At 68.3% G+C, this 56,295-nt stretch carries 57 protein-coding genes; 28 read left to right on the plus strand and 29 right to left on the minus strand.

The window, feature by feature from the left end:
* On the plus strand, positions 1-83 hold an 83-nt coding region (locus tag J2X34_RS26385; RefSeq protein WP_147283480.1), incomplete at its 5' end, for an integrase core domain-containing protein.
* A 30-nt stretch (positions 84-113) separates the two neighbouring features.
* Here J2X34_RS26385 and J2X34_RS26390 read toward each other — a convergent pair.
* Positions 114-977 (minus strand): glycosyltransferase, encoded by an 864-nt coding sequence (locus J2X34_RS26390; RefSeq protein ID WP_114719978.1) that lies wholly within the window; start codon positions 975-977, stop codon positions 114-116.
* A 127-nt stretch (positions 978-1,104) separates the two neighbouring features.
* Between J2X34_RS26390 and J2X34_RS26395 the strand changes: the two genes are divergently transcribed.
* Both J2X34_RS26395 and J2X34_RS26400 read left to right on the plus strand, forming a co-directional pair.
* The gene (locus tag J2X34_RS26395; protein WP_429520167.1) at positions 1,105-2,103 is read left to right on the plus strand and encodes an ATP-binding cassette domain-containing protein; all 999 of its coding nucleotides are present in this window, start codon (positions 1,105-1,107) and stop codon (positions 2,101-2,103) included.
* On the plus strand, positions 2,100-2,930 hold the full coding sequence (locus tag J2X34_RS26400; protein WP_114719974.1) for an ABC transporter permease: 831 nt from the start codon (positions 2,100-2,102) through the stop codon (positions 2,928-2,930). Before J2X34_RS26395 ends, J2X34_RS26400 begins: the two co-directional genes overlap by 4 nt.
* 71 nt (positions 2,931-3,001) lie before the next feature.
* Here the strand turns inward: J2X34_RS26400 and J2X34_RS26405 are convergent, their stop codons facing one another.
* The 4 genes from J2X34_RS26405 to J2X34_RS26420 form a co-directional block, all read right to left on the minus strand.
* Complete coding sequence (locus J2X34_RS26405) at positions 3,002-4,636, minus strand: MDR family MFS transporter (RefSeq protein ID WP_258557740.1); 1,635 nt, start codon at positions 4,634-4,636, stop codon at positions 3,002-3,004.
* On the minus strand, positions 4,633-5,115 hold the full coding sequence (locus J2X34_RS26410) for a MarR family winged helix-turn-helix transcriptional regulator (RefSeq protein WP_114719970.1): 483 nt from the start codon (positions 5,113-5,115) through the stop codon (positions 4,633-4,635). Before J2X34_RS26410 ends, J2X34_RS26405 begins: the two co-directional genes overlap by 4 nt.
* A gap of 165 nt (positions 5,116-5,280) precedes the next feature.
* Positions 5,281-6,546, minus strand: a complete 1,266-nt coding sequence (locus J2X34_RS26415; RefSeq protein WP_429520168.1) for a class I SAM-dependent RNA methyltransferase — start codon at positions 6,544-6,546, stop codon at positions 5,281-5,283.
* Positions 6,547-6,559: 13 nt separating this feature from the next.
* Positions 6,560-8,554, minus strand: coding sequence for an APC family permease (locus J2X34_RS26420; protein WP_114719966.1), 1,995 nt, complete (start codon positions 8,552-8,554; stop codon positions 6,560-6,562).
* 159 nt (positions 8,555-8,713) lie between these two features.
* Between J2X34_RS26420 and J2X34_RS26425 the strand changes: the two genes are divergently transcribed.
* The gene (locus J2X34_RS26425) at positions 8,714-9,379 is read left to right on the plus strand and encodes a potassium channel family protein (protein WP_114719964.1); all 666 of its coding nucleotides are present in this window, start codon (positions 8,714-8,716) and stop codon (positions 9,377-9,379) included.
* 58 nt (positions 9,380-9,437) lie between these two features.
* Complete coding sequence (locus J2X34_RS26430; RefSeq protein WP_114719963.1) at positions 9,438-10,094, plus strand: potassium channel family protein; 657 nt, start codon at positions 9,438-9,440, stop codon at positions 10,092-10,094.
* Here J2X34_RS26430 and J2X34_RS26435 read toward each other — a convergent pair.
* Entirely contained in the window at positions 10,071-10,751 is a 681-nt protein-coding gene (locus tag J2X34_RS26435; RefSeq protein WP_114719961.1) for a DUF3159 domain-containing protein, read from the minus strand. The genes J2X34_RS26430 and J2X34_RS26435 overlap by 24 nt on opposite strands.
* A gap of 105 nt (positions 10,752-10,856) precedes the next feature.
* Complete coding sequence (locus tag J2X34_RS26440) at positions 10,857-11,234, minus strand: OB-fold nucleic acid binding domain-containing protein (protein ID WP_114719959.1); 378 nt, start codon at positions 11,232-11,234, stop codon at positions 10,857-10,859.
* A gap of 136 nt (positions 11,235-11,370) precedes the next feature.
* Between J2X34_RS26440 and J2X34_RS26445 the strand changes: the two genes are divergently transcribed.
* The gene (locus J2X34_RS26445; RefSeq protein ID WP_429520169.1) at positions 11,371-12,075 is read left to right on the plus strand and encodes an alpha/beta fold hydrolase; all 705 of its coding nucleotides are present in this window, start codon (positions 11,371-11,373) and stop codon (positions 12,073-12,075) included.
* Between the two features lie 10 nt (positions 12,076-12,085).
* Here the strand turns inward: J2X34_RS26445 and J2X34_RS26450 are convergent, their stop codons facing one another.
* Together J2X34_RS26450 and dut are read right to left on the minus strand one after the other, a co-directional pair.
* Entirely contained in the window at positions 12,086-12,925 is an 840-nt protein-coding gene (locus tag J2X34_RS26450) for a DUF3710 domain-containing protein (RefSeq protein ID WP_114719955.1), read from the minus strand.
* Between the two features lie 2 nt (positions 12,926-12,927).
* Positions 12,928-13,470, minus strand: a complete 543-nt coding sequence (gene dut, locus J2X34_RS26455; RefSeq protein WP_114719953.1) for a dUTP diphosphatase — start codon at positions 13,468-13,470, stop codon at positions 12,928-12,930.
* Positions 13,471-13,489: 19 nt separating this feature from the next.
* Here dut and J2X34_RS26460 point away from each other — a divergent pair, with 19 nt between their 5' ends.
* On the plus strand, positions 13,490-14,002 hold the full coding sequence (locus J2X34_RS26460) for a DUF3093 domain-containing protein (protein ID WP_114719951.1): 513 nt from the start codon (positions 13,490-13,492) through the stop codon (positions 14,000-14,002).
* A 22-nt stretch (positions 14,003-14,024) separates the two neighbouring features.
* Here the strand turns inward: J2X34_RS26460 and J2X34_RS26465 are convergent, their stop codons facing one another.
* Complete coding sequence (locus J2X34_RS26465) at positions 14,025-14,327, minus strand: DUF4193 domain-containing protein (protein WP_031939713.1); 303 nt, start codon at positions 14,325-14,327, stop codon at positions 14,025-14,027.
* Between the two features lie 490 nt (positions 14,328-14,817).
* Here J2X34_RS26465 and cei point away from each other — a divergent pair, with 490 nt between their 5' ends.
* A complete protein-coding gene (gene cei / locus J2X34_RS26470) occupies positions 14,818-15,501 on the plus strand; it encodes an envelope integrity protein Cei (RefSeq protein WP_114719949.1) in 684 nt (227 codons plus the stop codon).
* Positions 15,502-15,514: 13 nt separating this feature from the next.
* Here cei and J2X34_RS26475 read toward each other — a convergent pair whose 3' ends face one another.
* A complete protein-coding gene (locus J2X34_RS26475; RefSeq protein ID WP_114719947.1) occupies positions 15,515-16,411 on the minus strand; it encodes an inositol monophosphatase family protein in 897 nt (298 codons plus the stop codon).
* A 111-nt stretch (positions 16,412-16,522) separates the two neighbouring features.
* On the opposite strand from J2X34_RS26475, the gene ppgK reads away from it, so the two are divergent.
* A complete protein-coding gene (gene ppgK / locus J2X34_RS26480; RefSeq protein ID WP_429520188.1) occupies positions 16,523-17,290 on the plus strand; it encodes a polyphosphate--glucose phosphotransferase in 768 nt (255 codons plus the stop codon).
* Positions 17,291-17,413: 123 nt separating this feature from the next.
* Entirely contained in the window at positions 17,414-18,796 is a 1,383-nt protein-coding gene (locus J2X34_RS26485) for an RNA polymerase sigma factor (protein ID WP_114719945.1), read from the plus strand.
* 38 nt (positions 18,797-18,834) lie between these two features.
* On the opposite strand, the gene J2X34_RS26490 is transcribed toward J2X34_RS26485, so the two are convergent.
* From J2X34_RS26490 to J2X34_RS26500, 3 genes are read right to left on the minus strand one after another with little or no spacing between them, the layout of a single operon-like run.
* A complete protein-coding gene (locus tag J2X34_RS26490) occupies positions 18,835-20,040 on the minus strand; it encodes a cation:proton antiporter (RefSeq protein ID WP_114719942.1) in 1,206 nt (401 codons plus the stop codon).
* A 24-nt stretch (positions 20,041-20,064) separates the two neighbouring features.
* Entirely contained in the window at positions 20,065-20,547 is a 483-nt protein-coding gene (locus tag J2X34_RS26495; RefSeq protein WP_114719940.1) for a cation:proton antiporter regulatory subunit, read from the minus strand.
* A 34-nt stretch (positions 20,548-20,581) separates the two neighbouring features.
* The gene (locus tag J2X34_RS26500; RefSeq protein ID WP_429520170.1) at positions 20,582-20,959 is read right to left on the minus strand and encodes a DUF952 domain-containing protein; all 378 of its coding nucleotides are present in this window, start codon (positions 20,957-20,959) and stop codon (positions 20,582-20,584) included.
* 248 nt (positions 20,960-21,207) lie between these two features.
* Between J2X34_RS26500 and J2X34_RS26505 the strand changes: the two genes are divergently transcribed.
* A complete protein-coding gene (locus J2X34_RS26505) occupies positions 21,208-21,411 on the plus strand; it encodes a DUF7455 domain-containing protein (RefSeq protein ID WP_114719936.1) in 204 nt (67 codons plus the stop codon).
* A gap of 123 nt (positions 21,412-21,534) precedes the next feature.
* Here J2X34_RS26505 and J2X34_RS26510 read toward each other — a convergent pair whose 3' ends face one another.
* Positions 21,535-23,274: a DEAD/DEAH box helicase gene (locus J2X34_RS26510; RefSeq protein ID WP_429520171.1), complete on the minus strand. Its 1,740-nt coding sequence runs from the start codon at positions 23,272-23,274 to the stop codon at positions 21,535-21,537.
* Positions 23,275-23,549: 275 nt separating this feature from the next.
* Here J2X34_RS26510 and J2X34_RS26515 point away from each other — a divergent pair, with 275 nt between their 5' ends.
* On the plus strand, positions 23,550-24,689 hold the full coding sequence (locus tag J2X34_RS26515; protein ID WP_114719932.1) for a YihY/virulence factor BrkB family protein: 1,140 nt from the start codon (positions 23,550-23,552) through the stop codon (positions 24,687-24,689).
* Here J2X34_RS26515 and J2X34_RS26520 read toward each other — a convergent pair.
* A complete protein-coding gene (locus tag J2X34_RS26520; RefSeq protein WP_114719930.1) occupies positions 24,662-24,898 on the minus strand; it encodes a DUF3039 domain-containing protein in 237 nt (78 codons plus the stop codon). The two genes, J2X34_RS26515 and J2X34_RS26520, sit on opposite strands and share 28 nt — an antisense overlap.
* 60 nt (positions 24,899-24,958) lie before the next feature.
* On the opposite strand from J2X34_RS26520, the gene J2X34_RS26525 reads away from it, so the two are divergent.
* The 3 genes from J2X34_RS26525 to J2X34_RS26535 all read left to right on the plus strand — a co-directional run bounded on the left by J2X34_RS26525 (position 24,959) and on the right by J2X34_RS26535 (position 27,972).
* On the plus strand, positions 24,959-25,315 hold the full coding sequence (locus J2X34_RS26525; protein WP_114719928.1) for a DUF3099 domain-containing protein: 357 nt from the start codon (positions 24,959-24,961) through the stop codon (positions 25,313-25,315).
* A 56-nt stretch (positions 25,316-25,371) separates the two neighbouring features.
* Positions 25,372-26,850 carry a DUF7059 domain-containing protein gene (locus tag J2X34_RS26530; RefSeq protein WP_429520172.1) on the plus strand — a complete coding sequence of 493 codons (1,479 nt, stop codon included), beginning with the start codon at positions 25,372-25,374 and terminating at the stop codon, positions 26,848-26,850.
* Positions 26,851-27,003: 153 nt separating this feature from the next.
* Positions 27,004-27,972: a sigma-70 family RNA polymerase sigma factor gene (locus J2X34_RS26535; protein WP_114719924.1), complete on the plus strand. Its 969-nt coding sequence runs from the start codon at positions 27,004-27,006 to the stop codon at positions 27,970-27,972.
* A gap of 112 nt (positions 27,973-28,084) precedes the next feature.
* On the opposite strand, the gene J2X34_RS26540 is transcribed toward J2X34_RS26535, so the two are convergent.
* The gene (locus tag J2X34_RS26540; RefSeq protein WP_114719921.1) at positions 28,085-30,781 is read right to left on the minus strand and encodes a bifunctional GNAT family N-acetyltransferase/acetate--CoA ligase family protein; all 2,697 of its coding nucleotides are present in this window, start codon (positions 30,779-30,781) and stop codon (positions 28,085-28,087) included.
* On the minus strand, positions 30,774-32,048 hold the full coding sequence (locus J2X34_RS26545) for an acetoin utilization protein AcuC (RefSeq protein ID WP_114719919.1): 1,275 nt from the start codon (positions 32,046-32,048) through the stop codon (positions 30,774-30,776). Before J2X34_RS26545 ends, J2X34_RS26540 begins: the two co-directional genes overlap by 8 nt.
* Positions 32,049-32,202: 154 nt before the next feature.
* Here J2X34_RS26545 and J2X34_RS26550 point away from each other — a divergent pair, with 154 nt between their 5' ends.
* Together J2X34_RS26550 and galE are read left to right on the plus strand one after the other, a co-directional pair.
* Complete coding sequence (locus tag J2X34_RS26550) at positions 32,203-32,889, plus strand: metal-dependent transcriptional regulator (RefSeq protein WP_114719917.1); 687 nt, start codon at positions 32,203-32,205, stop codon at positions 32,887-32,889.
* 45 nt (positions 32,890-32,934) lie between these two features.
* Positions 32,935-33,930: a UDP-glucose 4-epimerase GalE gene (galE, locus tag J2X34_RS26555; protein ID WP_429520173.1), complete on the plus strand. Its 996-nt coding sequence runs from the start codon at positions 32,935-32,937 to the stop codon at positions 33,928-33,930.
* Here galE and J2X34_RS26560 read toward each other — a convergent pair.
* Both J2X34_RS26560 and J2X34_RS26565 read right to left on the minus strand, forming a co-directional pair.
* Positions 33,910-35,076: a DUF4192 domain-containing protein gene (locus J2X34_RS26560; RefSeq protein WP_429520174.1), complete on the minus strand. Its 1,167-nt coding sequence runs from the start codon at positions 35,074-35,076 to the stop codon at positions 33,910-33,912. The genes galE and J2X34_RS26560 overlap by 21 nt on opposite strands.
* 153 nt (positions 35,077-35,229) lie before the next feature.
* Positions 35,230-35,910 (minus strand): sensor domain-containing protein, encoded by a 681-nt coding sequence (locus J2X34_RS26565; RefSeq protein ID WP_174909778.1) that lies wholly within the window; start codon positions 35,908-35,910, stop codon positions 35,230-35,232.
* Positions 35,911-36,208: 298 nt separating this feature from the next.
* Between J2X34_RS26565 and J2X34_RS26570 the strand changes: the two genes are divergently transcribed.
* From J2X34_RS26570 to J2X34_RS26585, 4 genes are all read left to right on the plus strand, one after another.
* A complete protein-coding gene (locus J2X34_RS26570; RefSeq protein WP_114719909.1) occupies positions 36,209-37,159 on the plus strand; it encodes a proteasome assembly chaperone family protein in 951 nt (316 codons plus the stop codon).
* Positions 37,160-37,337: 178 nt separating this feature from the next.
* The gene (locus J2X34_RS26575; RefSeq protein ID WP_429520175.1) at positions 37,338-38,375 is read left to right on the plus strand and encodes an alpha/beta fold hydrolase; all 1,038 of its coding nucleotides are present in this window, start codon (positions 37,338-37,340) and stop codon (positions 38,373-38,375) included.
* Between the two features lie 68 nt (positions 38,376-38,443).
* Positions 38,444-40,978, plus strand: coding sequence for a DEAD/DEAH box helicase (locus J2X34_RS26580; protein WP_429520176.1), 2,535 nt, complete (start codon positions 38,444-38,446; stop codon positions 40,976-40,978).
* Between the two features lie 93 nt (positions 40,979-41,071).
* Entirely contained in the window at positions 41,072-41,728 is a 657-nt protein-coding gene (locus tag J2X34_RS26585) for a DUF4203 domain-containing protein (protein WP_114719903.1), read from the plus strand.
* A 77-nt stretch (positions 41,729-41,805) separates the two neighbouring features.
* Here the strand turns inward: J2X34_RS26585 and J2X34_RS26590 are convergent, their stop codons facing one another.
* Positions 41,806-42,237, minus strand: coding sequence for a DUF5997 family protein (locus J2X34_RS26590; RefSeq protein ID WP_114719901.1), 432 nt, complete (start codon positions 42,235-42,237; stop codon positions 41,806-41,808).
* Between the two features lie 62 nt (positions 42,238-42,299).
* Between J2X34_RS26590 and J2X34_RS26595 the strand changes: the two genes are divergently transcribed.
* Positions 42,300-43,070, plus strand: coding sequence for a LysR substrate-binding domain-containing protein (locus J2X34_RS26595; protein ID WP_174909773.1), 771 nt, complete (start codon positions 42,300-42,302; stop codon positions 43,068-43,070).
* A gap of 13 nt (positions 43,071-43,083) precedes the next feature.
* Here the strand turns inward: J2X34_RS26595 and J2X34_RS26600 are convergent, their stop codons facing one another.
* Positions 43,084-44,016, minus strand: a complete 933-nt coding sequence (locus tag J2X34_RS26600) for a LysR substrate-binding domain-containing protein (protein WP_174909771.1) — start codon at positions 44,014-44,016, stop codon at positions 43,084-43,086.
* Positions 44,017-44,211: 195 nt separating this feature from the next.
* On the opposite strand from J2X34_RS26600, the gene J2X34_RS26605 reads away from it, so the two are divergent.
* From J2X34_RS26605 to J2X34_RS26615, 3 genes are all read left to right on the plus strand, one after another.
* A complete protein-coding gene (locus J2X34_RS26605; RefSeq protein ID WP_114719895.1) occupies positions 44,212-44,799 on the plus strand; it encodes a peroxiredoxin in 588 nt (195 codons plus the stop codon).
* A gap of 3 nt (positions 44,800-44,802) precedes the next feature.
* The gene (locus J2X34_RS26610) at positions 44,803-45,330 is read left to right on the plus strand and encodes a carboxymuconolactone decarboxylase family protein (RefSeq protein WP_429520177.1); all 528 of its coding nucleotides are present in this window, start codon (positions 44,803-44,805) and stop codon (positions 45,328-45,330) included.
* A gap of 85 nt (positions 45,331-45,415) precedes the next feature.
* Positions 45,416-46,096 (plus strand): PhzF family phenazine biosynthesis protein, encoded by a 681-nt coding sequence (locus J2X34_RS26615; protein WP_429520178.1) that lies wholly within the window; start codon positions 45,416-45,418, stop codon positions 46,094-46,096.
* Positions 46,097-46,108: 12 nt separating this feature from the next.
* On the opposite strand, the gene J2X34_RS26620 is transcribed toward J2X34_RS26615, so the two are convergent.
* Positions 46,109-46,681 (minus strand): TetR/AcrR family transcriptional regulator, encoded by a 573-nt coding sequence (locus J2X34_RS26620; RefSeq protein ID WP_114719889.1) that lies wholly within the window; start codon positions 46,679-46,681, stop codon positions 46,109-46,111.
* Positions 46,682-46,752: 71 nt separating this feature from the next.
* On the opposite strand from J2X34_RS26620, the gene J2X34_RS26625 reads away from it, so the two are divergent.
* Positions 46,753-47,340 carry a dihydrofolate reductase family protein gene (locus J2X34_RS26625; RefSeq protein WP_429520179.1) on the plus strand — a complete coding sequence of 196 codons (588 nt, stop codon included), beginning with the start codon at positions 46,753-46,755 and terminating at the stop codon, positions 47,338-47,340.
* A gap of 8 nt (positions 47,341-47,348) precedes the next feature.
* On the opposite strand, the gene J2X34_RS26630 is transcribed toward J2X34_RS26625, so the two are convergent.
* The 3 genes from J2X34_RS26630 to J2X34_RS26640 form a co-directional block, all read right to left on the minus strand.
* Positions 47,349-47,603 (minus strand): hypothetical protein, encoded by a 255-nt coding sequence (locus J2X34_RS26630; RefSeq protein ID WP_429520180.1) that lies wholly within the window; start codon positions 47,601-47,603, stop codon positions 47,349-47,351.
* Positions 47,604-47,673: 70 nt separating this feature from the next.
* Positions 47,674-48,261: a transglycosylase family protein gene (locus J2X34_RS26635; RefSeq protein WP_174909761.1), complete on the minus strand. Its 588-nt coding sequence runs from the start codon at positions 48,259-48,261 to the stop codon at positions 47,674-47,676.
* A 355-nt stretch (positions 48,262-48,616) separates the two neighbouring features.
* A complete protein-coding gene (locus tag J2X34_RS26640) occupies positions 48,617-49,309 on the minus strand; it encodes a hypothetical protein (RefSeq protein ID WP_114719881.1) in 693 nt (230 codons plus the stop codon).
* Positions 49,310-49,326: 17 nt separating this feature from the next.
* On the opposite strand from J2X34_RS26640, the gene J2X34_RS26645 reads away from it, so the two are divergent.
* Positions 49,327-49,575: a hypothetical protein gene (locus J2X34_RS26645; RefSeq protein WP_114719879.1), complete on the plus strand. Its 249-nt coding sequence runs from the start codon at positions 49,327-49,329 to the stop codon at positions 49,573-49,575.
* Between the two features lie 6 nt (positions 49,576-49,581).
* Here the strand turns inward: J2X34_RS26645 and J2X34_RS26650 are convergent, their stop codons facing one another.
* Entirely contained in the window at positions 49,582-50,808 is a 1,227-nt protein-coding gene (locus J2X34_RS26650; RefSeq protein WP_114719877.1) for an aspartate aminotransferase family protein, read from the minus strand.
* A 52-nt stretch (positions 50,809-50,860) separates the two neighbouring features.
* On the minus strand, positions 50,861-51,535 hold the full coding sequence (locus J2X34_RS26655) for a Pr6Pr family membrane protein (RefSeq protein WP_429520181.1): 675 nt from the start codon (positions 51,533-51,535) through the stop codon (positions 50,861-50,863).
* Positions 51,536-51,608: 73 nt separating this feature from the next.
* Between J2X34_RS26655 and hrpA the strand changes: the two genes are divergently transcribed.
* On the plus strand, positions 51,609-55,586 hold the full coding sequence (gene hrpA / locus J2X34_RS26660) for an ATP-dependent RNA helicase HrpA (RefSeq protein WP_429520182.1): 3,978 nt from the start codon (positions 51,609-51,611) through the stop codon (positions 55,584-55,586).
* A gap of 30 nt (positions 55,587-55,616) precedes the next feature.
* Here the strand turns inward: hrpA and nrdR are convergent, their stop codons facing one another.
* Positions 55,617-56,108: a transcriptional regulator NrdR gene (gene nrdR / locus J2X34_RS26665; RefSeq protein WP_114720036.1), complete on the minus strand. Its 492-nt coding sequence runs from the start codon at positions 56,106-56,108 to the stop codon at positions 55,617-55,619.
* Between the last annotated feature and the right edge of the window lie 187 nt (positions 56,109-56,295).

Below are 56,295 nucleotides of genomic sequence, written 5' to 3' on the forward strand. Positions count from 1 at the left end.
CCTGGCTCGAGTACTACAACACTCGACGACGCCACAGCGCACTCGGAGGACTCCCACCGATCAGCCGACTGCAACCAACCTGATGGCCAGGTACAACTAGGCGGTGGCGGCGGTCAGGCGACCGGCATGGTGCGAGCGCCACCACCGAACATCAACCGCCGCAACGTGAATCGTCCCCGATCCGGGTCGTAGGGGCGATAAGCGAGGTACGCCCCCGCATGGGCGATCCACTGGACCCCCAACAGAATCCGGATCCGCGCGCTCATCAGGTCGTGCCGGCTATAGGTGTTCGCACCCGCGGTCACGTATCGCACGAACTCGTGCGGCGGCGTCAGGGCCCGCCGCGGCGAGATCGCGACCCGCATGTCCGACAGCTGCGCGATCTCGACGCCCGCCTGCACGATGCACAGCGCCAGATCGACGTCCTCGTGCACGTCGAGTTCGGAACTCGAGGCGTCGCGGACCTTCTCCCACGTGGATTTCCGCAGCGCCATGTTGGCGCCGTACAGGTTTGCGATGCGCTGCTCACCGCCGAACCGACCGCGCCGTACCAGCCGATCGACATACCAGCGCTTCAGCGCCCGATAGGGCGAGTCGTAGGAGTCGTCGATTCCACTGACCGCTCCCACCGCGGCCGCGTCCTCTCGATCGAAGAATTCGAGAACCGTACGCGCCCAATGCGGTTCGACCCGGGTATCGGCGTCGATCCGCCCGACGACGTCCCCGGTCGCCGCCTCGAATCCGGCGTTGCGCGCGTACACCGTCCCCGGGGTCGCCTCCCGGATCACCCGAACGACAGGATGTTCCGCCGCGAAACTCTCGACGATCTCCACGGTGCGATCCGTCGAATTGTTGTCGACGACAACGATCTCGTGAAGATCGGCTTGCTGCACCAGCAGTGCCTCCAGACAGGCACCGATGTAGTTCTCTTCGTTGTAGGCGGGCACGACGACGGACAGGGTTGCTGCGGTAGTCATCTCTCCCGTATACCGCACCCGCGAAGGGTCTGCAGGGGACGAAAAACGATTGCATCGCGCCCCTGCATCCGACAGGCTGGGACAACGATCGAGTTGTGTCCACATCCACACCGACCACGGGGACCAGATGAAACCTGACACCGACCTGGCAATCGAAACGACCGGCTTGATCAAACGCTTCGGCTCCAATATCGCCGTCGCCGGCGTCGATCTCGCGGTGCCGGCCGGCGGCGTCTACGGCGTACTCGGCCCGAACGGCGCCGGCAAGACCACCACGATCCGGATGCTGGCCACGCTCCTACCCCTCGACGGGGGCGCGGCGCGTGTCCTGGGGCACGACGTCGCCACGGAAGCGGAAACCGTCCGGAGCAAGGTGTCGCTCACCGGTCAGTTCGCGTCGCTCGACGAGGACCTGACCGGCGTCGAGAATCTCATCCTGCTCGGCCGCCTGTACGGGTACTCGCGGGCCGCCGCACGGTCCCGGTGCGACCAGTTGCTCGACGCCTTCGGCCTCGAGGAGGCCGGAAACCGTCAGGTCAAGACCTATTCCGGCGGCATGCGTCGGCGCATCGACATCGCCGCCAGCATCATCGTGACACCCGAACTGATCTTCCTGGACGAACCGACCACCGGCCTCGATCCCCGCAGCCGGAACCAGGTGTGGGAGATCGTCCGCGCATTGGTCGCGGGTGGCACCACCGTCCTGCTCACCACGCAGTACCTCGACGAGGCCGACCAACTGGCCGACCGCATCGCCGTCATCGACCACGGCAGGGTGATCGCGGAGGGCACCACCGGCGAACTCAAGGCGTCGGTGGGATCCGGGGCCCTGCACGTACGGGTCGCGCAACCGGCCCGCCGGCCCGAGGCCGCCGCGATCCTCGAACCGGTCCTGGGGGTTCCGATGAGCCTCGAATCGGATCCGGCGGCCCTGACCGCGCGGCTCGACGATCCGCAGCGGGTGGCCCGCGCCCTCGCGGCGCTCGACGACGCGAACCTCGCAGTCACCACCTTCGCCCTCGGCCAACCCAGCCTCGACGAGGTGTTCCTGGCCCTGACCGGCCACGGCGCCGAGGACGCCGCCGACACTGCCGACACCGCCATCATCGAGGAGAGCGCGTCATGACCGACACCATCACCACCTCGGCGCAGGCGGTCGGCAACGTCCTGCAGATGCCGGGTCCCCGCCCGGCGCGGCCCAACGCACTGTCGACGTCGCTGTCCTTCGGGTGGCGGGCGCTGCTCAAGATCAAGCACGTCCCGGAGCAACTCTTCGATGTGACCATGTTCCCGGTCATGTTCACGCTGATGTTCACGTTCCTGTTCGGCGGCGCGCTCGCGGGCTCGACCGACGCCTACGTGCAGTTCCTGATCCCCGGCATCCTCGTGCAGACGGTCGTGATGATCACGATGTACACGGGGCTGACCCTGAACAAGGACATCGAGAAGGGCGTGTTCGACCGCTTCCGTTCGCTGCCGATCTGGCGTCCCTCGCCGCTCGTCGGCGCCCTGTTCGGCGACATCGTGCGCTACACGATCGCCTCGGTGATCGTGCTGATCCTGGGTCTGATCCTCGGCTTCCGCCCCGCCGGCGGGGTCGTGGGCGTCGTCGCGTCGGTGCTGCTGCTGTTGCTGTTCTCGTTCAGCCTGTCGTGGGTGTGGACGATGTTCGCGATGCTGATGCGGACCGAGCAGGCCGTCATGGGCGTATCGATGTTCATCCTGTTCCCGCTGACGTTCGCCAGCAACATCTTCGTCGACCCGTCGACGATGCCCGGCTGGCTGCAGGCGTTCGTCGACGTGAATCCGATCAGCCACCTCGTGACGACGCTGCGCGCGCTGTGCGAGGGCTCGTTCGAATTCGGTCAGCTCTCCGTCGTGCTGATCTGGTGTGCCGGCTTCATCGTCGTGTTCGGCCCGCTGACGATGCGTCTGTACAACCGCAAGACGTAGAGCAGCACCCCCGATACGCCGGAGGCCCGCAACCGTGTCGATTGCGGGCCTCCGACGTTGTGCTCGGGCAGTTACGCCTTGACGTTCTGAGCCGCGTCGCGAGCAACGTCCGCGGTATCCGAGACACCCGACTCGTCCGACTTGTCGGCATCGGCCGGCTCCTGGATGTCGATGGTCTTGCGCAGCGGGGTGTTCGGGATCACGATGACGCAGGCCAGGGTGATGAGTGCGACCACGGCCGCCACCAGGAACAACCGTCCCGTCGCATCGCCGTACGCGGCGCGGATGATGGCTGCGATCGGTGCGGGCAGGGCGTTGATGTCGAGGTTGCCGCCGCCCGCCGAGCTGGTGTCGATACCCAGCTCCGCGAATCCCTCGGAGGACAGGGTCGAGACACGGGTCGCGAGGATCGAACCCAGCACCGACACGCCGATCGCGCCACCGAACGTCCGGAAGAACGCGACCGAGCTACTGGCTGCGCCGATGTTGTGGACACTGACGGTGTTCTGCACGGCGAGCACCAGGTTCTGCATCAGGCTGCCGACACCGACACCGACGATGGCGATGTAGACACCGATCAGCCACAGGCTGGTCGCGTGATCGATCGTCGAGAGCAGACCGAAGCCGACCACGAGCAACCCGGCACCACCGACGATGAACGGCTTCCACTTTCCGAACCGGGAGATGAGCTGACCCGAGACCACCGACGAGACGAGCATGCCCATCACCATCGGAATCGTCAGGACACCGGCGATCGTCGGGCTGTGGCCGCGAGCGGTCTGGAAGTACTGACCGAGGAAGGTGGTGGCACCGAACATGCCGACGCCGACTGCGATGGATGCGATGATCGCCAGACCCGTCGTCTTCTCGGTGATGATCTTCAGCGGGATGATCGGCGACTTCACCTTGGATTCGACGATCACGGTCGCGACGAGCAGCAGGATGCCCACGCCGACGTAGATCGCGGACTCCTTGGAGAACCAGTCGTAGTAGTCGGCCTTGCCGGCGAACGACACCCAGATCAGCAGAACGCTGACGCCCGCGGTGAGCAGCATCGCGCCCCACCAGTCGATGGAGACGTCTTCCTTGCGCTCGGTCTCGATGTGCAGTGTGCGCTGCAGCAGGAACAGTGCGATGACCGCGATCGGGACGCACACGAAGAAGCACCAGCGCCAGCCGAGCGGGCTGTCGACGATGACGCCACCGAGGATCGGACCGCCGGACATCGACACCGCCATCGCGGCACCCATGTAGCCCGAGTAACGCCCGCGGTCACGCGGCGGGATGATGCTGCCGATGATCGCGACCACCAGCGCCGTCAGGCCGCCCATACCGATGCCCTGCACGACGCGGGCCGCCAGCAGGACGGGCACGTTGTGCGCGAAGCCCGCGATGACCGAGCCGATCACGAAGATCACGATCGAGGACTGGACGAGGATCTTCTTGTTGAACAGGTCGGCGAGCTTGCCCCAGATCGGGGTCGACGCTGCGTTCGCGAGCAGCGCGGTCGTGATGACCCACGCAAACTGGGTCTGTGTGCCCTTGAGGTCACCGATGATCGTCGGCAGCGCGGTCGAGACGATCGTCGTGCTCAGCAGCGCGGTGAACAGCGCTGCGATGAGGCCCGCGAGGACCTCGAGAATCTGGCGGTGGGTCATCGCCTCGTTGCCGGAGCCTGCCCGACTCTCCCCCACTGGTGTCGTCATTGAAGTGCTCTCCCACTGTGATTTGCAGCTAGCGGTGCGGATTCGTTTCGGGCGGCGAGCGTGTCGGTGAGACGTTCGATGGTCGACAACGCCGCCACCGCTTCTTCCTGGCTCCACCCACCAAGCAGTCCGTGCAATCGCGCGGATCTGAGTTCCTTCGTGGTCCGCAGGACCTCGTCACCCTTTTCCGAGACTTGGACCAGGAATGCCCGTTTGTCGTCCGAGTCCGGTTGCCTGTCGACGAGGCCGGCGTCGACCAATTCCGTCATCTGTCGGCTGAGGGCCGACTGGCTCACGCACAGCACCGACGCGAGTTCGTTCTGTCGGCACGGTCCCCGCGCCGACAGCACGAACAGCACCGCGGCGAGCGCGGGTGCGAGCGGATCGTCGACAGCGCTGGTGATGGCGGTCTTCAGCGATCGTCCGAAGAGGAAGATCGCGTCGACCAGGGCCTGCGCCGTATCAGCCTGAACGGCCATCGGATACCCCGAATCCCCTGAATGGATTGGTGAATTACTTGCAGAACGCAACTATAGGCATAGTTGCGTGCGTCAAGCAATTACTTCGCAAAAGCGACATACCGCACTTCGACCGCCCTGACCTGGGCGTTTCCGAAGCTCGAGCCGGAGGGTGTGTTGAACGCCTCAGCGCGTGAGGAGCGCGAGGCTCTCCATGTGGTGCGTGAGGGGGAAGGCGTCGAACGCGCGGACCTGCGCCAGGGTGAAGCCGTGCTCGCGGTAGAGGGCGACATCACGCGCGAACGACGCCGGATCGCAGCCGACGTGGACGATCCGGTCCGGCCCCGCCGCCGCGAGGGCCGCGACGACGTCCCGCCCGGCGCCGGCTCGGGGCGGATCGAGCACCACGACCTCGGGCGCCGGGAGATCCCGCAGAGCGCGTTCGACGCGCGCCGCGTGCAGCTGCACCTGCGGCAGATCCGCCAGCGCCGCCGCTCCGTCGGCCACCGCGGTCCGGGAGAACTCGACCGACTCGACCCGGCCGGTCACACCAACCTGCTCGGCGAGTGTCGCGGCGAACACGCCCACACCGCCGTAGAGGTCCCACACGGCGGCGCCGGGCGACGCCTGCGCCCACTCCCCCACGACAGCCGAATACGTCTGTGCCGCACCCCGATGCGCCTGCCAGAACCCGGTGGCGGACAGCGTCCACTCCCGGCCGCCGACCCGCTCGACCGGTCGACCGGACCCGATGACGACCCGCTCGGCGCGACTGCCCGCCGACGCCGCCCGGCGCGCCGTCGCGCCGCGCCGTCCGGGGCTGCGACGACCGGTCCGCGAGATCTTGGCCGGCGCGATCTCGACCACGTGGCGTTCACCGTCCGCGTCGAGCACCACCTGAACCTCCGCTCCGGGCTGCCACGACCGCTCGGACAGTCCGGAGTACGCCGACGCATCGATCTGTGGACACGCCAGGAAGGTCTCGATGTCGTTGCTGCGGAACCGGTGGAAGCCCGGGCGCCCGACGGTGTCGACCGCGAGGCGCACGCGTGAGCGCCAGCCCGCGCCGTGCCCGGTGCCCGGCAGTTCCTCGACGACGACCTCCAGGTCGAGACCGGCGATCCGGCGCAACTGCTCGGCGACGACCGCCCCCTTCATCGCCCGCTGCGCATCGAGCGTGGCGTGCGAGAAGTCGCAGCACCCCGCTCCACCCGGACCCGAGATCGGGCACAGCGGCGTGACCCGGTCGGGTGAGGCCTCGATGATCTCGACGGCGTCGGCGCGGCAGAACGAACCGCCACGATCCTCGGTGACGTGCGCGATGACCCGCTCACCGGGCAATCCGTGGCGCACGAACAGCACCCGCCCGTCGTGGCGGGCCACGCAGAAGCCACCGTGGCCGGGATTCCCCAACTCCACCTCGAGCCGAAGACCCGTCCAGTTCTCACTCACCACGTACCGCCCGTCACTTGCCTTCTGATTCGAACCCGCGGCGACTTGCACCAGGTGCGTTGTCGACGCGTTCGCGTTTGACCTTCTCCGACGAGCTCAACTGCCACGGCACGCTCGTGACCATCACACCCGGCTGGAACAGCAGTCGGCTCTTGAGCCGCAGGGCGCTCTGGTTGTGCAGGATCTGCTCCCACCAGTGCCCCACCACATACTCCGGGATGAACACCGTGACGACGTCGCGCGGCGAATCCCTGCGGACCCGGCGCACGTAATCGAGCACCGGTTTGGTGATCTCGCGATACGGCGACTCGATCACCTTGAGCGGCACCGTGATGTCGCTCTTCTCCCATTCACGGACGAGCGTTCGCGTGTCGGGCTCGTCGACGTTCACCGTGACGGCCTCGAGCGTGTCCGGCCGGGTCGCGCGGGCGTACGCGAGCGCGCGCATCGTCGGCATGTGCATCTTGGACACCAGCACGATCGAGTGGGTGCGGCTCGGCAGTACGCCGTCCCACTCCTGCTCCTCGAGTTCGGCCGCGACGCTGTCGTAGTGGCGCCTGATCGACTTCATCACCACGAAGATCACGATCATCGCGACGATCGCGATCCACGCACCGGCCGCGAACTTCGTGAGCAGCACGATCACCAGCACCGCACCCGTCATCGCGAGACCGATCGAGTTGACCACGCGGGAGCGCTTCATCCGCCGGCGCTGGGCCGGATCGTTCTCGGCCTTCAGATGCCTCGTCCAGTGCCGGATCATTCCGGTCTGGCTCAGCACGAACGAGACGAACACACCCACGATGTACAGCTGGATCAGCTTGGTGACCTCGGCGCCGAACACCACGACGAACGCGATCGCGGCGCCCGACAGGAACAGGATGCCGTTGCTGAACGCGAGCCGGTCGCCGCGCGTGTGCAGCTGGCGCGGCAGGTAGCGGTCCTGCGCCAGCACCGACCCCAGCACCGGGAAACCGTTGAACGCGGTGTTCGCGGCGAGCACGAGGATGAGCGCAGTGACGATCGCCATGAAGAAGAAGCCGGCCGGGAACCCGGAGAAGACCGCCTCCGCGAGCTGCGCGATGAGTGTCTTCTGGTGGTAGCCCTCCGGAGCGCCGATCAACTGGGTCTCCGGATTGTGCGCGTACACGATCCCGATCTTCTGGGCCAGGATGATGATGCCCATCAGCAGGACGATCGCGAAAGTACCGAGCAGCAGCAGCGTGGTGGCCGCGTTACGGGACTTCGGCTTCCGGAATGCCGGCACACCGTTGCTGATCGCCTCGACGCCGGTCAGGGCCGCACAGCCGGACGAGAAGGCCCGGGCGATGAGGAACGCGAAGGCGATGCCGTACAGGTGCGAATCCTCGGCATCGAGAGTGAATCCGGAGGATTCCGCGTGCACGTCGTCGCCGAAGATGTAGACCCGGGCGAAACCCCACCCGAGCATGATCAGCATGCCGACGATGAACGCGTACGTCGGAATCGCGAACGCGGTGCCGGACTCCCGCAGACCCCGCAGGTTCATCGCCGTCAGCAGCACGATCGCGGCGATCGCGAACAGCACCTTGTGCTCCGCCACGAACGGCACCGCCGAACCGATGTTCGACGCCGCGGACGAGATCGACACCGCCACGGTGAGCACGTAGTCCACCATCAGCGCGCTGCCCACCGTCAGACCGGCATTGGGCCCCAGATTGGTGGTCGCGACCTCGTAGTCACCGCCACCGGACGGATAGGCGTGCACGTTCTGCCGGTAGCTGGCCACGACCACGGCCATGACGACGGCGACGGCCAGCCCGATCCACGGCGCATACGCGTAGGCGGAGATGCCCGCGACGGACAGCACCAGGAAGATCTCTTCCGGCGCATAGGCGACCGACGACATCGCGTCCGAGGCGAAAACAGGTAGCGCGATTCGCTTGGGCAGAAGCGTGTGCCCGAGCTTGTCGCTCCGGAACGGCCGGCCCAGAATCAGCCGCTTCGCAGCGGTGGAAACCTTCGACACTGCCAAAGCGTAAGCCGTCCGAGGGAATGCACAGCAGCCAGGAGCCCAAGTCGGCGTTTCCGGCAGTGGCAACTTGCTCTTCCCCCCGCGCGCTGTACGGTTCGATTCGACGCCGGCGGCACCCCGCACGGGCGCGAATCCGATGAACGGAGTGGACGGGTGTACGTAGTAGTCATGGGATGTGGCCGAGTCGGCTCCTCCCTCGCTACCGCACTGAGCCGGATCGGCCATGAGGTGGCTGTGATCGACCGCGACGCGAGTTCGTTCCTCCGACTCGGATCGGACTTCACCGGGCACACCGTCGTCGGGATGGGATTCGACCGCGACGTGCTGGTCCGTGCCGGCATCGAGCGTGCCGAGGCATTCGCGGCGGTGTCCTCCGGCGACAATTCGAACATCATCTCCGCGCGGGTGGCCCGCGAGACGTTCGGCGTCGAGCGGGTCGTCGCCCGGATCTACGACGCCAAGCGCGCCGCGGTGTACGAGCGTCTGGGCATCCCGACCATCGCAACCGTGCCGTGGACCACCGACCGCTTCATGCTCGCTCTCGCGCAGGACGATCAGATCTCGAAGTGGCGGGATCCGTCCGGCACGGTGGTCGTGACCGAACTGCCCTTCCACGAGGACTGGGTCGGCCGCAACATCTCCGAACTCGAAGCAGCGACCAGCTCCCGGGTCTCGTTCATCATCCGTTTCGGATCGGGCATCCTCCCCGACCGCAAGACCGTCATCCAGTCCCAGGACCAGGTGTACGTTGCCGCGGTGTCGGGCACCGTCGCCGAGGCCGTCGCCCTGGCCGGTAATCCCCCGCCGTCCGACGACTGACAGCCCGAGACCGGTCAATGACCCCCTTCTCGATCGACTACCCGATTGGAAACCTCCGATGAGAGTGGCCATCGCAGGAGCCGGCGCCGTAGGCCGCTCCATCGCCCGCGAACTCGTCCGCAGCAACCACCACGTCATGCTGCTCGAACGCAAGCTCGAGCACGTCGAGCCCGAGGTGATTCCGCAGGCCGAGTGGATCCACGCTGATGCGTGCGAACTGAGCCTGCTCGAAGCCGCGCAGCTCGAGACCTACGATGTCGTGATCGCCGCCACTGGCGACGACAAGGCCAACATCGTGCTGAGCCTGCTCGCGAAGACGGAGTTCGGGGTGGGGCGAGTCGTCGCCCGCGTCAACGATCCCCGCAACGAGTGGCTGTTCGACGAGTCGTGGGGTGTCGACGTCGCGGTCTCCACACCACGCATGCTGGCCTCGCTCGTCGAGGAGGCTGTCACGGTGGGTGACCTGGTTCGACTGATGACGTTCCGCCAGGGTCAGGCAAACCTCGTCGAGATCACCCTGCCCGACAACACCCCGCTCGCCGGCAAGCCGGTGCGCAAGATTCAGCTCCCGCGCGACGTCGCCCTGGTGACGATCCTGCGCGGCGGACGCGTGATCGTCCCCCAGCCCGACGACCCGGTCGAGGGCGGCGACGAGTTGCTGTTCGTCGCGGCGGTCGAGGTCGAGGACGAGCTACGCGCCGCGATCGATATCTGACGCGTCGGCGGCAGGGCCGTCGGCGGCGGCTTCGAGTTCGGCCGGATCGGGCGCGGGCTCTACGAGTCGGTCCGCGCGACGGACGGCCCAGATCGTCACGAGCAGCACCAGGCCGGTGAGGGGCCAGCCCATCCCGATCCGTGCGACCGCGAGCCACCCCGTCTGATCAGCGTCGTAGAGCTGGGACTGGACCAGATACCGGGCGCCGAAGACGGCCGCCCATGCGACGGTGGCGATGTCGTACGCACGCACCGCGCCCTTGTGGGCACGCCACGCGTTGCGGTGCCCGTTGAGGTAACCCCAGACCACACCGACCAGCGGCCACCGAACCAGGATCGACACGACGAACGCAGCGGCATACACGAGGCTGGTGTAGATCCCGAAGAGGAAGTACCCCTTCGCGTCACCGGTGCGGTAGGCGATGAACGCGCAGACACCGACGCCGAGGAAACCCGAGATCGCGGGCTGGACGGGACTGCGGCGGGCGATTCGCCACACCAGGATCGCCGCGGCCACGCCGAGCGCGGTCCACACGGCCGGGGCGAGGCCCCACAGACTGTTCGCCGGCACGAACACGACGACCGGCAGCGTCGAGTAGATCAGCCCGCTGAGTCCACCGAGCTGTTCGAGGATCGTCTGCTGCTTCGTTTCGGTCACGCGACGAGACTGCCATATCCCGACGGCGAGCCGTCGAAGCCCGTCCGGCACCGGACCGTCGACGGGTGCCGACGGCGAGCCGCGGTGCAGTGCAACGGCGGTGGATCAGGAATCGCCGCGGAGTTCGTAGTAGGGATTGAAAATCACCTTCTGACCGTCGCGGTCGCCGATACGGCCACGCACCATCAGCGTCTTGCCCGGCTCGATGCCGGGAATCCGTCGACGGCCGATCCAGACGAGCGTGACCGGGTCGGTGCCGTCGAAGAACTCGGCCTGAACGCTGGCGTTCGCGGACTTCGGACACGCTTCGACGCTGCGGAGGCGGCCGAAGATCGTGACCTCCTCGCCGCGCGCACAGTCACAGGCGCGCTTGGCGCCCGATGCCTGCGCGGTCTCCACCATCTCCTCGGCATCCAACTGCTCGAGGTCCTCGGTGAGTCTGCGGGTGAGCCGGCGAAAGTAACCTGCCGCGGCGGGGGCCATAGCGTGCTCCTGGACAAATGGCGGCGCATCTTCGCGCCGCGCGATAGGGCTGTACGAGGGCCACTGTAACCCCAAAGTGATCCGAAACCCACCGCCGTCCTGAACGCTCGCGAACCGGGCAGTGCAAGATCGATTCATGCAGCAACGAACATGGCCCGAAGTGGCCGTCGTACTCCCGGGGACCGGGTCGGATGCGGATTTCGCGGCCCGTGCCTTCCGGCCCGCATTGATGCAGGTCGGAGTCACGACGATGGCGGTCGAACCGGATCCACGGGCGGTTGTTGACAGCTACCGCGACGCGATGGACCGAGCCGCGCGAGAACACGGTCGGATCCTGGTCGGTGGTGTCTCGATCGGGGCCGCCGTGGCCCTGGCGTGGGCGTCGGAGAACCCCGAGAGCGTCGGCGGGGTGATGGCCGCGCTGCCGGCATGGACCGGATCACCCCACGACGCGCCGGCCGCCGCGAGTGCCACGTTCACCGCGTCGCAACTACGCGCGCACGGACTGGCGGCGGTGACCGCAGAAATGACGGCGTCGAGCCCGCCCTGGCTGGCCGACGAACTGGCCCGGTCCTGGCGCCGCCAGTGGCCCGATCTGCCGTCCGCGTTGGAGGAGGCCGCCGCGTATCACGCGCCGGACCCGGCGACGCTCGCCGGCATCCGACTGCCCGTGGGCATCGCCGCGGCGGTCGACGACGCCGTCCACCCGTTGACGGTGGCGAAAGAGTGGGCGGCGACGCTCCCGAACGCCGACCTCACCGAGCTCGCGTTGCAGGACATCGGCGAGGATCCGGGGGTCCTCGGCCAGGCGTGCGTCGCCGCGCTCACCCGGATCGGCTGAGCGCGGAGCGCTAGAGACCGAGCTGCTGCATCGCCGAGCCGGACTCGCCACGACGTGGCGGCTCGGACCCGTTCGGGGACGGCGGCGCAGGCTGCTGCGCCGCCGGCTGGGGCTGCTGCGGGGACTGCTGGTGTGCCTGGTCCATGGCCGCGAGCTGTGCCTGCTGTTGGGCCGCCAGCTGCTGCTGGTGCGCCGCCATCAGCTGTTCGACGAGCACCTGCGGCAGAACCACCGGTAGCGGGGTCCGCACCGGGTGTGGCTCGTCGCCACGGTTGACGACCGTATCGAGCAGGACGGCGCGGGCGATCGCGACGAGCGGGCCGCCGGCTGCCACCGCACCGGTGGGACCGGCCACCACGCACCGCAGCATCCAGCGGTGCCCGTCGACACCGATGAAACGCAGGTCGGCATTCGGGGTGGTCGCGGCCACCTCGCGGCCCCACGGGCCGCTCTCGATGCTGACCTCCGCGTTGTCGGTACGCAGCGATTCGGCCAGCTCGGACGCGACCTCACGCCACTGTCCCGGCGACTTGGGTGCCGCGTACGCGGAGACGGTGATGCGACCGTGCTCGGTGACCAGGTGCACCGCCTGCGGCGCACCTTCGGGCGACATCTCGACCTGGAGCTGGGCGCCTTCGGGCATCGGCAGCAGGACCGAGCCGAGATCGAGCCGCGTCGCGGCCGGCTCCTCGTCTTCCGCGAAATCGGTCGCGTCGTAGGGGCCGCCGTCGAGCGTGCCGACGGGCGCGTCCAACTCGGCATCCTCGTCCTGAGCCTCGATGTCGACGAGATCCGCAGGCTCTGGGGCCTCCGACCGGTCGGCTTCGTTCTTCTTGCGACGTCCGAACATGATCAGGCCCCTTCCCTCGGCAGCCGCGTCAGCTCGTGCGGGCGGCCTTCCGTACCGTCGATATCCTGATCGGCATTGTGCTCGACGAGGCTCGCATGACCGCCACTGGACCCGTAACCGCCTGCGCCGCGGACAGTTTCGTCCAAGGAGTCGACCTCGACGAAGTCGACCAGTTCGACCCTCTGCACCACCAGCTGCGCGACACGGTCACCGCGGCGCAGTTCGATCGGCGTCTCGAGGTCGTGATTGATCAGGCAGACCTTGATCTCTCCGCGGTAGCCGGCATCGATCGTGCCCGGGGTGTTCACGACCGAGAGCCCGGCCTTCGCGGCCAGACCGGACCGCGGATGGATGAGACCGACCGTGCCGATCGGCAACGCGACCGCGATACCGGTGCCGACCAGGACGCGGCGTCCGGGTTCGATCGTGACATCGGTGGTGGTGCACAGATCGACGCCGGCATCGCCGGCGTGCGCGCGCTGGGGAATGGGGATACCGGGGTCCAGTCGCTTCAGCGCAATGGCAGGAAGATCGCTCACGTGCACCGAGACTACTCTGGAATACGTGTCCGAATCGTCTCAGCCCGCAGCGACCACGCCCGACAATGCCCGAGCACCGATCTATTCGGAGCGTCTGTGGGTGCCGTTGTGGTGGTGGCCCGCTGGATTGTTCATCGCAGGCCTGCTCGCCGCGGAGATCCATATGGGTTCGCCGGGCGTCCGCGCCTGGCTGCCCTACGTCCTGCTGTTCCCGTTCCCGGTATGGGCCCTGCTGTGGGTGTCGCGGCTCCGGATCGAGGTGTTCGACGGCCCCGACGGTGAAGTGCGGGTGGGTCGGGCGCATCTACCGCTCTCCGCCATCTCCCGCACCGCGACCATTCCGCCGTCGGCCAAGAGCGCGGCCATGGGGCGCCAGCTCGATCCGGCCGCCTACGTCCAGAATCGTTCCTGGATCAAGCAGACTGCGCTGATCGTCCTCGACGATCCCGAGGACCCCACGCCCTACTGGTTGGTGAGCACGAGGCGGCCAGCCGAACTGCTGGCCGCCATCGGCCGCGGGACAGCCCCGAAGGACTAGTCCGTCTGCTTCAGGACTCGCGTCAGGCGGCGCAGTCCATGCAGATCATGACGCCGTTCTCCTCGCTTGCGAGACGGCTGCGGTGGTGAACCAGGAAGCAGCTCGAGCAGGTGAACTCGTCCGCCTGCTTGGGCACCACCCGCACGGACAGTTCTTCGCCGGACAGGTCGGCGCCGGGGAGTTCGAACGACTCCGCGGTGTCGGACTCGTCCACGTCGACGACTGCCGACTGCGCCTCGTTGCGTCGTGCCTTCAGTTCTTCGAGCGAATCCTCCGAAACCTCGTCGGTTTCCGAACGCCTGGGTGCGTCGTAGTCGGTTGCCATTTCCTCTTCCCCTCGTCCTCTTGCGTGTATCCCCGGTGCCCGGGCCGCCGTCCCCTGGCAGGGGGTGGGGCGATCCTGGAGAACCGTCAGAGATGCAGATCCATTCCTGTGGCACTAACAACGCCGCAGGATGCCCGGAAGTGCCCGAAAAGCCCTCCGGAAAACATGACCTACACCTCACCTTCCGTTCTCGCCGGACCCTCTCGAAATCGTGTGTTCTCACGACTGGGGCCGCCAGACAATAGCCGACGCATCAGGAAAAGTGGCAACCGAACCGGACACTGCCGGAAACTGTCCGTCAATCGTCACCAACCACTGCTCGAGCTGAGACATTCCTGCACGGGGCATGTGCCGGACGGTGATCGGCCGGGGATCTACAGTGGGCAGCGGGACGGCGGCGGCACCCGAGAAGGTGGCCGGAACCACACCAACTCTTTTCCTTTCGCGGGATCACTGCCCGCGCTCGCCTACGGAGAGGCCGACATACACCGTGGTTTCACTGATCACCGATGGCAGTTCGACCGACGGTCAGGGCCGTCCGTTCCGTCGCCGGCGCGCGGTCCCCGTGATCGCGTTGATCTCGGTGCTGGCGCTGCTCGGAGTCGTCGTCTGGGTCCAGATCTTCACCAAGCCCGAGGTGTACGCCACCACGGTGGACTGCAATCCGCCGGTCAAACCGAAGGCCGCCGACGCCCCCACGCCGCAACCACTCGGCGAGAAGGTGGGGCGCAGCACCCTCCTCGATGTCGAACCCGCGGCGCTGTCCGCGACCAAGGTCCGCGTGTTCAACGCCAACGGCGAACGCGGCCAGGCGTCAGACGTCGCGACCCAGCTGCGTGACTACGGTTTCGCGGGCGCACCCGACGTCCAGGTCGGGAACGACCCGGTATACGTCGACCAGAACCTGCAGTGCCACGGGCAGATTCGGTTCGGACCGAACGGACTGTCCGCCGCGAGTGCGCTGTGGCTCGTCGCGCCGTGCGCCGAGTTGATCCAGGACGCGCGCACCGACGACACCGTCGATCTCGCGCTGGGAACCTACTTCGCCAAGCAGATCGATCCCAATGCTGACGCGGCGGAGGTCCTCAACGCACTGAAGGATCCGCCGGCGGGCACCGAGCCGGCTCCGCTCGACCCGGATCTGCTCGCAGCGGCCCGCACCGCGCGCTGCTGACCCGTCCGACCGATCACGGGATCGGGTCGAACAACCCCACGGACCGGAAGACCGCCTCCAGATCGTCGGCCACGCCGGGCGCCATCGCGATCACGACTTCGCCCGCCGCACTGCGCGTGTCGGGCGCCGGGACGTGCACCCGGGCTCCGGCCTCGCTGGCGATGAGTGCGCCCGCGGCCCAGTCCCACGGATTGAGCCCGTGCTCGAAATGGGCATCCACCCGACCCGACGCGACCATGCACAGGTCGAGGGCGGCCGATCCGATCCGTCGGATGTCACGGACCCGGGGAAGCAGTTCGCCGATCAGCCTGCCCTGCACCGCGCGCCGCTGCGCGCCGTAGCCGAACCCGGTCGCCAACAGCGCCAAGGACGCCTCGGTCACCGGGTTGCACGCGAGCGTTCCGGTGTTGCCGTCCGCGTCGGTGAACGAGGCGCCCCCGCCGAGCGCGGCCGAGTAGGTCACGCGCCCGGCGACGTCGACGACGGCACCAGCGACGGACACCCCGTCGACCTGCGCGGCGACCGACACCGAGTACGCCGGGATGCCGTAGAGGAAGTTCACGGTGCCGTCGATCGGATCGAGGACCCAGCGGGTGCCGGCCACGCCGTGTTCCTCGCCACCGCCCTCCTCGCCCAGGATGGCATCGTGCGGGCGCAGGTCCGCCAGGCGCGCCCGGATGAGTTGCTCGGTCTCCGTGTCGACGATCGTCACCGGGTCCGTCGGCGTGCTCTTGGACTGCACCGAGTCGCCGTCGCCCGCATGCACCACAGCGCCCATGACGCCGAACACCTCCGGCCGGCGGGATCGCACGTGCGCTGCCGCGGCCTCGGCGACCGCGATCGCCGTGCGGCGGAGGACGCCCGGATCGATGGAGTTGGATTCAGCCGTGGGACTGTCGGTGGCGCGCATGGATGTATCGCATCACAGACCACAGACACCCACCACCCGTATCCCCGGGACCGAGCGCGGCGGAACCAACTAGTGTTTCGACGCAGGCTGTCATCTCGGCGGAAGGGGACCATTGTGGGAATTCGCGGCTTCGGTGTGGACGTCGGCGGCAGTGGCATCAAGGGCGCACTCGTCGATCTCGAGACCGGTGAACTCGTCGAGGAACGGATCAAGATCGCCACCCCACACCCGTCGACTCCGGATGCCGTCGCGGCCACCGTCGCCGAGATCGCCGCACGGGCCTGCTGGGACGGTCCGGTCGGTGTCACGTTGCCCAGCGTCGTCACGAACGGCATCGCCCGGACCGCCGCGAACATCGACGAGTCGTGGATCGGGACGGACGCGCGGACGCTGTTCTCGACCGCGCTGGGCGGCCGCGCTGTCACGGTGCTCAACGACGCCGATGCGGCCGGACTGGCCGAGGACCGGTACGGGGCCGGCAAGGACGTCGACGGCGTCGTCGTCCTGCTGACCTTCGGCACCGGCATCGGTTCGGCAGTCCTGCACAACGGCGTCCTGCTCCCGAATACGGAGTTCGGCCACATGGAGGTCGACGGCATGGAGGCCGAGCATCGTGCCGCGTCGTCGGTCAAGGACACCAAGTCCCTGTCGTACAAGGAGTGGGCCGCCGAGGTGACCCGCGTGCTGTGCCGATTCGAGGACCTGTTGTGGCCCGACCTGTTCATCGCGGGCGGCGGGATCAGCCGCAAACACGAGAAGTGGATCCCCCGTCTGGAGAACCGCACGCCCGTCGTTCCCGCCACACTCCTCAACACCGCGGGGATCGTCGGCGCGGCCATGGCCACGCAGAACAGCCTGGAAAAGGGCATCGCTCCGTAACAATTTCAAAGCTGTCGTTACAATGGATGGCGGCCGACTGTGAGTCGGCGAAACCCGACAGACCTCTCCGCCGGAATTCCACTCTGGCGTGACGCCGCACGACACCGTCACGAAAGGGCGTACGTGGCAGCCACCGATACGCGTCAGACCGCCGATTCCACACCCGAATCAGCGACCCCTGCATCCACTGCCGAGGCCACTACCGGTAGCGCGCCCGCCGCCAAGAAGGCTCCCGCGAAGAAGGCCGCCGCCAAGAAGGCGCCTGCCAAGAAGGCCGCCGCCAAGAAGGCGCCCGCGAAGAAGGCCGCCGCCAAGAAGACGGCTGCGAAGAAGACCACCAAGAAGGCGACCACCAAGGCCGCCAAGGGCGGCGACGACATCGGCGAGGACGAGGACGTCGACATCGCCGATCTCGACGTCGCCGACGGCGAACTCGTCGAGGAAGAGGTCGAGGACGTCGTCGTCGAGGAAGACGACGAGGAGACCGCCGAGCCCACCGAGAAGGACAAGGCGTCCGGCGACTTCGTGTGGGACGAGGAGGAGTCCGAGGCACTCCGCCAGGCCCGCAAGGACGCCGAGCTCACCGCGTCTGCCGACTCGGTGCGCGCGTACCTCAAGCAGATCGGCAAGGTCGCGCTCCTCAACGCGGAGGAGGAGGTCGAGCTCGCCAAGCGCATCGAGGCCGGCCTGTTCGCGACCTTCAAGATGGCCGAGATGGCAGAGAAGGGCGAGAAGCCCTCCCCCGCCGATCGCCGCAACATGAACTGGATCACCCGCGACGGCAACCGCGCCAAGAACCACCTGCTCGAGGCCAACCTGCGCCTCGTGGTGTCGCTGGCCAAGCGGTACACGGGCCGCGGCATGGCGTTCCTGGACCTCATCCAGGAAGGCAACCTGGGCCTGATCCGCGCGGTCGAGAAGTTCGACTACACCAAGGGTTACAAGTTCTCGACGTACGCGACGTGGTGGATCCGTCAGGCCATCACCCGTGCGATGGCCGACCAGGCCCGCACCATCCGTATCCCGGTGCACATGGTCGAGGTCATCAACAAGCTCGGCCGCATCCAGCGTGAGCTGCTCCAGGACCTGGGCCGCGAGCCCACCCCGGAGGAGCTCGCGAAGGAAATGGACATCACGCCGGAGAAGGTGCTGGAGATCCAGCAGTACGCGCGTGAGCCCATCTCCCTCGATCAGACGATCGGCGACGAGGGCGACAGCCAGCTCGGCGACTTCATCGAGGACTCCGAGGCCGTCGTGGCCGTCGACGCGGTCAGCTTCACGCTGCTGCAGGATCAGCTGCAGTCGGTGCTCGAGACGCTGTCCGAGCGCGAGGCCGGCGTGGTGCGTCTGCGCTTCGGTCTCACCGACGGCCAGCCGCGGACTTTAGACGAAATCGGCCAGGTCTACGGCGTGACCCGGGAGCGGATCCGCCAGATCGAATCGAAGACGATGTCCAAGCTGCGCCACCCGTCGCGTTCCCAGGTGCTGCGCGACTACCTGGACTAGCACTGCCTAGCACTTGCCTAGCACCGGCCTAGCACTGGTCAGTTCGTGAGGAAGGGGTCCTTCGGGGCCCCTTCTTCGTTCGGTCGAGGTCGCTGCCACAGCCGGACCAACGGTTCCGCGACCCGCGCGCCGACCGGACCGAGCACGGCCATCAGCAGCACGTAGGCGGTTGCCAGTGCCGCGAGTTCGCCCTCCACCGCACCGGCGGACACGGCCAGACCCGCGATGACGATCGAGAACTCTCCGCGCGCGATCAGCGCCGCTCCGGCGCGGGCCCGGCCCATCACGCCGATTCCCTGCCGCCCGGCGGCCCACCATCCGGTGAGGACCTTCGTCGCGGTCGTCACGACGGCGAGAGCGATGGCGGGCAGCAGCACGGGCGGGATCGTCGTCGGATCCGTGTTGAGGCCGAACACGACGAAGAACATCGCGGCGAACAGGTCCCGCAACGGTTCGAGCAGGCGGGTCGCGTTGCGCGCCGTGGAGCCGGAGATCGCGATACCGAGCAGGAAAGCGCCCACCGCCGCGGAGACCTGCAGCGACGACGCGAACCCCGCGACGAGCAGTGCCGCACCCAGCAGCTTGAGCAGGAACACCTCGCGGTCCGGGCTGTCGACGACGGCCGAGACGACGTTCCCGTACCGCAGCGCGATCAGCAGCACGGCGGTGATGACCGCGAACGAGACGCCGACCGCCTGCAGCCCGCCGAGGAAGCTGACGCCGGCCAGGACCGCCGTCAGGATCGGCAGGTACACGGCCATCGCGAGGTCCTCGAACACCAGGATCGACAGCACGATCGGCGTCTCGCGGTTGCCGAGACGACCCAGGTCCCCGAGCACCTTGGCAATGATGCCGGACGACGAGATGTAGGTCACACCGCCGAGCACGAGCGCCCCGACCGGCCCCCAGCCCAGCATCAGTGCCATCACCGCGCCGGGAACCGCGTTGAGGACCAGGTCGACGACGCCGGCCATCCAGGACCGGCGCAGCCCGGTCACCAACTCGGCTGCGGTGTACTCGAGGCCGAGCAGCAACAGCAGCAGCACGACGCCGATCTCGCTCGCGAGGTGGCTGAACTCGCCGATGTCGCCGAGCTGGATGAATCCGCCCTGGCCGAAACACAGGCCGCCGATCAGATAGAGCGGGATGGGTGACAGGCCGATGCGGCCGGCGAGTCGACCGAGGACACCGAGCGCGAAGAACACAGCGCCGAGTTCGACGAGTGCCAGGGAGGTTCCGGTCATCGTGCGCGCGTAGCCGAGCCGGGATCAGCCGTGCGCGAGGATCTTGGCCGCGTGGTCGAGGCCCTCCTGCGTTCCGACCGCGACCAGCAGGTCGCCCTCCGTGAAGGTGAAGTCGGGATTGGGCGACGGCGCGACCTGACCGGCGCGCATCACGGCGACGACGGACACCCCGGTGCGGGTCCGCATCGCGGTCTCGCCGAGCGTGCGGCCATCCCACGGCGAGTTCTCGGTGATCGGCATCTGGCGGGTGCTGATTCCGGGCAGATCCCGGTGCTCCTCCCGCAGCTGTGCGACGAGCTGCGGCGCCCCGAGCAGATTGGCCAGCACCGACGCTTCATCGGATTCGAGCGGAATCGAAGCCATGCACGCATCCGGGTCGTCGAGTTTGGAGACGATCAGCTCGGTACGACCGTCGCGGTGGGTGACCACACCGATGCGTCGGCCCGTCGCGAGCGCGAAATCCTTACGAACTCCGATACCGGGCAGCGGGGTCACTTCCACGTTCATGGCTCAACGGTAGCGCCAACACACCTACCGACGGCTAACCGATCGGCGGAAACACTCCGGCGTCGTCCGGGAGGTAGTCGGTCACCTCGACGACCGCGGCGACCGGCAGCGGCCCGTACAGGTGCGGGAAGCGCATCGAGGTGGGGTCGGACGGCACGCCGGGCTCCCAACGCACCTGCGCCCCGAGCCGGTCGGGATCGAGGCTCAGCAGCACCAGATCCCGGCGGCCCGCGAAGAGCCGGTTCGCGGGGAGGTGCACCTGCACGGGCGTCGACAGGTGCACGAAGCCGTCCGCGTCGAAGCCGGGCGGTACGCGCTCTCCGAGGCGCTGCGCTGTCGCCCATTCGTCCCTGCTGCACATGTGCAGCAGGGACCCGCCCGCGAACTGCTCCGACTGATCCGGTGTCGACATGTGTCGTCCTTTCCGCCGCCGAGGCCCCGAACGATAGAGCAGCGCTCAGCTGTCAGCGAACACCCGAATCGTCCCGAAACGCATAGTGCGAGTTCAGGACGGTGGGTGTTAGTGAGGACACACCGAGGAAGTATCGGGAACAACCCGATCAAGTCGAACGTCTGACAGAGTGGACCTACCGCGTCACCCCCGACGCGGCGGAAGACCCCAGGCAGTGGGTACCACCCCACAGCCAGTTCGGAGGAGTCATGCCCGGAACACTGACCAGCCCCCCGTTGACCGCTGCTGACCGGTGCGACCGGTGCAGCGCAGGAGCCCGCGTGCGCGCTGTGCTCGCGAGTGGAGGAGAGCTTCTCTTCTGCCAGCACCACGCCAACGAGCATGCAGATCGTCTTCGTGAGATGAACGCCACCATCGTGAGCGACTCGGAATCATCTGCGGCGACCGTCTAGCGCGTCAGCCCTCCGGGCGGACGCTCGTCCGTCCCCAGTTCCCGAAGCGGGTGACCACCATCGGTGGTCACCCGCTTCGGCGTTCCGGAACGAACTACCAGCGAACTACCACTACCACTACCACTACCACTGCCGGAGCGTCGCGATGCGATCGGTGAGCTGGTCGACGGTCGCGATCGCCGTCGGCGGACCACCACACACGCGACGCAGTTCGCCGTGAATGACACCGTGCGGCTTACCGGTCCGGTGGTGGTGCATCGCCACCAGGGAATTGAGTTCGCGGCGCAGGTTCGCCAACTGGCCCGCGGACGCCACCCGCTCGGCCACCTGGGGCGCGGGGGTCGGCGGTGCAGCCGCCGCGGCAGCGGCGGCCGGCTTGTCCAGCTGGTTCTGCTGGCGCTGCCGCAGCAGCGCCCGCATCTGCTCGGCGTCGAGCAGTCCGGGCAGCCCGAGGTAGTCGGCCTCCTCGTCGGACCCGGAGAACGTCGCGGTCCCGAAGGAGGAGCCGTCGTAGATCACCTGGTCCAGCTCGGCGTCGGCGCCCAGCGAGACGAACGCCTTCTCCTCCTCGCCAGGCTCGTCCCTCTGCTTGTTCGCGTCGGCGAGCAGGTCGTCGTCGAGACCGTCCTTCTCGCGGTGCGGCTTGCCGAGGATGTGGTCCCGCTGCGCCTCGAGCTGACTGGCGAGGTCCAGTAGCACCGGCACGGACGGCAGGAACACACTCGCCGTCTCGCCCTTGGTCCGCGATCGCACGAACCGACCGATGGCCTGCGCAAAGAACAGCGGCGTGGACGCGCTCGTGGCGTAGACGCCGACCGCCAACCGCGGCACGTCGACGCCCTCGGACACCATGCGTACCGCAACCATCCACGCCTGCGTGCTCTTGCCGAACTCCGCGATCCGGTTCGACGCCGTCGGGTCGTCCGACAGCACCAGCGCCGGCGCCTCACCCGTGATCGCCTCGAGGGTCTTCGCGTACGCGCGGGCCACCGTCTGGTCCGTCGCGATGATCAGGCCACCCGCGTCGGGCATGCCGCCGGCGCGCAACTGCCCGAGACGGGTGTTGGCGGCCGCCAGGACCGCCGGGATCCAGTCTCCGGCGGGGTCGAGCGCCGTGCGCCACGCGCGGGCTGTCTGCTCGGCGCTGAGCGGCTCACCGAGCCGGGCCGCGAATTCCTCGCCGGCGCTGTTGCGCCAGCGAGCCTCCCCCGAGTAGGCGAGGAACACCACCGGACGGACGACGCCGTCGGCCAGGGCGTCGGAGTAGCCGTACGAGTGATCCGCCTTCGAGCGCATCAGGCCCTCGTTGTCGGGCTCGTAGTTCACGAACGGGATCGCGCTGTCGTCGCTGCGGAACGGGGTACCGGTGAGTGCCAGGCGGCGTGTCGCGTCGCCGTACGCCTCCCGGATGGCGTCACCCCAGCTCTTCGCGTCACCGCCGTGGTGGATCTCGTCCAGGATCACCAGTGTCCGACGCGCCTCGGTCCGGACGCGGTGCTTGAACGGGTGCGACGCGACCTGCGCGTACGTGACGACCACACCGTGGTAATCCGACGACGTCTGCCCCGTCGAGTTCGAGAAGTGCGAGTCCAGAGCGATACCGTTGCGGGCCGCGGACTCCGCCCACTGGTGCTTGAGGTGCTCGGTGGGCGCGACGACAGTGATCTGGTCGACGGTGCGGTCACGCAGCAACTCCGAGGCCACGCGCAGCGCGAACGTCGTCTTGCCGGCGCCCGGCGTCGCGACGGCCAGGAAGTCGCGGGGTTTGGTAGCCAGGTATTTGGTCAGGGCACGCCGCTGCCACGCTCGGAGGGAGCCGGTGGGAGCTGGTGCAGTTTCGACACTTCCGGGTTCAGCGCTCACATCGCACCTCGCCGCTGGCTTCGCACAGTTGTTCCCACTCCTTGCTTCGCTGACGGGGTTCTCGGCCGCTGCCCGACCACAGTCTCGGGGCCACGCCCTCGGGCGACGACCCCCGAGGAGCCTAGCGGTCGGGACCGACCGATTCAGCATCAGCCGCGCGGCCGGGGACGTGATCCTGCACAGACCTCGCCCGGCGGCGGGGTGGCAGAATCGACGGCGACACGGCGGCGCCCCACCGGGCATCCCGGCGCATTGTCAGGAATCCTGGAAGCATCATGAGTGAGACGCCGCCCGCCACGAAACGCCGACCACTCCGTCGGTGTGCCCAGCTGGTCGGGCGAACGGCGTCCAAGGCCTGGCACGATTCGATCTTCGGCAAGTCGGCCACCGCGGCGTTCTGGCAGACCCTGTCGCTACCCCCGCTGCTGCTGGGACTGCTGGGCAGTCTCGGCTATGTCGGCGGGTGGTTCGGCCCGAACACGGTGGAGATCATCCAGTCGAAGATCATCACGTTCAGCCACACCGTGTTCAGCGAGAACGTCGTCGACCAGATCATCCAGCCAACCGTCGGAGATGTCCTCGGGCGAGGCCGCCCGGAGATCATCTCGGTGGGCTTCCTGCTGTCGCTGTGGGCGGGTTCGTCGGCAATCTCGACGTTCGTCGACTCGATCGTCGAGGCACACGGCCAACAGGACGCCCGGCACCCGGTGTGGCAGCGGGTGTTCGCGTTGCTGCTCTACGTCGGCTTCCTCGTCCTCGCCGTCTTCACGCTGCCACTGGTCGCACTGGGGCCGACGATGATCGGCCGCGCGCTCCCCGAGTCCTGGCACACGGTCGGGACGGAGATGGTGGACGCGTTCTACTACCCCGCGGTCGGTCTGCTCCTGATCGTCGGCCTGACCACCCTCTACAAGGTGGCACTGCCGAGATCGCTCCCGTGGCATCGACTGCTCGGCGGTGCACTGCTCGCCGGCGTGTTCTTCATGGCCGCCAGCACGATTCTGCGCTGGTATCTGAGCGCGGTGGCCGGCACCGGATACACCTACGGCGCGCTGGCGACGCCCATCGCCTTCCTGCTCTTCACGTTCTTCCTCGGCTTCGCCGTCGTGCTCGGTGCCGAGTTCAACGCCACGATCCAGGAGTTCTGGCCGGCGCGGGCCACCCGCATGGAGCAGGTGCGTGACTGGATCGCCGCGCAGGCCGCGATCGATGCGTCGGAGGACGCCGGCCCTGTGACGAATCTGACGCGACGGCTCGCGACCGGACCGATCCGGTTCACGTCGGATCGATCACAGTCCGGATCCGAATGCGAGTCCGAGCCCCAGTCGCAGGGCTGCGGATCGGTGGACGCACCGGAGTCCGACGCGCCCACCGACGACACGGACGCTCAGTCGCCCTTGCGCAATCCCTCGTAGATCTTCTTGCACTCGGGGCACACCGGCGAACCCGGCTTCGCGGACTTGGTGACCGGAAACACCTCGCCACACAACGCGACGACGTGGGTTCCCATCACCGCGCTTTCGGCGATCTTGTTCTTCTTCACGTAATGGAAGAATTTCGGGGTGTCGTCGTCGGTCGTCTCGTCGGTGGTGGTGTCGGGACGTTCCTTCGTCAAAGTGCTCACATCCCAATAATGCCGCAACCGCATGTGCAATTGCTTCGCGAGAGTGGAACAGTGGAACCCATGGCAAGAACATCGGGGTTCGACGAGTCGGCCGAGAGCGGCACACCCCGCAACCCGGCTCTGATCACCGAGGCTGCGCAGTCCATCGAAGATCAGCACCGGGCGCGTGTCCGGAAGTACCTGACGATCATGTCGTTCCGGTTCCCGGCGCTGATACTCGCGGCGATCGCGTACGGAATGTTCGGGAACGCCTGGATCTCGGTGGGCATCATCGCCCTCTCCATCCCGCTGCCCTGGATCGCGGTCCTGATCGCGAACGACAGGCCGCCGCGGTCGAAGGACGAGCCGAGCAGGTACGACCACCGCGACGCAGCGCATGCGCTCGAGTCCAGGCAACACCGCACGATCGAGGGTTGAGCGGCCGCGCTCGTCCGGTCCGGTAAGCGTGCGATGACGGCTGCAACAATGCTCGCGTGACCCGTGACCTCCTGCTCTCCATCTGCGGCCCGCTCCGAGAAGCGCTGACGCGCTGCGCGTACGACACCGACTCGATTCTCGATCTTCTCGGTGCCGACGCCCACGCCGCGCTCGACCGGCACGAACCGGTGCCGGTCCGCCGCGCCACCGCGAACGGCGGCGACCTGGGACAGCTCGTTCGACTGTTCCTCCTGTGCGACGACTGCGATGCGGCCGACGTCGCGTCCGCGCTCGCACCACTCGCGCTGGACGACGCGGTCGCGGCCGGCCTGCTCTCGCGCACCGGCGAGACGGTGCGCGCCGAACTCGACCTCCGCCCCCTCGACCTCGGCACGGGGAACCGGTGGGTGCTGTCGGATCTCGACGGCTCGATGCGCGCCCGACCGACCGCCGACGACCACGTCATCGGTGTCGGTCACGCGTCGCTGTCGCTGCTGCAGGGGACCCCCACTCGTCCGGTGGGCACCGTGCTCGACGTGGGCACCGGCTGCGGCATCCAGGCCCTGCGCGCCGCGGACTATTCGGGCACGGTCACCGCCACCGAAATCAACCCGCGGGCACTGGATCTGACCGCGGCGACCGCCGCGCTCAACGGCCTGGACTTCGAACTCCTCGAGGGCTCGTGGTTCGAGCCGGTCGAGGGCCGGACGTTCGACCAGGTGGTCGCGAATCCGCCGTTCGTCGTGAGCGAGGCCCGCGTCGTCAACAGCTACCGCGACTCGGGCCTGGACCTGGACGAGGCGAGCGAGCTGATGATCTCCCGGTCGGCGGAGTACCTGAACACCGGTGGGACGGCGGCGCTGCTGGCGTCGTGGCTGCACGTGGAGGGCGAGGACTGGCGACACCGGATTGCCTCGTGGCTGCCGGCACACGGGATCGATGCCTGGATCGTCCAGCGCGACGTCGCCGATCCCGCGCTCTACGTCGGCACGTGGCTGCGCGACGGCGGCGGTGACCCTCGTGACCCGGCCGTGCAGGCCCGTGCCCAGAGATGGCTCGACCACCTGGAGCAGGCCGACGTCGAGGGCGTGGGCTTCGGCTTCGTCTATCTCCGGCGCACGGACGAGCCGTCGGACATCCTGTGCGAGGACCTGCGCCACGGCTTCACCGACCCACTCGGCGACGAGGCCCTCGCCTACTTCGAGCGTCTCGCGTGGCTGCGGGAGCACGATGTCCTGTCGGCACGCTTCGCGGTCCGGCCCGACACCGCCCTCGAGCGGGTGTACCTACCGGGCGAGGACGGCTGGGATCAGGTGGTGGCGCGCGTGCATCGCGGCAACGGACCGCAGTGGCAGCACGAGGTGGACGATCTCACAGCGGCACTGCTCGCGGGAATGCGTGACGACGGACTGGCGTTGGAAGAGCTCATCACGCTGCTCGCCTTCGCGCACGGTGAGGACGAGGAGTCGCTGACGGCCACGGCAGTACCACTGGTCCATTCGCTTGTGCGTCACGGGCTGATCGAGCCCGCCTGACGCGCGTTCCCGGGCGGGTACCTTCTCAGGAACTTCTCAGGGGAGGCACCCGGAACGCGCAGGTCACGGGCCGCAGAGGTGAATCCGTTCGGGAACTTTCCCGGGCCGTCGGAGCGTTGAGGCATATGAGACACCCCGACGAGGAGGCACGTCATGACAAGCCCCAGCACCACTCGACCCCGCACCGCCGATTCCGATCTGGACAGCCAGAGCCCGGCCGCGGATCTCGTTCGCGTCTACCTGAACGGGATCGGCCGGACAGCACTGCTGACCGCTGCAGACGAAGTCGACCTGGCGCGGCGGATCGAAGCTGGGCTCTATGCCAAGCACGTGCTGGAGACCAAGAAGCGCCTCACGGCCGTCAAGAAGCGGGACCTCGCCACGATCGTCCGTGACGGCGAGGCCGCCCGGCGCCACCTGCTCGAGGCGAACCTGCGTCTCGTGGTGTCGCTGGCGAAGCGGTACACCGGACGCGGCATGCCGTTACTGGACCTCATCCAGGAAGGCAACCTCGGTCTGATCCGTGCGATGGAGAAGTTCGACTACGCGAAGGGCTTCAAGTTCTCGACGTACGCGACGTGGTGGATCCGTCAGGCCATCACTCGCGGCATGGCGGATCAGAGCCGCACCATCCGCCTGCCCGTCCACCTCGTCGAGCAGGTCAACAAGCTCGCCCGCATCAAGCGCGAACTGCACCAGCAGCTGGGCCGCGAGGCCACCGACGAGGAGCTGTCGCAGGAGTCGGGCATCCCCGAGCACAAGATCGCGGACCTGCTCGATCACAGCCGCGACCCGGTGAGCCTGGACATGCCGGTCGGCAACGACGAGGAAGCGCCGCTGGGCGACTTCATCGAGGACTCCGAGGCGACGTCCGCGGAGAACGCCGTCATCGCCGGGCTGCTGCACAGCGACGTCCGCAGCGTCCTCGCGACGCTCGACGAACGCGAGCAGCAGGTGATCCGGCTGCGTTACGGCCTCGACGACGGCCAGCCCCGCACGCTCGACCAGATCGGCAAACTGTTCGGCCTCTCGCGCGAGCGGGTGCGCCAGATCGAGCGCGAGGTGATGGGCAAGCTCCGCCAGGGTGAGCGTGCCGATCGACTGCGCTCGTACGCCAGCTGACCCGAACGCTCTCCCGCGCCTCCCGGCCGGTCGTGCCCCCTCCCCCCTCGGGGGCCACGACCGGCCGGGTTTTCGCATTTCCCGGCCGGGTTCCTGCGGTTCCCGGTCCGGTTCACCACTCCCGCAGTCGCCGCGGACCCAGATCCGCCATGCTCGGCTCCGGTCCGATCCGCACCCGGGCATCGGTCACCTCGGCACCCTGCGCCGACGCGAGCACCGGTTCGCACGCGAGCGAACGAACCTCCGGCAGGTCGTCGGCGAGGGCGGACACCCGCTGCACGAGATCGACGAGGGCCTTCTTGTTGACCGGGACCGCGCTGCGGTAGCCCGACAGCAGGGGTGCGGCCTTGGGCGCGTCGATCAGCTCGGTGGCCTCGTCCTCGGTCAGTGGCAGTACTCGGTAGGCGCGGTCCCCCAGTAGATCGGAGATCACGCCGGCCAGCCCGAACGAGATGAGCGAGCCGAACGACGGGTCGTCCTGGACCCCGACGACACAGCCGATGCCCTTGGTCGCCATCTTCTGCACGTGCAACAGGGGCTCACCGGACGCGGCCGCAAGATCGCGGTACGCCAACCGCACGGAGTCCGGTCCCACCAGGTCCAGCCGCACGCCTCCGAGGTCGGGGCGGTGCCGCCACTGTTCACCGGTCGCCTTGACCGCGACCGGGTAGCCGAGTTCGTCCGCCGCCTCGACCGCCTCGTCCTCGGTGGTCGCCGCGCGGAACTCCACCACGTGCACCCCGTAGCACTCGAGCAGTTGCGCCGCCTCGAAGTCCGACAGCCACCGCCCGTTCGACTCCCCCAGCCAACCGTCGATCAGCCGCTTCGCGCGGTCCGGGTCGATCCCGTTGGGGCGCACCACCTTCGACACCGGACGTCCACGCCACGCGGAGTACCGCCAGGCCCGCGCCAATGCCAACGCGGCACGTTCCGGGCCGGGGAACGACGGCACCGAGCCGCGCGTCGGATGCCCGTCCGGACCGCGCACCGCCAGGACGTCGGGGATGCCCTCGGTCGCCAGGAACGTGGTGAGAATCGGCTTGTCGGCGCCGATCACGGCCTCACGCAGGGCCTGCGCGTACGGCTCGACGGGCACCGCGACCGGCGGCGCGAACACCGCGATCACGGCGTCGACGTCGAACGATGCGAGTGCTCGCGACACGGCCCCGGCGAACATCTCGGGAGTCGCCTGCGCGCCGAGATCGACTGGCTCCCCCACCTGCAGCCCCTCGCGGCGCGCGGCATCGGAGGCGAGCACCCCGAGGGCGGTCGAGTTGCCGACCACCGCGACCCGCGGCCCGGCCGGCAGCGGCTGGTATCCGAAGAGCATCGCGCAGTCGAACAGCTGGGAGATCGACCCGACCTGCACGACACCGGCCTGTTCGAAGAGCGACCGCACGATGGAATCGTCCATCTCGACACCGGTCGCCGCCAGCGCCGGGGGCACCGCGTGGCGTCCGCTCTTGACCGCGACGATCGGCTTGTTCCGTGCCACCCGCCGGGCGATCCGGGAGAACTTGCGGGGATTGCCGAAGCTCTCCAGGTACAGCAGGACCACTTCGGTGTCGGGATCGGTGTCCCAGTACTGGAGCAGGTCGTTGCCGGACACGTCGGCGCGATTGCCGGCGGAGACGAAAGTCGACAGTCCCAGTTGACGTTTGGCGGCCTGGTCGAGGATCGCGATGCCCAGGGCGCCGGACTGGCAGAAGAAACCGACCTTGCCCGGATTGGGCAGCACCGGGGCCAGCGTCGCGTTGAGCGAGACGGCGACGTCGTTGTTGGCGACGCCGAGCGCGTTGGGGCCGATGAGCCGCATACCGTGCGCCCGCGCGGCGTGCACGAGCCGGCGTTCGGAGTGCCGTCCGTCCGGACCGGTCTCGCTGAATCCCGCCGACACCACCACCAGCGCCTTGACGCCCTTCGCGAGGCAGTCGTCGAGCACCGCGTCGATGGACTCCGCCGGCACCGCGACCACTGCCAGGTCGACGTCGTCGGGGATGTCGCGCACCGTCGGGTACGCCCGGACGCCACGGACCGACCGGTGCTCGGCGTTGACCGGATACACCGGACCGGAGAAGTTGCCACGCAACAGGTTCACCAGCACCGCGTTGCCCACCTTGGAGCTGTCGGTGGACGCCCCGATGACGGCGACGGACCGCGGGCTGAGGACGTTGCGGACGCTGCGCGCCTCGGCAGCGCGCTCGCGGGAGTTCCGCACCGACAGCAGCGCTTCGGTTGGGTCGATCGCGAACTCGAGGCGTAACACTCCGCCGTCGAAGCTGCGGCTCACCTGGTATCCGGCCTCACGGAACACCGAGACCATGTTCCGGTTCTCCGCGAGCACCTCCGCGACGAACATGTTCAGACCGTTCTCCGCCGCCGCACCGGCGAGGTGTTCGAGCAGGATCGGCCCGAGCCCGCGGCCCTGGTGGGCGTCCGCGACGACGAACGCGACTTCGGCGGACCGGCCGTCGCCCACGTCGAGCAACCGCTCGTAGCGGCCCACGGCGATGATCTCGTCACCCAGGATCGCGACGAAGGCGACGCGGTTGCGGTGGTCGACGGTGGTGAAGTTGACGATGTCGCGCTTGGACATCGTGGGGTACGGACCGAAGTAACGCAGATACCGGGTGCGCTCGGAGAGCTTGCTGTGGAACTCGACGAGCTTGTCGGCGTCGTCGGGGACGATCGGCCGCAGGTGGACGACGCCGCCGTCGGAGGCCAGCACGTCCGCCAGCCAGTGGCGCGGGAAGTTCCGTGCCCGTTCGACATCGACTTCCTTGGCGTCTTTGGCGGTGCCGTCAGTCACGGGGATCCTCCGGATCGAGTCCGAGCAGTGGGAACGTGGCGCGGCGGGTCGCGATGATTGCCGCGTCGATTCGGGTCAGGGCCCGGTCCATCGAGGCGACACCCGTTTCCGGCGTACCTCCGGGTCCGTCCCACGGCATGTACGCGGTGTCGCCGGACTCCCCCATCGTCGTCGGGAGATCGACGCTCGGTGCAAGGGAGTGTGCCTTCTCACGCCACGAGTCGGGAATCGTGGTGGCGGGATCGATCTCGCGATCCAGCGCCGCGGCGATGAGATGCGTCCAAGACCTCGGCACGACACGGATCAGGCCGTAGCCGCCACCGCCGACCGCGAGCCACCGCCCTTCCGCGTATCTGTCCGCGAGGTCGCGCATCGCCAGGTACGCCGCCCGCTGCCCGTCGACGGTCAGCGCGAGATCGGCCAGCGGGTCCTCCCGATGGTTGTCTGCGCCACACTGACTGATCACGATCTGCGGGCGGAAGGCTGCGATCGCGGCGGGAACCACCGCGTGGAATCCCCTCAGCCACAGCGCATCGCCGGTACCGGGCAGCACCGGGAGGTTGATGGCGGTGCCCTCGGCCGCGCCCGCCCCCACCTCGCTGGACCAGCCGGTGTTCGGCCACAGGGTCGCCGGGTGCTGGTGGATCGAGACCGTCAGCACCCGTGGGTCACCGAGGAACGCATGCTGCACGCCGTCGCCGTGGTGCGCGTCGATGTCGACGTACGCGATGCGGTCGAATCCGTTGTCGAGCAACCACGAGATCGCGATCGCGGCGTCGTTGTAGACGCAGAAGCCCGACGCCCAGTCGGCCATCGCGTGGTGCATTCCGCCGCCGATGCTGACCGCGCGCCGGGCGCGGCCGGATGCGATCGCCTCGGCCGCCGCCAGGGTTCCGCCCGCCAGGATCGCGCTGGCCTCGTGCATCCGGGGGAAGACCGGGTTGTCCTCGGTGCCCAGCCCGTGCCGGGTCTCGACCTCCGCGGGCAGCGGGCCGTCCTGAACCGATCCGGCAAGCTTCACCGCGTCGATGTACGCGGGGGTGTGGATGCGGAGCAGGTCGGTGTCCGTGGCGGCGTCGGGCCGCACCACCTCGGCGCCCTCGACGAGCCCGAGTCCGTGCGCCAGATCCATCGTCAGCTCGAGACGGGTCGGGTTCATCGGATGCTGGGGACTCCAGCGATAGCTGAGATAGTCCGGGCTCCACACCACGACGCGGTCGCTTGCGGAAGCTGAGATGCCCTCGACGGGACCTGTCGACGCGGTCATGGACCCAAGTTACTTGCCGCGGCACGGCAGGCGCGAGGCGCCATGTCCGGGACCGGTTCGGAGCCCCGACGGCGGACCGGACGCGCCTGGCGCCCGAGCGGAACCCGGAACGTGATTTGCCCGGTAGAATCACTCCGGACGAAGGGGTGTAAGAGTGAAGGATCTGGTCGACACCACGGAGATGTATCTCCGGACGATCTACGACTTGGAAGAAGAGGGCGTCGTCCCGCTCCGCGCGCGGATCGCCGAACGGCTCGAGCAGAGCGGACCGACCGTGAGCCAGACGGTTGCCCGCATGGAGCGTGACGGATTGCTCCAGGTGGCAGGCGACCGTCATCTGGAGTTGACCGAGAAGGGCCGCAACCTCGCGGTCTCGGTCATGCGCAAGCACCGTCTCGCCGAGCGGTTGCTCGTCGACATCATCGGACTCGACTGGGACCAGGTGCATGCCGAGGCCTGCCGGTGGGAGCACGTGATGAGCGAGGACGTCGAGCGGCGCCTCGTCGAGGTGCTGAACAACCCGACGACGTCGCCGTACGGTAACCCGATTCCCGGGCTTGCCGAACTGGGTCTGGACCGCCCGGCAGGCAACGCGGAGACGCTGATCCGGCTCACCGACGTGCCCCCGGGCAAGCCGACTGCAGTCGTGGTTCGGCGACTCGCCGAGCACGTGCAGTCCGATCCCGAACTGATCGGCCAACTCCGTGAGGCGGGCGTGGTTCCCGATGCCCGGGTTACAGTCGAGACCCGACCCGGCTCGGTGACGATCACCGTGTCCGGTCACGACGAATTCGACCTTCCCGAGGAAATGGCCCACGCCGTCCAGGTGAAGCAGGTCTGACAGACCGCTTCGCCGGTTCGACGCCGGTGCCAGAGGAGATGAACGGTGAGACTTCTGGTTACCGGCGGTGCCGGCTATGTCGGCAGCGTGTGCGCCACGGTACTGCTCGAGCGCGGCCACGAGGTGGTCGTCGTCGACGATCTGTCGACGGGTAATGCCGACGCGGTTCCCGTCGGCGCCGATTTCATCGAAGGCGACGTGGCTGCTGTCGCCGGATCCGTTCTCGGATCCGGCGACAGCGCACCTCGATTCGACGGTGTGCTGCATTTCGCGGCGCAGTCGCTCGTCGGCGAGTCGGTCGAGCGCCCCGAGCAGTACTGGCAGGGCAATGTCGTCACGACGCTCGCACTGCTCGAAGCGATGCGAGTCTCCGGTACGCCACGTCTGGTGTTCTCGTCCACGGCCGCCACCTACGGCGAGCCCGCGCGGACACCGATCACGGAGGACGATCCGACTCGTCCGACCAACCCGTACGGCGCCACGAAACTCGCGATCGACCATGCGATCACGTCGTATGCGAACGCGCATTCCCTCGCGGCGACGAGCCTGCGCTACTTCAACGTCGCGGGCGCCTACAAGGGCGCGGGCGAGAACCGTGTCGTGGAAACGCATCTCATCCCCCTCGTGCTCCAGGTCGCGCTCGGTCAACGCGAGAAGATCGCGGTGTTCGGAACCGACTGGCCGACCAAGGACGGCACCGCGGTGCGGGACTACATCCACGTACTGGATCTCGCGGAGGCCCACCTGCTGGCGCTCGAGTCGTCCGAGCCGGGACGGCACCGGATCTACAACCTCGGCAGCGGCGCAGGATTCACTGTCCGCGAGGTCATTTCGGCCTGCGAACGAGTGACGGGACTCCCCATCACCGCCGAGGACGCGCCGCGCCGCGCCGGTGATCCGGCGGTCCTCATCGCATCGAGCGACCGCGCGATCGACGAGCTGGGCTGGAAGCCCGAGCACACCGATCTCGACGAGATCGTCGCCGACGCATGGACGTACCTGCAGGCACTCGGAGACCGGTCACACGCCGCCCGGCGATAACCCGCCCCGCGGCGGCAGCTGCACGCCGAGGTCCTGCGCCACCCCGTATCCGAGATCAGCGAGGTCGCGCAGGGCATCCGGCCGGATCCCGGCCTGCAGGGCGTCGTCGAGCAGGTTCGCGAGCCGATGACACGGATCGGCCGCGAGCGCGGCACACAGCGCGACACCCGCCATCGGACCGTCGCCGCGCACGTACGAGCTGTAGCCGAGCAACGCGAGCGGTTCGGCGCGCTCGGGATCGGGCAACGACCTGCCCAGATGAATCCACATCTGTTCGGCCGCGTCGGCGTGCTCCCCGATCGTCAGCGCGAGCAGCGCGTCCCGGACGTGCGGATTCTCCAGTGCGAGTGCCATATCCGCGCACTCGTGCGCCGTGATCTCGTCACCCGAGTCGAGCGCTGCGATGCGCGCGAGGACGCGTTCGAGGTGGGCACGTTCGACGCCGGCGGGATCGGACGCCGTGTGCGCCAGAGCGAACCCCCGCACACTCGCCTCCCGCGCCGCGTCGATGATCTCCGCGATGCACGCCTGCTCGCCAGCCGGAACCGGATCGAGCACTGCTTCCAGCTCCTCACGGGACCCCCGGATCGCACGACCCCCGAACACCTGGGCCGCGGCCACCTCGGATGCGGCGGGATCCGGCAGCACGCCGCGGCTGTGCCCCACGAGGTCCCGCCAATGCACGCCGGCCTCGATTCGCGGGACGAGATGCGCGGCCGCCAACTCGATTCCTCCGGCGCACAACAGTTCCCGGAAACGATCGACGATCGCAGAGTGCCGCCACAGGTCGCCCGAACGCGCGCGGGGTGGGATCCGATCGTCCACCACGACCACGAGGACCCGATCGGCACCCTCCCGGATACTCACCGCCGCGAACTGGTCGAGGACCAGTTCCATCACGCCGTGCACCCCAGCGGGATCGTGGAGCACGAGGTCGTGGCGCATCACCGCGCCGACGCTGGTTCCGGTGAGACAGATCGCGACCAGTGAGCGGCGGGGGTGAAACCCCAGCAGGGCCGGTACGGCGCTGATGAGGTCGCCGGGGTCGGATATCCGGACCGCGTTCGGGGTCCCGAGATCACTGTGTCCGGACAGAGCCGGGTTGTGTGGGCGGGGCGAGTCGTGTGAGAAGGCCGGTGTCGTCATGCCCCGACCCTGCCGCTCGGGGCGCCCCCCGGCCCGGGGCACGACCTGGGGATTCGGTGGACCTGTGGATGTCGCCGCCGCCTGTGCAGAACCCCGAGCTCACGGCTCCGGGCACAGACAGGACTGTCGGTTTGCCGTGTTAGCGTCGGCGGCTCAGCCCGCGTGGACCTTCAGTACCGCCGCGGTGAACAGCTCGTCGAGAGCGGCGGTGTCGGCATCTGCCCCGAACGACATGAACGTCGCCTGCACCCGCACGTCGTCGACCTGCGCGATCAAGGTGAGCATCGACTGTGTCACCGCCTGGTCGCCCTGGCCCGAGCTCACCGAACGACGCAGCGCGAGGGTGTCGTCAGCATCGATCGGCGGGGGCGGAGTGAGGGTGGTCCGGACGACTGAATCCACCCCGTTGCGGGTGGCGGTCACCTCCGGGCACTCGGACAGCTGCGCTCCGAGCTCCACGAGTGGCGTGGCGACCCGGATCAATTCGATCGTGATCGTCGAGCGGTTGGCGTTGTCGGTGCCCACGACCATTGCGGTGCCGTCGGGGCCGTAGTCCTGGACGGGAGGCTTGCAGCCGGCCGGTTCCACCTTGGCGCCCGGTGCGATGCCAGTCAGGTCGGGCGCAGCCTGCGAAACTGCCTGCGGGGGAAGCACGACCGCCGGGTACTGCGGCGGGAAGGCAGCCGGGTCGAGAAGGAGGTCTCCCAACGGCCGCGCATCGGCGGCGACGGACTCGTCCGACAGCGGAGTTCCCGTCACCGCCTCCGAACAGCCCGTGAGCAGGACAGCCGACCCCAGCAGCACCGCCGCGGCGATCCGCTTCCATTGCGACATGCTCGAGCCTCCATCGTCCCAGCGCCGGGGTGTCCGCCTCGTTCTCGTTCCGCGCGGACAGCCTGTCACACGCGAACGGCGATCGAGGTGAACATCGATCGCGACGGGTACAGGCGTCGCCGCGCCGGGGCCGGGAATCAATGCGGCCGACCCGGTGTTGGCCCTCGAGGGACGAGATTCGATGATCTTGTTCGACAGTGGCACCGCAGCGCCCCGCCGCTGGTCCCCCGCTCCGGTTTCGGCACGCGGGAGCCGGTGAGGGACACTGGAAGCAGAAGTTCGAAGGAAGGGAGCCGTCATGGACGAGCAGTCGAAGATGTACGAGCTGGAGTTCCCGGCACCGCATCTGTCGTCGGCCGACGGCCTGGGACCGGTCCTGGTTCACGGTCTCGAGGGATTCTCCGATGCCGGGCACGCGGTGAAGCTGGCGACCAAGCACCTGCGCGAGAGCCTCGAAACCGAACTCGTCGCGTCGTTCGCGGTGGACGAGCTCATCGACTATCGATCGCGGCGTCCGACCATGACGTTCAAGGCAGACCACTTCTCGGACTTCGAGACTCCTCAACTCAACCTGTACGCCCTGCGCGACACCGCGGGCACGCCGTTCCTGCTGCTGGCCGGCATGGAGCCGGATCTGCGCTGGGAACGGTTCACCACGGCGGTCCGCCTGCTCGCAGAGCAATTGGGCGTGCGCCGGACCGTCGGGATCAATGCCATTCCGATGGCCATCCCGCACACGCGGCCGCTCAGCGTGACCGCGCACTCGACCAACAAGGACTTGATCAAGGATCATCACCGCTGGTCCGGCGAACTCCAGGTCCCCGGCAGCGCATCGTCGCTGCTGGAACTGCGGATGAGCCAGCACGGCCACGAGTCCGTGGGCTTCTCGGTGCACGTTCCGCACTACCTCGCGCAAACCGACTATCCGGCCGCCGCGGAGACGCTGCTCGAGAACGTCATGGAGATCGCCGACCTCGAACTGCCGCTCGTCGCGCTCGGCGAGGCGTCGGCTCGGGTCCGCGAGCAGATCGACGAGCACATCGCGTCGAACGAGGAGGTCCAGTCGGTGGTCCGGGCGCTCGAGAACCAGTACGACTCGTACGTCGCGGCCCAGGAACAGCAGTCGACGCTCCTCGCGAGCGACGACGACCTGCCGAGCGGTGACGAACTGGGCGCGGAGTTCGAACGCTTCCTCGCCGAGCAGGCCCGCCTCGACGACGACGCACCCGGGGACGACGATCAGAACTGAGGTTTGATCGACCCAACATTTGGTCGTTCGTCCAGGTATCGTGGACGACGAAACCCTTCCGTTATCCGAAGTCACACTGACGACTCATATGGCGCATAGCGTCTCGGTGCACGGATATAATCGGACGATCGATATCTGAGCGGTGCCCGCATGCCGGGCAGCAGCTTCAGGAGGCGATATGAGCGACTCCCGCACGCGAATGCTCCGCCCGGTGCCGGACACCGAGCCGCGGCTCGTGTTCCGCACCATCCATGGGTACAGGCGCGCGTTCCGCATGGCCGGCGAGGGTCCGGCCGTCCTCCTGTTGCACGGCATCGGCGACAACTCGTCGACGTGGAGCGAGATCATCCCGCACCTGGCTCAGAACTACACGGTGATCGCACCGGACCTCCTCGGCCACGGGCGCTCCGACAAGCCCCGCGCCGACTATTCGGTGGCCGCCTACGCGAACGGCATGCGCGATCTGCTCTCGGTGCTGGACATCGACAAGGTCACCGTCGTCGGTCATTCGCTCGGCGGCGGCGTCGCGATGCAGTTCTCCTACCAGTTCCCGCACATGGTCGACCGTCTGGTGCTGGTGTCGGCCGGCGGTGTCACCAAGGACGTGCATCCGCTGCTGCGCCTGATCTCGATGCCGGTGGTCAACGAGGCCCTCAAGCTGCTGCGCATTCCGGGTGCGATGACGTCGGTCCGCGCGATCGGCGAGGTCGTCTCCCGCCTCCACGGGTCGCCGCTGCGTCCCGGCACGATGCTGCACGACACCCCCGACCTGGTCCGGGTGCTCGGCGCCCTGCCAGATCCGACGGCGTACGAGGCGTATCTACGGACGTTGCGCTCGGTGGTCGACTGGCGCGGTCAGGTGGTCACGATGCTCGACCGGTGCTATCTGACCGAGAACCTCCCGGTGCAACTGATCTGGGGCGCGCGCGACTCGGTGATCCCCGTCAGCCACGCGCATCTGGCGCATTCCGCGATGCCCGGCTCACACCTCGATATCTTCGAGGACGCCGGTCACTTCCCGTTCCGCGACGACCCGCTCCGCTTCCTCGGTGTGGTCGAGAACTTCCTCGAGTCGACCGCACCGCTGGAGTTCGACGAGACCCGCTGGCGGAACCTGCTGACCGACGGCGTCGGTGAGGGCACCATCACCGGCGCTCCCGCGACCCGCATGGCGGTGCTCGACGCGATGGGCTCCGACGAACGCAGCGCCACCTGAAACTCGATCGCGGCGGCGTCCCGGGTCCGGAAGCCCGGTATTGCTCGGCAAGGCTCTAGCCTGTAACGGTGCTGCTTCCCGATCTTCTCCCCGAATCCGTCGACCCCCACGGCGTAGATGCCGACGCACTGTTCGACGCGTTCACGTCGTGGACGAGCGATCGCGGCCTGCAGCTGTACCCCGCGCAGGAAGAGGCGCTCATGGAGTTGGTCTCCGGGGCCAACGTCGTCCTCGCCACGCCCACGGGTTCCGGAAAGTCGATGGTGGCGCTCGGTGCCCACTTCTTCGCGCTCGCTGCATGGCGGAACGGCGGGGGCCGGCGAACGTTCTACACTGCGCCGATCAAGGCGCTGGTCAGCGAGAAGTTCTTCGCGTTGTGCGACGTGTTCGGGGCCGACAACGTCGGCATGATGACCGGCGACGCGTCGGTGAACTCGTCGGCGCCGATCATCTGCGCGACCGCCGAGATCGTCGCGAACCTCGCGTTGCGTGAGGGGCCGGGCTCGGACATCGGCCAGGTCGTGATGGACGAGTTCCACTTCTATTCCGAGCCGGACCGCGGCTGGGCGTGGCAGGTGCCGCTGATCGAGCTCCCGCAGGCGCAGTTCCTGCTTATGTCGGCGACGCTCGGCGACGTGAGCCACCTGTGTGCGGACCTCACCCGCCGCACCGGCCGGCCCACCACGGAGGTGTCGGGCTCGGAGCGCCCGGTGCCGCTGCACTTCTCGTACTCGCAGACGCCGATCGGCGAGGAGATCGAGGAGCTCGTCACGACCCATCAGGCGCCGGTGTACGTCGTGCACTTCACGCAGGCCGCCGCGCTCGAGCGGGCGCAGGCCCTCACCAGCGTGAACCTCTGCACGCGCGCCGAGAAGGACGCGATCGCCGAGGCCATCGGGGCGTTCCGCTTCACCACCGGCTTCGGCAAGACGCTGTCGCGGCTGGTCCGTCACGGCATCGGCGTGCACCACGCCGGCATGCTGCCGAAGTACCGCCGGCTCATCGAACGGCTCGCGCAGGACGGCCTGCTCAAGGTCATCTGCGGCACCGACACACTCGGCGTGGGCATCAACGTGCCCATCCGCACGGTGCTGCTGACCGGCCTCACCAAGTACGACGGCACCCGCACCCGCCAACTGCGGGCCCGCGAGTTCCACCAGATCGCCGGCCGCGCCGGCCGCGCCGGCTACGACACGATGGGCACCGTCGTCGTGCAGGCGCCCGAGCACGAGATCGAGAACGTGCGCGCCCTCGCGAAGGCCGGCGACGACCCGAAGAAGCGCCGGAAGGTACAGCGCAAGAAGGCACCCGAGGGTTTCGTGTCGTGGGGCGAGGGCACCTTCGACAAGTTGATCGCCGCCTCACCGGAGCCGCTGAGTTCTCGCTTCTCGGTGAGCAATTCGATGCTCCTGAACGTGATCGCGCGCCCCGGCAACTGTTTCCAGGCGATGCGGCATCTTCTCGAGGACAACCACGAGTCGCGGCCGGCGCAGCGCAAACACATCCTCAAGGCGATCTCGCTGTACCGCGGCCTGCTGCAGGCCGGGATCGTCCAGCAACTCGACGAGCCCGACGAGTACGGCCGGATGGCGCGGCTGACGGTGGATCTGCAGCGCGACTTCGCCCTCAATCAACCACTGTCGCCGTTCGCGCTCGCATCGCTCGAACTGCTCGACGTCGAATCGCACACCTATGCACTCGATGTCGTATCGATCATCGAGTCGACGCTCGACGACCCGCGACAGATCCTGATGGCACAGCAGCACGCGGCACGCGGCGAGGCCGTCGCGGAGATGAAGGCCGACGGGATCGAGTACGAGGAGCGCATGGAGCTGCTCGAGGAGATCACCTGGCCGAAGCCGTTGGCGGATCTGCTGTTCCCGGCCTTCGAGATCTACCGCGCCGGTCATCCGTGGATGAGCGAATTCGCCCTCTCCCCCAAGTCCGTCGTCCGCGACATGGTGGAACGGTCGATGACGTTCGCCGAACTGGTGAGCCACTACGGCCTCGCCCGTTCCGAGGGCCTGGTCCTGCGGTACCTCGCCGACGCGTATCGCGCGCTACGGCAGACGGTTCCGGCGGAGGCCCGCACCGAGGAACTCGAGGACCTCACCGAGTGGCTGGGTGAGCTGATCCGCCAGGTCGATTCGAGCCTCCTCGACGAGTGGGAGCAGCTCACCAATCCGGGCGCCGAGTCCGACGACCAGCAGGTCGCGTTCGGCGCCGACATCCCGCGCCCCATCACCGCGAACACCCGCGCGTTCAAGGTCATGGTGCGCAACGCGATGTTCCGTCGCGTCGAACTGGCGTCACGCCGGCGCTGGGACCAGCTCGCCGAACTCGGCGACGGTCTGGACGCCGACGACTGGGCCGACCTGCTCGAGCTGTACTTCGACGAGTACGAGGAGATCGGGACCGGACCGTCGGCACGCGGCCCCCAGCTGTTCCAGGTGACCGTCGAACCGACACTGTGGCGGGTCCGGCAGGTCCTCGAAGACCCGCAGGGCGACCATGGTTGGGCGCTGCTCGCCGAGGTCAACCTCGCCGAATCCGACGCGGCCGGTGAGGTGGTCTTCGACGAGTTCGAGGTCGCGGAGGGCTGATCCGGGCGAACTCCGGGCGGTTACTGCGTCATCGACCGAGTGTCGCGCGCAGTAACAGCCCGACGAAGCAGACTGCAGCGGTACGGTTTCGGCATGTCTGACATCGTGATCGGGATCCTGGCCATCGCCGTCGGTGCGGTGTTCTGTTTCAGCGGTACGGCCGCCATGCGGTTCGTGATCGCGCTCTGGGGTGCGTTCGCGGGTTTGAACCTGGGCGCCGGCCTGGTCTCCGCGATCACCGGTGACGGCTACTTCGCCACCGCACTGGGTTGGATCGTCGGCATCCTGGTGGCGCTGCTCTTCGCCGTGCTGGCCTACCTGTACTACGCGGTGGCGGTGACGTTGGCGATGGCGTCCGTCGGATTCGCTCTCGGCACGGCCGCGATGGTGGCGGTCGGCGTGACCTGGAACTGGGTTGTCGTCCTGGTGGGCGTGATCCTCGGTGTGGCGCTGGCAGTCCTCACGCTCGCCGTCGATCTGCCCGCGGTGTTGCTCGTGGTCGTCAGCGTCCTCGGCGGTGCGGTCGCAATGGTGGGCGGCGTGATGCTGCTCGCCGGGGCCGTCGACACGGCCGACTTCGACCACGCGTCACTCACGACGACCATCTCCGACGACTGGTGGTGGTACGCGATGTACGTCGCGCTCGTCGTCGCCGGCGTCGTCGCGCAGTCCCGGATGCTCGGACGGGAGCGGTCGCTTCGCGACCAGTGGCGCCACACCTCCGCACCGTCCGTCCCCTCGAACACCTGACCGGTCCGAAGACGACGTCGGGCTGTTACTGCGACATCCGCCGAGAGGCGAGCGCAGCAACAGCCCGACGAGACGCCCTACGCGTTCGGCTTGAACGGACCGGCGCTGCGCGGCTTGCGGTTGGACTCCTCGCGCCGCACGGCCTGCAGTTCCTTGACCCGCTTCTCTTCCTTGCGGACCTCGACGAGGTTGGCGCGCTCGGCGACGAGCCAGTCGGGCTGATCGGCCAGGAGCGCCTCGATCTGCTCGGTGGTGAGGGCGTCCTCGATGCCACCGCGGGTGAGGCCGGAGATCGACACACCCAGCTTGGCGGCGACGACGGGACGCGGGTGCGGACCGTTGGCGCGCAGTTCGGTCAGCCATGCCGGCGGGTTGGTCTGCCACTCGCTGAGCTCGTCGCGGGTCACCACGCCGTCCTGGAACTCGGCGGGGGTGGCCTGGAGGTACACACCCAGCTTCTTCGCCGCGGTTGCGGGCTTCATCGTCTGGGGGGTCTTCTGCGACGTCATACGTCAAGGGTAACGAGCACGCGCTGCGCGGCTGCACCCACCGCTGCAGGTAGCCTTGCCGAGTGACAGAGGCGACTGATCCCCGACCGTTCCGGCTCGCGTACGTCCCCGGCGTCACCCCCGCCAAGTGGGTCCGCATCTGGAACGAACGCATCACCGACACCCCGCTCGAGCTGGTGGCGTCGACCGCCGCCGAGTCGACCGCGGCCCTGCGGGAGGATCGCGCGGACGCGGCGCTCGTGCGGCTGCCGATCGACCGCGACGGCCTGAGCGCCATCACGCTGTACGCCGAGACGCCCGTCGTGGTGGTGCCGAAGGACCACGTGTTCACCGCCGCGGACGAGATCGCGCTGTCCGACCTCGCCGAGGAACTGGTGCTGGATCCGCTGGACACCCCGATCACCTGGGATCAGCTGCCCGGTCGGCCCGCCCTGGACCGTCCCGCCTCGACCGGCGACGCGATCGAGTTGGTCGCCGCGGGCGTCGGCGTCCTGGTCGTGCCCCAGTCCCTCGCCCGGCTGCACCACCGCAAGGATCTGACGTACCGGCCGGTGGCAGGCGCGCCCGAGTCGGAGGTTGCACTGTCTTGGGTCACCGACCGCACGACCGAACTGGTCGAGGAGTTCATCGGCATCGTCCGCGGACGCACCGCCAACAGCTCGCGCGGACCCAACCCGCACGAGACGCCGCGGACCAAGGACAAGGCGCCCCGGGCGGCTGCGCCGCGCACCGCGAAGCAGTCCGCCCCCACGTCCGGCAAGGCACGCGCCAAGGATTCGCGGCGCGGCAAGCCCGGCAGCAAGGCCAAGCCGGGCGGGCGCAAGCGCCGCTGAGGGCCCGCCCGCGTCACGACGCCGCCGTCACCGCTCCCGCCGGAGCGGCGTCCCGAAGCAACTCGGCGAGCTGCCGGTAGCCGTCCGCGCGCCCGCTCGAGACGCGGAACACCAGTCCGATGGTCCGGCCGGGGGTCGGTGCCGCGAACCGCGCCGTGGCGAGGTCGCCGCGCCGGGTCTCGACGGGTACCGCCGAGTCCGGGACCAGGGTGACCCCCAATCCGCCTGCGACGCACTGCACGACGGTCGCGAGCGAGGTGGCCCGGGTGTCGCCGGACAGCGGGTGTGCGTCGACGGACCGGCACAGATCCAACGTTTGATCGCGCAGGCAGTGCCCCTCGTCGAGGAGTAGCAGCGGTAGTTCGTCGAGGACGTCGAGTGGCAGGTCGTCGCGGCCGGCGAACGGGTGTTCCCTCGGCAACACGACGACGAAATCCTCTCGATACAACGGAATCTCGATCAGCCCCGGAGCCTCCGACGGCAGCGCCAGCACCGCGACGTCGATCGCGCCGGTGCGGAGCGCGTCGAGCAGTCGCGCCGTCTGGTCCTCGATCACCTGCGGCACCAGGGCCGGGAACTTCGCGCGGAGCGCCGGCAGCAACGCCGGCAGCACGTAGGGCGCGACGGTGGGGATCAGTCCGAGGCGCAGCGGCCCGACCAGCTTGTCGCCGACCCCGGCGGCCGCGGCGACGAATCCGTCGGCGGCGTCGAGGATCAGTTTGGCCTGGGTCAGCAACTGCTCCCCCGCCGCCGTCACCAGGACACGCCGGGTGCTGCGTTCGATCAGCTGAACTCCGAGACCGTTCTCGAGGGACGCCAGCGCCTGCGACAGTGTGGGTTGGCTCACACTCAAACGCGCTGCGGCCGTGCCGAAGTGGCGATACTCCGCCACCGCGACAAAGGCACGCAGCTGTGACAGTGTCGGTTGATAAGTCCCATCAGCCATACCTATCAGTGTAGTGCCACCTATCACCTTTACCTTTTGAAAGGTTTCGGGCACTATGGAGTCATACCGAAGAGCGCAGGACACGGAGCCTCGAACGAGAGCCACCGCAGACCCGCTCGAGGTAGCGCCCACCACCGATCCACGGTGCGTGGCCTGCGCATACAGATGTTCACAAATCAAGTAGGAGGACGACACATGGCTCTGCTGACCATCGGCGACCAGTTCCCGGCATACAACCTGACCGCCGTGATCGGTGGCGATCTGTCCAAGGTCGACGCCAAGCAGCCCGACGACTACTTCACCACCGTCACCAGCGACGACTACGCCGGCAAGTGGCGCGTCGTCTTCTTCTGGCCCAAGGACTTCACGTTCGTGTGCCCCACCGAGATCGCCGCGTTCGGCAAGCTGAACGACGAGTTCGCGGACCGCGACGCCCAGGTGCTCGGCGCCTCGGTCGACAACGAGTTCGTCCACTTCCAGTGGCGTGCACAGCACGAGGACCTCAAGACCCTCCCCTTCCCGATGCTCTCGGACCTCAAGCGTGAGCTGGCCGAGGCCACCGGCGTCCTGAACGCCGACGGCGTCGCGGACCGCGCCACCTTCATCATCGACCCGAACAACGAGATCCAGTTCGTGTCCGTCACGGCCGGTTCCGTGGGCCGCAACGTCGACGAGGTCCTGCGCGTCCTCGACGCCCTGCAGTCCGACGAGCTGTGCGCCTGCAACTGGAAGAAGGGTGACCCGACCATCGACGCGGGCGCTCTCATGACCGAGGGTGTCTGACCCATGTCGGTCGAGAACCTCAAGAACTCGCTTCCCGAGTACGCCAAGGATCTCAAGCTCAACCTGAGCTCCCTCGCTCGCTCGACGGAGCTCAACGAGCAGCAGCTGTGGGGCACCTTCCTCGCCTGCGCGGCCGCCACCAAGTCGGCGACCGTGCTGAAGGAGATCGCGGAAGAGGCCGCCGACGTGCTGTCGGCGGAGGCGTACAACGCCGCCCTCGGTGCCGCATCGATCATGGGTATGAACAACGTCGCCTACCGCGCCAAGAGCTTCCTCGGTGACGAGTTCGCCCAGGTGCGCATGGGTCTTCGCATGAACATCATCGGCAACCCCGGTGTCGAGAAGGCCGACTTCGAGCTGTGGTCGCTGGCCGTGTCGACGATCAACGGCTGCCATGACTGCACCGCCGCCCACGACGCCGTCGTGCGCAAGGAAGGCCTCACCAAGGAGCAGGTCTGGGAGGCCGTCAAGGTCGCCGCGACTCTCCAGGGTGTCGCCCAGGCCGTCGTCGCGAGCGAGACGCTCGCCTGATCGGTCCCCGTTCGACGGAAGGCCCGGTACACGACTCAGGTCGCGTACCGGGCCTTCCGTCGTCTCCGGAGTTAATCTGGGCCCCATGGCAATCGAGGTCCACGTCGTCCGCGTCTTCACCGACCCCGACGGTAAGCACGGGAACCCGTTGGGCATCGTCGACGCCGCTTCCGTGGATCTCTCCGAACGGCAGGCACTCGCGAAACACCTCGGGTTCAGCGAGACCATCTTCGTCGACCTCCCCGACCCGGGGGCGGACGCCGCCCGGGCGCAGATCTTCACTCCAGCCGCCGAACTCCCCTTCGCCGGACATCCCACCGTCGGCCTGTCGTGGTGGCTCGACGAGCAGGGCCGGGGCGTCGACGCTCTCGACGTGCCCGCCGGCCGGGTCGCCACGTGCGAGCGACACGGCGCGACCTGGGTACGCGCGCAGGCCGATTGGGCACCCGATTTCGCGTTGTACCCGATGCCGGACGTCGCGGACGTCCTCGCGGCCCACGCCCACGACTTCACCGCCGGCCACCACTACGTCTGGGCGTGGGAGGACGAATTCGAGGGCCGGATCCGATCCCGGATGTTCGCCCCCGGGCTCGGCGTGCCCGAGGCCGAGGCCACCGGCTCGGCCGCAGTCCACATCACGGCCCACCTGCGTCGCTCACTTCTCATCAAGCAGGGACGGGGCTCCCAGATCCGAACCACGTTCGGCGACGACGGCTGGGTCGAGGTCGGCGGCCGGGTACGACCCGAACGCACGATCACGGCCTGAGCCGCGCACCGGTCACCGTGGCAGCACCCGATCGACGGCGGCATCGACGAGGTCGTCGATCTCCTTGTCCGAGAACAACTCCGGCAACGTGAGTCGATCGACGATCAGCCAGTTCAACGCCATGTAGAGCAGCGTCACGGTCGTCGGGTCCCCCGGCATGTCCGACTCGACGTGGTTGGCGATGTTGAAGTCGAGATCCTGACGGACGCGTTCGGTGAGGACTGCGCGCAGATCGGGCCGTCGGGTCGCCTCCAACCGGAGTTCGAGCAGCGCGAGAAACCCGGTGCGGAAAGCCGCCACCCGTCCCACCGTCTCCTTCATCAACGCCGTGAGGTGCTCGCGGTCGTGCGCCCCACGCAGACTCAGGTCCATCGTCGCGTCGTCGGGCTTGAGCCGCTCGTAGATCCGCGCCCCCGCCTGGGTCAGCAGGTCGTCCCGGTTGGCGAAGTAGTTCGACGCGGTACCCGCCGGCACCTGCGCCTCCGCGTCGACCGCACGGAAGGTGAGTCCGCGGGCACCCTCCCGCGCCAGGACCTCGATCGCGCCGTCGACCAACGCCGCTCGCCGCTCCGGATTTCGCCGCACCTTGACACCACTCCATCTGTAGTACTAACTTTTACACCACTTCACTCAGAGTACTACGGACGGAGTTGTATATGCGTAAGCTCGTGTACTACGTCGCGGTCTCCCTGGACGGATACATCGCCGGGCCCGGCGGCGAGGTCGACTTCTACCCGCTCTCCGATTCGATGGCCGCGTGGATCAACGAGCGCTACCCCGAGACAGTGCCGACACACATCCGCCCCCAGGCGGGACTCCAGGACGCACCCAATCGCGCGTTCGACACGATCATCATGGGGCGCGGCACCTACGAGCCCGCGCTCGCCGTCGGCATCACCAGTCCGTACGCCCACCTGCGCCAACTCGTGGTCTCGACGACGCTCGGGACGATCCCCGACCCGGCGGTGGAGCTCGTGTCGAACGATCCGGTCGAGGCAGTCCGCAAACTCAAGGCCGAGGACGGGCTCGACATCTGGCTCGCCGGCGGCGGTCAACTCGCCGGCGCGCTACTACCCGAGATCGACGAACTGATCGTGAAGAGCTACCCGGTGGTGGGCGGCGCCGGACTACCGGCCTTCGCGGGCCCGTTCCGTCCGACGGCCTTCACGCGCACGGACCTCACGTCGTTCGACAACGGCGCGAGCGTGTCGTGGTTCAGCCGAACACCGAACGCGAACGCCTGACCGAGCGATCAGCTGCTGCTACCGAAGCCGGCTGTCTCGGGGGCGAACGCCACGCGGTACCACACGCCCTCGGCCGGATCGTATGTACAGGGCTCGATGACGACCGCCCGGTAGGCCTTCTCGAGCAGCAGCGCCTTGCTGCGCAGGTACTCGGCCCCCTCCCCCGAGAACTCGCCTCGATAGACAGGACCGAACTTCCACGGTGTCGCGTCGGCAGCACCGGCGCCGAGCGAGGTGGCGAGCACCAGCAAGTCCCGCAACATGACACAGCCCCGCCGGGAGGGGGACACCGGCGGGGCTGCGAGCTCTGTGAGCAGTTCGGTACGAGACCGATCAGAGGGAGAGCGTCTGCCCCGGGAAGATCAGATCGGGGTTGGCGACCTGGCCGGCAAGGTTCGCCAGCGAGACACCGTGGTTCGCGGCGATCTGCGACAGCGTGTCACCGAGCTGGACGACGTAGGAGCCGACACCGGCGGGCAGGGTTTGCGCCCAGTCGTTCACCTGCTGCTGGACGGGGGCCTGCGACACGACCGGAGCCGGGGCGGGCTGAGCGATGGACTCGACCGAGCCACCCGGGGTGCTGCCGCCGGTGAGGTACTGTCCGCACACGGGCCATGCGCCGACACCCTGGCCGTCGAGAACGTTCTCGGCGACGCGGATCTGCTCGGCCTGGCTAGCGTTGCTGGCGCTACCGGTGCCGCCGTACGCCTCCCAGGTGCTCTGGGAGAACTGCAGGCCGCCGTAGTAGCCGTTGCCGGTGTTGGCCGCCCAGTTGCCGGACGACTCGCACTCGGCGACACCGGACCAGTCGTGGCTGCCGGCAGCCGATGCGGTACCGGTGCCGATCGCCAGCGGGATGGCGACGACGGCGCCGGTGGCAACGACTGCGCCCAGGGCGCGCTTGATCGTGAAGCTGGTCATACGGGTGAATCCTCTCCGCTCCTGCGGGTGAGACGGCGCTCTCGCGCCGACCGTGTCGGGCGGAGTTCCATCCGCCTCACCCCTGCCCCCTCGAAGGTTTCGGGTGTCCGGACCGCGGGGCAGGATCGTGCAGCGGCGGACCGGCGTGGCTCGTTTGTTTCGAGCCGGACACGACGCTAGGGGACGGTCACGAAAAGGTCACGGTCCGCGATTTCGGTACGAACGTCCAGGTAACGAAGGCCGTCGGCGACGTTTCCGCAGAACCCCTCGGCGTGTCCGCAACTCGGCAGACCGGTCGTTATCCACTCGTTATGTGATTACCGTCATAGTCAATTCGTGCCGTGGGTCACACGGATCAGCCGCGGCTGAGGTCCCCCGCCGCGAGATCGGCGGCACTGAGTAGCACCTCGATCTCGTCCCCCAGTTCGACACCGTGCGCGAGGGGCAGTCGGTCGCCGCTCCAGAATCGGCCCGGGTCGTACCAATTGGTCCTGCGATCGCCGGTCAGCAGGCCCATCGCCTCGAACGTCGACGCCACCACCTCCGCGCAGTAGGCGCTCTCCAGACCCGCACCCGATTCGCGGTCGCCGCCGCGCGACCGCAACGACGGCAGCCGGCCGCCGAACCAACGCGACGCCAGCTTCGCCGTCGACGGGAACGGGGTGCCGTCCAGGCGGGCGATCGTCCGCAGCAGGGCGTCCTCCTGCTCACGGGTCACGGGGCCGGCGAGCTGACGCAGCCAGCCGCGCTGCCCGTAGCGCGCACCCCACACCTGAACGGCGGCACGCAGGTCGTGCAATTGGACACCGCGCTGGAACTTCCCGGTCCACATGTCCTGCAGCGAGTGCCCGAGCTCCGCGTGCCACATCAGCGGCGGGAGGTCGTCGAGCACGACGGACATGCCGACGTGGTTGACGGGACTGTTCGTCAGGGTCTGGATCGCGCGGTCGGCGCCGGTGTGACCGCGGAAGATCCAGATGTCGCCCGTGCGGGTCGCTTCCACCGCGTCGTCGAGGCTGACCTGTGATGGATGCATCCGCCGAGTCATCCGCCTAGCCTAGAGCGATGCGCATCGACAGCAGACATCTGTGGAAGGCCCTCGGACTGGCCGGCGCCCTCGGGGTCGCGGCCACGGGCGCACTGGCGGTACGAGCCGAACGACAGCGCCGCGCATACACACCCGACGAGGTCCGCGACCGCCTGCACACCCGTTTCGCACAGGCATCGGCGGCCGCGGACCGGACCGTGGTGGAACTCGTCGATACGAAACCGACACTGCGGCAACGGCTGTCGCGGGTGCTGCGCCGCCGCTGAGCCGGATCAGCCGAGCGCTTTGGCGACCCCGGCCGCCATCTCGGCGACCTGCTCGTCGGTCATGACGAACGACGGCGAGAACTGCATCGCACCCTGACCGGCCGCGCGGCCGGAGATCCCGAACTCGCGCAACGTCTTCACGAACGGCAACGCCTCCGCGGGATCGACCAGCTGGACCGCAGCGACGGCACCGATGCCGCTGCGCACCTCCGCCACCCGGGGATGTTCCGCGAGCGGGGCGAGATGCTCGTGCAGCGACGCCTCGAGCCGCTTCGACTCCCCGAGAAGGTCCTCGCGCTCGACGATGTCGAGATTGGCCATGGCCGCGGCCGCGGCCCCGGCGTGGCCGCCGTAGGTGTACCCGTGCCGCCACCACACTCCCCCACCGAAGAATGGTTCCGCGACGGTCGGCGCGACGAACACCGCACCCATCGGCACGTACCCCGACGTGAGTCCCTTGGCGGTGGTGATCATGTCCGGCTGCAGGTCGAAACGCGTCGAGGCGAACCACGACCCGCCGATCCGGCCGAAGCCGGTGACGACCTCGTCCACGACGAACAGGATGTCGTGTTCGCGGCAGATCTCGCGGACCTCGCTCAGGTACCCCTCGGGCGGCAGGTAAATGCCGCCGGCACCGATGATCGGCTCACAGAAGAACGCCGCGATCTTGTCGGCGCCCTCCCGCTCGATCAGCCCGAGCAGTCCCTTCGCGTCGTCCCACTCCACGGTGCGGGCGTCGGCCATGAGGTCGCCGTAGCCTTCCCGGTTGACCGGGATCCCAGCCAGTGCGGTGCCCGCGACGTGCATGCCGTGGTACGCCTTCTGCCGGCCCACGATCAGCGTCTTGGACGGCCGGCCGACCTCGGTCCAGTACCGGCGGGCGAGTTTCGCGGCGGAGTCGACCGAGTCGGAGCCACCCGAGGTGAAGAACACCTTGGAACCGGGAACCGGCGCGATCGCGGCCAGACGCTCCGCGAGGGCCACCGTGGTGTCGGAGGTGAAGTCGCCGAAGTTGGAGAAGTGCGCGATCTTCGACAGCTGCGCGGCGACGGCGTCGGCGATCTCGGTGCGGCCGTGCCCGACGTTGGTGAACCACAGTCCCGCGGTGGCGTCGAGGTAGCGGGTCCCCGCGTCGTCCCAGATGTACGCGCCCTCACCGCGGGTGACGACGAACGCGCCGTCGCGCTGCACCGCCCCCATGTCGGCGAACCCGTGCCACAGTGCTCCACTCATCCGCGCTCTACCCCTTCGATCGTGCTTGCCGGTCGTGTGCCGCTTTCCGCGACTATGCCACGGAAACCGGATCGGGCTCGTCGCCGCCGAGACCGCGCCACCGCCGGCCCAATCGTCCGGAGGCGTTGACCGCGAGCGCCATCAAGGTCATCGCCACGAGCAGCACGACCAGGCCGACGGCGAGCTGGAGATATCCCTGCTCGCGCGGATCGAGGAACGGGTACGGATACCAGTCCACGATCGGTCCCCGGATCAGTGTGTACACCCCGTAGACGACGGGGAACGCGAGCCAGCTCAGCGACTGCAGATCGGTGATCCGGACCCGCGGCGGGTTGACGATCCAGTCGAGGAAGAGCACCAATGGCAGGATGCGGTGGAGGGTGTCGTTGATCCACCGGTCCTGCAGCATGACGTCGACGTTCGCGAGCAGGACCGCATAGATGATGCCGGTGATCACCATGTAGACCGTCGCCGCGCCGCGAACCAGCTGCCATCGGGTGTCCTGCGGGTCACGGACCGCACCCACCAGCAGCACGATCGCCGCGAGGACATTGCTCAGGATCGTGAAGTAGCTGAAGTAGTTCGCGACGGAGAAGGTCGGTTCGTCGATGTTGCGGAGCGGAATCCACGCGAGCGCGACGATGCCGAGGGCGGCGAACACGATCCGCAGCACGCGAAAGATCGGGTGGGTCCGCCGGATCGCGGGACCCGGTGTGACGGCGGTCATGCGCGTATGTTCGCACGCCCCGGGCGGTTCCAGCCGGAATTGCCGTTGCACGCTTCGATAGGCTGTGCGGAGCATGTCGACAACACCATCAGCAGCCGAGACCGGGTTCGATCGCCGCGAGGCGAGGAAGCGGCTCGGTGCCCTCACCCTCCGCGACGAGCACCGGCTTCGCCGACGCCTCGACCGCGCCAAGTCCCCGTCCGCGCTCGCCGCACTCGCCGACGAGATCTCCGCCGCCGAGCTGCGCGTCGAGGGCCGCCGGGCGCAGGTCCCGCCGATCACATACCCGGAAGCGCTGCCGGTCACGCAGCGCCGCGAGGACATCGCCGCCGCGATCGCATCGCACCAGGTGGTGATCGTCGCCGGCGAGACGGGTTCCGGCAAGACCACCCAGATCCCGAAGATCTGCATGGAACTGGGTCGCGGCATCCGCGGCATGATCGGGCACACCCAGCCTCGCCGCCTGGCCGCCCGCACGGTCGCCGAGCGGATCGCCGAGGAGGTGGGACGCGAACTGGGCGACACCGTGGGCTACACCGTCCGCTTCACCGACCAGGTGTCCGACTCGACGCTGGTCAAACTGATGACCGACGGCATCCTGCTCGCCGAGATCCAGCGCGACCGGATGCTGCGCCGGTACGACACGCTGATCATCGACGAGGCCCACGAGCGCAGCCTCAACATCGACTTCATCCTGGGCTACCTCAAGCAGCTGCTCCCCCGGCGCCCCGACCTCAAGGTGATCATCACCTCGGCCACCATCGACCCGGAGCGGTTCGCCGAACACTTCGCGGTGGACGGCGTGCCGGCACCCATCGTCGAGGTGTCGGGCCGGACGTTCCCGGTGGAGATGCGCTACCGCCCGCTCACCGTCGAGGTGGGCGAGCAGACCTTCGACCGCGACCCCGTCGACGCGGTGTGCGAGGCCGTCGAGGAACTCGCCGCCGAGGGTGACGGCGACATCCTGGTCTTCCTGTCCGGCGAGCGCGAGATCCGCGACACCGCCGAAGCCCTGCGGGACCGCAAGTACCGCAACACCGAGATCCTGCCGCTGTACGCCCGGCTGTCGGCCGCGGAACAGCACCGGGTGTTCTCCCCGCACACCGGGCGGCGCGTGGTCCTGTCCACCAACGTCGCCGAGACGTCGCTGACGGTGCCCGGCATCCGTTACGTCATCGACCCGGGCACGGCCCGCATCTCGCGCTATTCGGTCCGCACCAAGGTGCAGCGCCTGCCGATCGAACCGATCTCGCAGGCGTCGGCCCGCCAGCGCGCCGGACGATGCGGTCGCGTCGCGGACGGAATCTGCATCCGCCTCTACGCGGAGGACGACTTCGAGTCGCGGCCCGCGTTCACCGAGCCGGAGATCCTGCGCACCAACCTGGCGTCGGTGGTCCTGCAGATGACCGCCCTCGGGCTCGGCGAGATCGAGGCGTTCCCGTTCGTCGAGGCACCGGATCCGCGGGCGATCCGTGACGGCGTCGCGCTGCTCGAGGAACTCGGCGCCATCGCCGGACCCGGTCAGCGCCGCGTCGACGCCGACACCGAGACCGACACCGAGACAGCCCGGGACAAGCCCGTCGGCCCGCAGCTCACCGCGACCGGCCGCGAACTGGCCCAGTTACCGGTCGATCCGCGGATGGCGCGCATGCTGGTCGAGGCGCACCGCAACGGCTGCCTGCGCGAGATGCTGGTGATCGTGTCCGCGCTGTCCATCCAGGACGTCCGCGAGCGCCCCGCCGAGTTCCAGCAGGCCGCCGACGAGAAGCACGCCCGCTTCGCCGTCGAGAACTCCGACTTCCTCGCCTACCTCAAGCTGTGGGAGTACCTGCGCGAACAGCGGAAAGAGCTCAGCTCCAACCAGTTCCGGAAGATGTGCCGCAACGAGTTCCTGCACTGGCTGCGGATCCGCGAGTGGCAGGACCTGCACGGCCAGCTCCGTCAGATCACCCGCGGACTCGGCTGGGAGCCGGGCGATTCCGGCGGCCCGGACGCCGCGACGGCGTCCGAGACGTCGATCCACCAGTCGCTGCTCGCGGGCCTGCTCTCGCACATCGGGCTGCGCGAGGGCGACAAGCGCGACTTCCTCGGCGCCCGCGGCAGCCGGTTCGCGATCTTCCCCGGCTCCGGCCTGTTCAAGAAGCCGCCGCGCTGGGTGATGGCGTCCGAACTGGTCGAGACGTCGCGACTGTGGGCGCGGATGGCCGCCCGCATCGAACCCGAGTGGGCCGAGAAGCTGGCCCCGCACCTCGTCAAGCGCACGTACTCGGAGCCGCACTGGTCCACCAAACGGGCGTGTGCGATGGCGTACGAGCGGGTCACCCTCTACGGCGTCCCGCTCGTCACCGGACGACCCGTCACCTACAGCACGATCGACCCCGAGGCATCGCGGGAGTTGTTCATCCGGCACGCACTGGTGCAGGGCGAGTGGCAGACACAGCACAAGTTCTTCCACGCCAACCGCGCGCTGCTCGACGACGTCGAGGAACTCGAACACCGGGCCCGACGACGCGACATCCTCGTCGACGACGAGACGCTGTTCGAGTTCTACGACCAGCGGGTCGGTCCGGAGGCGGTGTCCGCCAAGCACTTCGACACGTGGTGGAAGCAGGCGCGACGCTCGGATCCGAATCTGCTGAACTTCACCACCGCCACGGTGGTCAACGCCGACTCCGCCGCAGTACTCGAGGGCGACTATCCCGACGCGTGGCGTCAGGGCGACATCCAGTTCCCCTTGACGTACCAGTTCGAGCCCGGCACCGAGGACGACGGCGTCACCGCGCGGATACCGGTGGCGCTGCTCGCGGGCCTGCGCCCGGTGGGATTCGACTGGCTGGTGCCCGGCATGCGCACCGAGCTGGTCACCGCACTGATCAAGACGCTGCCGAAACAACTCCGCCGCCAGGTGGTGCCGGCCCCGGACTTCGCCGCGGCCGCGCTCGCCGCCGTCAAACCGCGATCCGAGTCCCTGATCCACGCGATGGCGCGCGAGCTGTCGCGGCTCGGTTCGTGCCGGATCGACCCGACGGACTTCGACGTAGCGTCGCTGCCGCCGCACCTGCGGATGACGTTCGCGGCGGTGGACGAGAAGGCCAAGGTCCTCGGCAAGGACAAGAGCCTGGCCGCGCTGCGCCGGTCCCTGGCACCGCGGGTCGAGGTGGAGGTCGCCAAGGCCACCTCGACCACAGAACGGGCCCCGGCACCGGTCTGGACCGCGCAGACCCTGGGCACGCTGCCGTCGTCGGTGACCCGGACCCTGGGCGGCCAGAAGGTGACCGGCTACCCGGCGCTGGTGCCGGAGGACTCCGGCGTCGCGGTGCGGGTGCTCACCACGCCGGCCGCGCAGCGCGCCGCCATGCGGGCCGGCACCCGCCGGCTGCTCTTGAACGCTGTTCCGACGCAGGCCAAGTCGGTGACCAACGGGATGAGCAACGCCGACCGTCTCGCGCTCGGCCAGAACCCGGACGGCAGCTTCGACGCGCTCCTCGAGGACTGTCGCGCGTGCGCGGTCGACGAGCTGATCGCCGAGAACGGCGGCCCCGTGCTCGATCCCGCCGCGTTCGAGACGTTGACCGGGAAGGTCCGCGCGCAGCTCGCCACCCGTGTCGCACGGCTGCTTCACCTGCTGCTTCCTGCGCTCGCAGAGGCACATCGTCTGTCGGTGATCCTCGAACGATCGGTCGGCGAGGCCGCGGACGACGTGCGCGAGCAGCGAGAGTCGTTGCTGTTCCCCGGGTTCGTGACCGAACTCGGCTCCCGGCGACTCAAGGACCTGCCGCGGTACCTGGCGGCGGCGTCGCTGCGGCTCGAGTCGCTGCCCGGCAGCGCGCAACGCGACCAGGCGGGGATGGATGTCCTCGATCGCGTGTACTCCGCCTACGACCGGATGCTCTCGGCCCTGCCGGAGGAGCGCCGAGGAGACGACGACGTCAACGAGATCCTGTGGAAGATCGAGGAGTTGCGGGTGAGCCTGTTCGCACAGTCACTGGGCACCGCGATTCCCGTGTCGGAGAAGCGGGTACTCAAGTCGATCGACGGGATCCGGCGGTAGCGCGCTCACCCGGCGGCCTGCCGGCCGGAGTCACTCGGTTACGGACTCCGCGTCGGCGAGCTCGGCGGTGCGGCTTTCGCGGTGGGCGCGCAGGTCCTTGATCTCGCGCTCGAAGTCCTCCGCGGAACTGAAGGAGCGGTACACAGACGCGAAACGCAGGTAAGCCACCTCGTCGAGGTCACGCAGCGGACCGAGGATGGCCAATCCAACCTCGTGGCTGGGGATCTCGGGCGACCCTGACGCGCGGACTGCGTCTTCGACCTGCTGGGCCAGCAGGTTCAACGCGTCGTTGTCGACCTGGCGGCCCTGGCACGCGCGGCGTACACCCTGGACCACCTTCTCCCGACTGAACGGCTCGGTGACGCCACTTCGCTTGACTACGGCCAACACGGCCGTCTCGACGGTGGTGAATCGGCGGCCACACTCCGGGCACGAGCGTCGACGACGGATCGCCGCGCCCTCGTCGGCCTCTCGGGAATCGACCACGCGCGAATCGGGATGCCGGCAGAACGGGCAGTGCATGGTGATTCCTTCGTAGCCATCGTGGCCGCTGCGCCGCTTCTCGACCGATGCCGGTTCCAGCAGGACCGACTCACGCAGGGGAGACACGATATCGACGCGACCACGCGATGTGGTGTGACTGACAGGATTCGAGGATACCCGCCCCACCCATACCGACAGCGACTCCCGGGTACCCAGGCGGATCAGC

Origin of the sequence: Rhodococcus sp. BE178 (assembly GCF_050433545.1) — a bacterium.
Lineage (GTDB): Bacteria > Actinomycetota > Actinomycetes > Mycobacteriales > Mycobacteriaceae > Prescottella.

Excerpts from the sequence above, each read along its gene's own strand:
- J2X34_RS26465 (WP_031939713.1), bottom strand. The coding sequence starts at position 14,327 with ATGGCAACCGACTACGACGCACCCAGGCGTTCGGAAACCGACGAGGTT.
- J2X34_RS26625 (WP_429520179.1), top strand. The coding sequence starts at position 46,753 with ATGCGTAAGCTCGTGTACTACGTCGCGGTCTCCCTGGACGGATACATC.
- J2X34_RS26585 (WP_114719903.1), top strand. The coding sequence starts at position 41,072 with ATGTCTGACATCGTGATCGGGATCCTGGCCATCGCCGTCGGTGCGGTG.
- J2X34_RS26600 (WP_174909771.1), bottom strand. The coding sequence starts at position 44,016 with ATGGCTGATGGGACTTATCAACCGACACTGTCACAGCTGCGTGCCTTT.
- J2X34_RS26450 (WP_114719955.1), bottom strand. The coding sequence starts at position 12,925 with ATGTTCGGACGTCGCAAGAAGAACGAAGCCGACCGGTCGGAGGCCCCA.
- J2X34_RS26655 (WP_429520181.1), bottom strand. The coding sequence starts at position 51,535 with ATGACCGCCGTCACACCGGGTCCCGCGATCCGGCGGACCCACCCGATC.
- J2X34_RS26410 (WP_114719970.1), bottom strand. The coding sequence starts at position 5,115 with ATGGCCGTTCAGGCTGATACGGCGCAGGCCCTGGTCGACGCGATCTTC.
- J2X34_RS26560 (WP_429520174.1), bottom strand. The coding sequence starts at position 35,076 with ATGACGACACCGGCCTTCTCACACGACTCGCCCCGCCCACACAACCCG.
- J2X34_RS26635 (WP_174909761.1), bottom strand. The coding sequence starts at position 48,261 with ATGACCAGCTTCACGATCAAGCGCGCCCTGGGCGCAGTCGTTGCCACC.
- J2X34_RS26615 (WP_429520178.1), top strand. The coding sequence starts at position 45,416 with ATGGCAATCGAGGTCCACGTCGTCCGCGTCTTCACCGACCCCGACGGT.
- J2X34_RS26390 (WP_114719978.1), bottom strand. The coding sequence starts at position 977 with ATGACTACCGCAGCAACCCTGTCCGTCGTCGTGCCCGCCTACAACGAA.
- J2X34_RS26650 (WP_114719877.1), bottom strand. The coding sequence starts at position 50,808 with ATGAGTGGAGCACTGTGGCACGGGTTCGCCGACATGGGGGCGGTGCAG.
- J2X34_RS26575 (WP_429520175.1), top strand. The coding sequence starts at position 37,338 with ATGAGCGACTCCCGCACGCGAATGCTCCGCCCGGTGCCGGACACCGAG.
- J2X34_RS26395 (WP_429520167.1), top strand. The coding sequence starts at position 1,105 with ATGAAACCTGACACCGACCTGGCAATCGAAACGACCGGCTTGATCAAA.
- hrpA (WP_429520182.1), top strand. The coding sequence starts at position 51,609 with ATGTCGACAACACCATCAGCAGCCGAGACCGGGTTCGATCGCCGCGAG.
- J2X34_RS26400 (WP_114719974.1), top strand. The coding sequence starts at position 2,100 with ATGACCGACACCATCACCACCTCGGCGCAGGCGGTCGGCAACGTCCTG.
- J2X34_RS26505 (WP_114719936.1), top strand. The coding sequence starts at position 21,208 with ATGCCCGGAACACTGACCAGCCCCCCGTTGACCGCTGCTGACCGGTGC.
- J2X34_RS26500 (WP_429520170.1), bottom strand. The coding sequence starts at position 20,959 with ATGTCGACACCGGATCAGTCGGAGCAGTTCGCGGGCGGGTCCCTGCTG.
- J2X34_RS26445 (WP_429520169.1), top strand. The coding sequence starts at position 11,371 with ATGCAGCAACGAACATGGCCCGAAGTGGCCGTCGTACTCCCGGGGACC.
- J2X34_RS26590 (WP_114719901.1), bottom strand. The coding sequence starts at position 42,237 with ATGACGTCGCAGAAGACCCCCCAGACGATGAAGCCCGCAACCGCGGCG.
- J2X34_RS26525 (WP_114719928.1), top strand. The coding sequence starts at position 24,959 with ATGGCAAGAACATCGGGGTTCGACGAGTCGGCCGAGAGCGGCACACCC.
- J2X34_RS26570 (WP_114719909.1), top strand. The coding sequence starts at position 36,209 with ATGGACGAGCAGTCGAAGATGTACGAGCTGGAGTTCCCGGCACCGCAT.
- J2X34_RS26475 (WP_114719947.1), bottom strand. The coding sequence starts at position 16,411 with ATGCGCGCCACCGACAGTCCCACGGCTGAATCCAACTCCATCGATCCG.
- J2X34_RS26535 (WP_114719924.1), top strand. The coding sequence starts at position 27,004 with ATGACAAGCCCCAGCACCACTCGACCCCGCACCGCCGATTCCGATCTG.
- J2X34_RS26430 (WP_114719963.1), top strand. The coding sequence starts at position 9,438 with ATGAGAGTGGCCATCGCAGGAGCCGGCGCCGTAGGCCGCTCCATCGCC.
- J2X34_RS26495 (WP_114719940.1), bottom strand. The coding sequence starts at position 20,547 with ATGAACGTGGAAGTGACCCCGCTGCCCGGTATCGGAGTTCGTAAGGAT.
- J2X34_RS26565 (WP_174909778.1), bottom strand. The coding sequence starts at position 35,910 with ATGTCGCAATGGAAGCGGATCGCCGCGGCGGTGCTGCTGGGGTCGGCT.
- J2X34_RS26645 (WP_114719879.1), top strand. The coding sequence starts at position 49,327 with ATGCGCATCGACAGCAGACATCTGTGGAAGGCCCTCGGACTGGCCGGC.
- J2X34_RS26630 (WP_429520180.1), bottom strand. The coding sequence starts at position 47,603 with ATGTTGCGGGACTTGCTGGTGCTCGCCACCTCGCTCGGCGCCGGTGCT.
- J2X34_RS26605 (WP_114719895.1), top strand. The coding sequence starts at position 44,212 with ATGGCTCTGCTGACCATCGGCGACCAGTTCCCGGCATACAACCTGACC.
- J2X34_RS26610 (WP_429520177.1), top strand. The coding sequence starts at position 44,803 with ATGTCGGTCGAGAACCTCAAGAACTCGCTTCCCGAGTACGCCAAGGAT.
- J2X34_RS26405 (WP_258557740.1), bottom strand. The coding sequence starts at position 4,636 with ATGACGACACCAGTGGGGGAGAGTCGGGCAGGCTCCGGCAACGAGGCG.
- J2X34_RS26440 (WP_114719959.1), bottom strand. The coding sequence starts at position 11,234 with ATGGCCCCCGCCGCGGCAGGTTACTTTCGCCGGCTCACCCGCAGACTC.
- J2X34_RS26545 (WP_114719919.1), bottom strand. The coding sequence starts at position 32,048 with ATGACCGCGTCGACAGGTCCCGTCGAGGGCATCTCAGCTTCCGCAAGC.
- J2X34_RS26490 (WP_114719942.1), bottom strand. The coding sequence starts at position 20,040 with ATGACCGGAACCTCCCTGGCACTCGTCGAACTCGGCGCTGTGTTCTTC.
- J2X34_RS26640 (WP_114719881.1), bottom strand. The coding sequence starts at position 49,309 with ATGACTCGGCGGATGCATCCATCACAGGTCAGCCTCGACGACGCGGTG.
- nrdR (WP_114720036.1), bottom strand. The coding sequence starts at position 56,108 with ATGCACTGCCCGTTCTGCCGGCATCCCGATTCGCGCGTGGTCGATTCC.
- J2X34_RS26515 (WP_114719932.1), top strand. The coding sequence starts at position 23,550 with ATGAGTGAGACGCCGCCCGCCACGAAACGCCGACCACTCCGTCGGTGT.